The organism is Actinomadura napierensis (assembly GCF_039529375.1).
GTDB classification, from domain to species: Bacteria; Actinomycetota; Actinomycetes; order Streptosporangiales; family Streptosporangiaceae; genus Spirillospora; species Spirillospora napierensis.
Window position 1 is genome coordinate 1 of record NZ_BAAAMR010000045.1, and the last position, 56,557, is coordinate 56,557.

Annotated in this window: 53 protein-coding genes and 1 pseudogene (1 of these 54 cut by a window edge); 40 read left to right on the plus strand and 14 right to left on the minus strand. The window is 72.6% G+C overall.

Features of this window, described 5'->3' with window-relative positions; translation table 11 throughout:
• Window positions 1-1,163, minus strand: a 1,163-nt coding sequence (locus ABD296_RS24230; protein WP_344271231.1) for an HNH endonuclease signature motif containing protein, incomplete at its 3' end; no start/stop codon positions are given.
• 558 nt (window positions 1,164-1,721) lie between these two features.
• On the opposite strand from ABD296_RS24230, the gene ABD296_RS24235 reads away from it, so the two are divergent.
• The gene (locus ABD296_RS24235; protein WP_344271234.1) at window positions 1,722-2,693 is read left to right on the plus strand and encodes an ATP-binding cassette domain-containing protein; all 972 of its coding nucleotides are present in this window, start codon (window positions 1,722-1,724) and stop codon (window positions 2,691-2,693) included.
• Window positions 2,690-3,466 (plus strand): ABC transporter permease, encoded by a 777-nt coding sequence (locus ABD296_RS24240; protein ID WP_344271237.1) that lies wholly within the window; start codon window positions 2,690-2,692, stop codon window positions 3,464-3,466. Before ABD296_RS24235 ends, ABD296_RS24240 begins: the two co-directional genes overlap by 4 nt.
• On the opposite strand, the gene ABD296_RS24245 is transcribed toward ABD296_RS24240, so the two are convergent.
• The 4 genes from ABD296_RS24245 to ABD296_RS24260 all read right to left on the minus strand — a co-directional run bounded on the left by ABD296_RS24245 (window position 3,444) and on the right by ABD296_RS24260 (window position 8,571).
• On the minus strand, window positions 3,444-6,635 hold the full coding sequence (locus tag ABD296_RS24245; protein WP_344271239.1) for an ATP-binding protein: 3,192 nt from the start codon (window positions 6,633-6,635) through the stop codon (window positions 3,444-3,446). The two genes, ABD296_RS24240 and ABD296_RS24245, sit on opposite strands and share 23 nt — an antisense overlap.
• Window positions 6,636-6,696: 61 nt before the next feature.
• Window positions 6,697-7,572, minus strand: a complete 876-nt coding sequence (locus ABD296_RS24250; RefSeq protein ID WP_344271241.1) for an HAD family hydrolase — start codon at window positions 7,570-7,572, stop codon at window positions 6,697-6,699.
• Between the two features lie 10 nt (window positions 7,573-7,582).
• Window positions 7,583-7,867, minus strand: coding sequence for a hypothetical protein (locus tag ABD296_RS24255; protein WP_344271245.1), 285 nt, complete (start codon window positions 7,865-7,867; stop codon window positions 7,583-7,585).
• 77 nt (window positions 7,868-7,944) lie between these two features.
• Window positions 7,945-8,571 carry a sigma-70 family RNA polymerase sigma factor gene (locus ABD296_RS24260; protein ID WP_344271248.1) on the minus strand — a complete coding sequence of 209 codons (627 nt, stop codon included), beginning with the start codon at window positions 8,569-8,571 and terminating at the stop codon, window positions 7,945-7,947.
• A 190-nt stretch (window positions 8,572-8,761) separates the two neighbouring features.
• Here ABD296_RS24260 and ABD296_RS24265 point away from each other — a divergent pair, with 190 nt between their 5' ends.
• The 8 genes and pseudogenes from ABD296_RS24265 (at window position 8,762) to ABD296_RS24300 (ending at window position 17,811) form a co-directional block, all read left to right on the plus strand.
• Complete coding sequence (locus tag ABD296_RS24265; protein WP_344271251.1) at window positions 8,762-10,186, plus strand: putative quinol monooxygenase; 1,425 nt, start codon at window positions 8,762-8,764, stop codon at window positions 10,184-10,186.
• Window positions 10,187-10,188: 2 nt separating this feature from the next.
• Complete coding sequence (locus ABD296_RS24270) at window positions 10,189-10,455, plus strand: glutaredoxin family protein (protein WP_344271254.1); 267 nt, start codon at window positions 10,189-10,191, stop codon at window positions 10,453-10,455.
• A gap of 359 nt (window positions 10,456-10,814) precedes the next feature.
• Window positions 10,815-11,558, plus strand: a complete 744-nt coding sequence (locus tag ABD296_RS24275) for a redox-sensing transcriptional repressor Rex (RefSeq protein ID WP_344271257.1) — start codon at window positions 10,815-10,817, stop codon at window positions 11,556-11,558.
• A pseudogene (locus ABD296_RS24280) lies at window positions 11,555-12,874 on the plus strand (glutamyl-tRNA reductase); the annotation flags it as partial. The gene ABD296_RS24275 and the pseudogene ABD296_RS24280, both read left to right, overlap by 4 nt.
• Before the next feature lie 460 nt (window positions 12,875-13,334).
• Entirely contained in the window at window positions 13,335-14,204 is an 870-nt protein-coding gene (gene hemC / locus ABD296_RS24285; RefSeq protein ID WP_407061509.1) for a hydroxymethylbilane synthase, read from the plus strand.
• Window positions 14,201-15,841, plus strand: coding sequence for a bifunctional uroporphyrinogen-III C-methyltransferase/uroporphyrinogen-III synthase (locus tag ABD296_RS24290; RefSeq protein WP_407061507.1), 1,641 nt, complete (start codon window positions 14,201-14,203; stop codon window positions 15,839-15,841). The genes hemC and ABD296_RS24290 overlap by 4 nt, the downstream gene beginning before the upstream one ends.
• Window positions 15,842-15,889: 48 nt before the next feature.
• Window positions 15,890-16,873, plus strand: a complete 984-nt coding sequence (gene hemB / locus ABD296_RS24295; RefSeq protein WP_344271265.1) for a porphobilinogen synthase — start codon at window positions 15,890-15,892, stop codon at window positions 16,871-16,873.
• Between the two features lie 299 nt (window positions 16,874-17,172).
• Window positions 17,173-17,811: a bifunctional DNA primase/polymerase gene (locus ABD296_RS24300; protein WP_344271267.1), complete on the plus strand. Its 639-nt coding sequence runs from the start codon at window positions 17,173-17,175 to the stop codon at window positions 17,809-17,811.
• 72 nt (window positions 17,812-17,883) lie between these two features.
• On the opposite strand, the gene ABD296_RS24305 is transcribed toward ABD296_RS24300, so the two are convergent.
• Window positions 17,884-19,581 (minus strand): serine/threonine-protein kinase, encoded by a 1,698-nt coding sequence (locus tag ABD296_RS24305; protein ID WP_344271270.1) that lies wholly within the window; start codon window positions 19,579-19,581, stop codon window positions 17,884-17,886.
• Window positions 19,582-19,717: 136 nt separating this feature from the next.
• On the opposite strand from ABD296_RS24305, the gene hemL reads away from it, so the two are divergent.
• Entirely contained in the window at window positions 19,718-21,007 is a 1,290-nt protein-coding gene (hemL, locus tag ABD296_RS24310) for a glutamate-1-semialdehyde 2,1-aminomutase (RefSeq protein ID WP_344271273.1), read from the plus strand.
• 72 nt (window positions 21,008-21,079) lie between these two features.
• Here hemL and ABD296_RS24315 read toward each other — a convergent pair whose 3' ends face one another.
• On the minus strand, window positions 21,080-21,952 hold the full coding sequence (locus ABD296_RS24315) for a 4-hydroxy-tetrahydrodipicolinate synthase family protein (protein ID WP_344271276.1): 873 nt from the start codon (window positions 21,950-21,952) through the stop codon (window positions 21,080-21,082).
• A gap of 5 nt (window positions 21,953-21,957) precedes the next feature.
• Window positions 21,958-22,890 (minus strand): EamA family transporter, encoded by a 933-nt coding sequence (locus ABD296_RS24320; RefSeq protein WP_344271279.1) that lies wholly within the window; start codon window positions 22,888-22,890, stop codon window positions 21,958-21,960.
• 72 nt (window positions 22,891-22,962) lie between these two features.
• Between ABD296_RS24320 and ABD296_RS24325 the strand changes: the two genes are divergently transcribed.
• The 9 genes from ABD296_RS24325 to ABD296_RS24365 all read left to right on the plus strand — a co-directional run bounded on the left by ABD296_RS24325 (window position 22,963) and on the right by ABD296_RS24365 (window position 32,108).
• A complete protein-coding gene (locus ABD296_RS24325) occupies window positions 22,963-23,877 on the plus strand; it encodes a LysR family transcriptional regulator (protein WP_344271282.1) in 915 nt (304 codons plus the stop codon).
• Between the two features lie 81 nt (window positions 23,878-23,958).
• A complete protein-coding gene (locus ABD296_RS24330; RefSeq protein WP_344271285.1) occupies window positions 23,959-25,758 on the plus strand; it encodes a serine/threonine-protein kinase in 1,800 nt (599 codons plus the stop codon).
• Window positions 25,759-25,770: 12 nt separating this feature from the next.
• Window positions 25,771-26,409 carry a histidine phosphatase family protein gene (locus ABD296_RS24335; protein ID WP_344271288.1) on the plus strand — a complete coding sequence of 213 codons (639 nt, stop codon included), beginning with the start codon at window positions 25,771-25,773 and terminating at the stop codon, window positions 26,407-26,409.
• A gap of 49 nt (window positions 26,410-26,458) precedes the next feature.
• A complete protein-coding gene (locus ABD296_RS24340) occupies window positions 26,459-27,049 on the plus strand; it encodes a TlpA family protein disulfide reductase (protein ID WP_344271291.1) in 591 nt (196 codons plus the stop codon).
• Window positions 27,050-27,059: 10 nt separating this feature from the next.
• Window positions 27,060-27,800: a cytochrome c biogenesis CcdA family protein gene (locus ABD296_RS24345; protein WP_344271295.1), complete on the plus strand. Its 741-nt coding sequence runs from the start codon at window positions 27,060-27,062 to the stop codon at window positions 27,798-27,800.
• A 27-nt stretch (window positions 27,801-27,827) separates the two neighbouring features.
• Entirely contained in the window at window positions 27,828-29,606 is a 1,779-nt protein-coding gene (resB, locus tag ABD296_RS24350) for a cytochrome c biogenesis protein ResB (protein WP_344271298.1), read from the plus strand.
• A 5-nt stretch (window positions 29,607-29,611) separates the two neighbouring features.
• Entirely contained in the window at window positions 29,612-30,607 is a 996-nt protein-coding gene (ccsB, locus tag ABD296_RS24355) for a c-type cytochrome biogenesis protein CcsB (protein WP_344271301.1), read from the plus strand.
• A gap of 185 nt (window positions 30,608-30,792) precedes the next feature.
• The gene (locus ABD296_RS24360; RefSeq protein ID WP_344271304.1) at window positions 30,793-31,767 is read left to right on the plus strand and encodes a hypothetical protein; all 975 of its coding nucleotides are present in this window, start codon (window positions 30,793-30,795) and stop codon (window positions 31,765-31,767) included.
• Window positions 31,768-31,814: 47 nt separating this feature from the next.
• Window positions 31,815-32,108 carry a hypothetical protein gene (locus ABD296_RS24365; protein ID WP_344271307.1) on the plus strand — a complete coding sequence of 98 codons (294 nt, stop codon included), beginning with the start codon at window positions 31,815-31,817 and terminating at the stop codon, window positions 32,106-32,108.
• Window positions 32,109-32,209: 101 nt separating this feature from the next.
• Here the strand turns inward: ABD296_RS24365 and ABD296_RS24370 are convergent, their stop codons facing one another.
• On the minus strand, window positions 32,210-32,413 hold the full coding sequence (locus ABD296_RS24370) for a BldC family transcriptional regulator (RefSeq protein WP_151543245.1): 204 nt from the start codon (window positions 32,411-32,413) through the stop codon (window positions 32,210-32,212).
• Window positions 32,414-32,669: 256 nt separating this feature from the next.
• Here ABD296_RS24370 and ABD296_RS24375 point away from each other — a divergent pair, with 256 nt between their 5' ends.
• The 19 genes from ABD296_RS24375 (at window position 32,670) to ABD296_RS24465 (ending at window position 53,268) form a co-directional block, all read left to right on the plus strand.
• Window positions 32,670-33,644, plus strand: coding sequence for a threonine ammonia-lyase (locus ABD296_RS24375; protein ID WP_344271311.1), 975 nt, complete (start codon window positions 32,670-32,672; stop codon window positions 33,642-33,644).
• A gap of 73 nt (window positions 33,645-33,717) precedes the next feature.
• The gene (locus ABD296_RS24380) at window positions 33,718-33,957 is read left to right on the plus strand and encodes a DUF4229 domain-containing protein (RefSeq protein WP_344271313.1); all 240 of its coding nucleotides are present in this window, start codon (window positions 33,718-33,720) and stop codon (window positions 33,955-33,957) included.
• 57 nt (window positions 33,958-34,014) lie between these two features.
• Window positions 34,015-34,716 carry a demethylmenaquinone methyltransferase gene (locus ABD296_RS24385; RefSeq protein WP_344271315.1) on the plus strand — a complete coding sequence of 234 codons (702 nt, stop codon included), beginning with the start codon at window positions 34,015-34,017 and terminating at the stop codon, window positions 34,714-34,716.
• Between the two features lie 136 nt (window positions 34,717-34,852).
• A complete protein-coding gene (locus ABD296_RS24390; RefSeq protein WP_344271317.1) occupies window positions 34,853-36,109 on the plus strand; it encodes a geranylgeranyl reductase family protein in 1,257 nt (418 codons plus the stop codon).
• Window positions 36,110-36,350: 241 nt separating this feature from the next.
• Window positions 36,351-36,710, plus strand: coding sequence for an NADH-quinone oxidoreductase subunit A (locus tag ABD296_RS24395; RefSeq protein WP_285920516.1), 360 nt, complete (start codon window positions 36,351-36,353; stop codon window positions 36,708-36,710).
• A 1-nt stretch (window position 36,711) separates the two neighbouring features.
• Complete coding sequence (locus ABD296_RS24400; protein WP_151543251.1) at window positions 36,712-37,260, plus strand: NuoB/complex I 20 kDa subunit family protein; 549 nt, start codon at window positions 36,712-36,714, stop codon at window positions 37,258-37,260.
• Window positions 37,261-38,040, plus strand: a complete 780-nt coding sequence (locus ABD296_RS24405) for an NADH-quinone oxidoreductase subunit C (protein ID WP_344271324.1) — start codon at window positions 37,261-37,263, stop codon at window positions 38,038-38,040.
• Window positions 38,037-39,383 (plus strand): NADH-quinone oxidoreductase subunit D, encoded by a 1,347-nt coding sequence (locus tag ABD296_RS24410; protein WP_344271326.1) that lies wholly within the window; start codon window positions 38,037-38,039, stop codon window positions 39,381-39,383. Before ABD296_RS24405 ends, ABD296_RS24410 begins: the two co-directional genes overlap by 4 nt.
• Window positions 39,380-40,162 (plus strand): NADH-quinone oxidoreductase subunit NuoE, encoded by a 783-nt coding sequence (gene nuoE / locus ABD296_RS24415; RefSeq protein ID WP_344271328.1) that lies wholly within the window; start codon window positions 39,380-39,382, stop codon window positions 40,160-40,162. The genes ABD296_RS24410 and nuoE overlap by 4 nt, the downstream gene beginning before the upstream one ends.
• Window positions 40,159-41,457: an NADH-quinone oxidoreductase subunit NuoF gene (nuoF, locus tag ABD296_RS24420; protein ID WP_344271330.1), complete on the plus strand. Its 1,299-nt coding sequence runs from the start codon at window positions 40,159-40,161 to the stop codon at window positions 41,455-41,457. Before nuoE ends, nuoF begins: the two co-directional genes overlap by 4 nt.
• On the plus strand, window positions 41,454-43,919 hold the full coding sequence (locus tag ABD296_RS24425; RefSeq protein WP_344271332.1) for an NADH-quinone oxidoreductase subunit G: 2,466 nt from the start codon (window positions 41,454-41,456) through the stop codon (window positions 43,917-43,919). Before nuoF ends, ABD296_RS24425 begins: the two co-directional genes overlap by 4 nt.
• Window positions 43,916-45,253 carry an NADH-quinone oxidoreductase subunit NuoH gene (nuoH, locus tag ABD296_RS24430; RefSeq protein WP_344271334.1) on the plus strand — a complete coding sequence of 446 codons (1,338 nt, stop codon included), beginning with the start codon at window positions 43,916-43,918 and terminating at the stop codon, window positions 45,251-45,253. The genes ABD296_RS24425 and nuoH overlap by 4 nt, the downstream gene beginning before the upstream one ends.
• Before the next feature lie 43 nt (window positions 45,254-45,296).
• A complete protein-coding gene (gene nuoI / locus ABD296_RS24435; RefSeq protein WP_344271404.1) occupies window positions 45,297-45,848 on the plus strand; it encodes an NADH-quinone oxidoreductase subunit NuoI in 552 nt (183 codons plus the stop codon).
• A gap of 41 nt (window positions 45,849-45,889) precedes the next feature.
• Entirely contained in the window at window positions 45,890-46,801 is a 912-nt protein-coding gene (locus ABD296_RS24440; RefSeq protein ID WP_344271407.1) for an NADH-quinone oxidoreductase subunit J, read from the plus strand.
• The gene (nuoK, locus tag ABD296_RS24445; protein WP_344271336.1) at window positions 46,798-47,097 is read left to right on the plus strand and encodes an NADH-quinone oxidoreductase subunit NuoK; all 300 of its coding nucleotides are present in this window, start codon (window positions 46,798-46,800) and stop codon (window positions 47,095-47,097) included. The genes ABD296_RS24440 and nuoK overlap by 4 nt, the downstream gene beginning before the upstream one ends.
• A gap of 10 nt (window positions 47,098-47,107) precedes the next feature.
• Complete coding sequence (gene nuoL, locus ABD296_RS24450) at window positions 47,108-49,024, plus strand: NADH-quinone oxidoreductase subunit L (RefSeq protein ID WP_344271338.1); 1,917 nt, start codon at window positions 47,108-47,110, stop codon at window positions 49,022-49,024.
• Window positions 49,021-50,610 (plus strand): NADH-quinone oxidoreductase subunit M, encoded by a 1,590-nt coding sequence (locus ABD296_RS24455; RefSeq protein ID WP_344271340.1) that lies wholly within the window; start codon window positions 49,021-49,023, stop codon window positions 50,608-50,610. The genes nuoL and ABD296_RS24455 overlap by 4 nt, the downstream gene beginning before the upstream one ends.
• Complete coding sequence (gene nuoN / locus ABD296_RS24460) at window positions 50,607-52,217, plus strand: NADH-quinone oxidoreductase subunit NuoN (RefSeq protein ID WP_344271342.1); 1,611 nt, start codon at window positions 50,607-50,609, stop codon at window positions 52,215-52,217. Before ABD296_RS24455 ends, nuoN begins: the two co-directional genes overlap by 4 nt.
• Before the next feature lie 10 nt (window positions 52,218-52,227).
• On the plus strand, window positions 52,228-53,268 hold the full coding sequence (locus ABD296_RS24465; RefSeq protein ID WP_407061508.1) for a polyprenyl synthetase family protein: 1,041 nt from the start codon (window positions 52,228-52,230) through the stop codon (window positions 53,266-53,268).
• Here the strand turns inward: ABD296_RS24465 and ABD296_RS24470 are convergent.
• Complete coding sequence (locus tag ABD296_RS24470) at window positions 53,244-53,888, minus strand: MFS transporter (RefSeq protein WP_344271344.1); 645 nt, start codon at window positions 53,886-53,888, stop codon at window positions 53,244-53,246. The genes ABD296_RS24465 and ABD296_RS24470 overlap by 25 nt on opposite strands.
• Entirely contained in the window at window positions 53,840-54,487 is a 648-nt protein-coding gene (locus tag ABD296_RS24475; RefSeq protein WP_344271347.1) for an MFS transporter, read from the minus strand. Before ABD296_RS24475 ends, ABD296_RS24470 begins: the two co-directional genes overlap by 49 nt.
• Window positions 54,488-54,490: 3 nt before the next feature.
• Here ABD296_RS24475 and ABD296_RS24480 point away from each other — a divergent pair, with 3 nt between their 5' ends.
• Complete coding sequence (locus ABD296_RS24480; protein WP_344271413.1) at window positions 54,491-55,279, plus strand: LysR family transcriptional regulator; 789 nt, start codon at window positions 54,491-54,493, stop codon at window positions 55,277-55,279.
• Here the strand turns inward: ABD296_RS24480 and ABD296_RS24485 are convergent.
• The 3 genes in view from ABD296_RS24485 to ABD296_RS24495 are tightly spaced (each overlapping or abutting the next) and all read right to left on the minus strand, a layout consistent with a single transcriptional unit that may run on beyond the window.
• Window positions 55,212-55,838 (minus strand): GTP-binding protein, encoded by a 627-nt coding sequence (locus tag ABD296_RS24485; protein WP_344271350.1) that lies wholly within the window; start codon window positions 55,836-55,838, stop codon window positions 55,212-55,214. The two genes, ABD296_RS24480 and ABD296_RS24485, sit on opposite strands and share 68 nt — an antisense overlap.
• The gene (locus ABD296_RS24490; RefSeq protein WP_344271353.1) at window positions 55,819-56,247 is read right to left on the minus strand and encodes a DUF742 domain-containing protein; all 429 of its coding nucleotides are present in this window, start codon (window positions 56,245-56,247) and stop codon (window positions 55,819-55,821) included. Before ABD296_RS24490 ends, ABD296_RS24485 begins: the two co-directional genes overlap by 20 nt.
• Window positions 56,244-56,557, minus strand: partial view of a roadblock/LC7 domain-containing protein gene (locus ABD296_RS24495; RefSeq protein ID WP_344271357.1) — the 3' portion only. 112 nt of this gene lie beyond the right edge of the window; only the last 314 of its 426 coding nucleotides appear in the window; its start codon lies beyond the right edge, outside the window — the gene reads right to left on this strand; it ends in the stop codon at window positions 56,244-56,246. The genes ABD296_RS24490 and ABD296_RS24495 overlap by 4 nt, the downstream gene beginning before the upstream one ends.

Consider the following 56,557-nt stretch of genomic DNA (forward strand, 5'->3'; position numbering starts at 1 on the left):
CCGTCGGGGTCTTTGGTGATCCCGATCTGATCTGGGCTGGTGTGTTTGAAGCGGTTGTGCCATCCGCAGGTGAGGGCAAGTTGGTCGATGTCGGTGGGTGAGTGGCCGAGTGCCCAGCCGTTGACGTGGTCGACCTCGCACAGCGTCCCGGGGATCTCGCATTCCCGCACCGCGCAGGTCGGGTACAGCGTCTCTAGCACCTGCCGTTGGGCGGCGCTGGCAAACCGCTCCCGATAGCCCAGGTAGAGCGGGGTGTGGCCGCGTCCGAGCAGGAGGGGTGAGACTCCGGCCGACAGGGCGATGCGGCGGGCTTGGGCGGCGGGGATCGGGGTGCCGTCGGTGAGGCGGGCGGGGGCATTGCCGCCCGTCAAGGTCTCCAGGTCGCAGATGACCGTGACCTTGGTGGCCTTGTGCCCGCCCGACAGCACACTGGACAGTGCCGCCGCCGTCCGCTCGCCGACGTCGCGGTGGTCATCGGGCCCGGCCGGCTTGGCCAGCGGAGCAAGCGTCCCGTCCCAGATGGCGGCGTCTTCGGCGTTCAGCCATCCCTTGATGTAGCGGCCGCCGTCCAGCGAACCGGTGCTGGTGATCCACGACTTGGCGTACCCGCGCTTGGCATCCTCACCGGGGGTGGTCTCGGTGCCGTCGCGTTCGGCGATCACATCACAGATGCGGCGGCCGAACACCCCCACCTTCGCGGCCGAGAAGCCTTGGTCGACGAAACCCAGCAGGGTGGTCTCGGCTTGGGTGCAGTCGGTGTCCTCCAGCCGCGCCACACTCTGCGCGACCGTGGCCGCATACCCGTACGACAGTTTCCCGGCGGCGAGGCGTTCGGCGACCTGCGGGAGGCGGTGCCGCTGGCGGGCGAGGATGAGGCGTTCGGTGGTGCGGTTCTCCCGCATGCCGAGCCGGGATCGTAGCCATGCCCGGGTGGAGGGGAACCCCCAGCGTTTCTGCTCGCCGGTGGCGTCGACTCGGCGGATGAAACCGGCCAGTGCGCTTTCCTGCATATCGGCTGCAGCGGCCAGGGTCTCGGTGAGTTCCAGGCACGCGGCCGCAGATTCCGGAGCTTCTCGCTGGGCGAGTTCAGTGGCGATCGCTGAGACCGCGTCCACCAATTGTGTGGTGGACGCGGTCTCAAGGTCGACCGTCACTGATTGCATAGGTAAAGCATACCCTGCGTGGCCGACAATCGCGACTTGAAAGGGTTCGTGTTCTGTTGCTCTGAGGATAGGTGTTGTCCCATTTGGTTAATTGTTGAGCACGCGGGCGTGGGCGGGCGGTGGGGGCGGCGCGACCAGGCGGGGCAGGCGGAGCCTGCCCCTTAAGCGCTGCCTCAGGGGCCGCAGAGGCTCCAAAGTCAAGGGTGGACGAAGTCCATCGCGAAGCGACGCCGAAGGCGCCCTTGACTTTGGAGGGGCGGCCCCGTACGCAGCGCCGCCCCCACCGCCCCTTTAACCCATGCCTCCAAAGCCCCATCCCTGAATTATCAATGCCCAAATAGCAGAATCTCGCCCTCACGGGCCTTGGTGGAGATCGCCGCCTGCACGGAGATCCAGGTGGCGCGTCTCGTCGACTGGGCCGTGAGTCGACTGGGCCGTGATCGGCATGCTCGCCGAAGCACTAGCGGCGCCCTCGAATCGCCTCGAAACCGCGTCTGAAACCGTGCTTGAAACCGTGGTGAAAGCGTCCTGAAGGCGACCCAGCGCAGGGTGTCCGGCATGACGACGAAACCGGTGCAGACGGCCATCGAGGTGGTCGGGCTGCGGAAGGCGTTCGGGGAGAAGGTCGTGCTCGACGGGCTCGACTTCGAGGTGCCCAGGGGGACGGTGTTCTCGCTGCTGGGGCCGAACGGGGCGGGCAAGACCACGATGGTGCAGATCCTTTCGACGCTGATCGGCGCGGACGGCGGCGAGGCGCGGGTCGCGGGGCGGGACGTGGCGCGGGATCCGGACGGGGTGCGGCGCGCGATCGGGGTGACCGGCCAGTACTCGGCGGTGGACGGACTGCTGACCGGTCGCGAGAACCTGATCCTGATGGCCGACCTCTACCGGCTCGGCCGCGTGGAGGGGCGGCGGCGGGCGGACGCGCTGCTGGAGCGGTTCGACCTGGTGGAGGCGGCGGGGAAGCTCGCGTCCACGTACTCGGGCGGGATGCGGCGCAAGCTCGACATCGCGATGACGCTGGTCGGCGAACCGCAGATCATCTTTCTGGACGAGCCGACGACGGGGCTGGATCCGCGCAGCCGCCGGGCGACGTGGGACCTGGTGCGGGGGCTGGTGGCCGGCGGCGTGACGATCTTCCTGACGACGCAGTACCTGGACGAGGCGGACCGGCTCGCCGACCGGATCGGCGTGCTGAACGGCGGCCGGCTGGTCGCGGACGGCACGTCCGAGCAGCTCAAGCGGATGGTCCCGGGCGGGCACGTGGTGCTGCGGCTGGCCGGTCCGGACGGCCTGGACGCGGCGGCGCGGGTGTTGCCGGTGTCGGCGCGCGACGACGAGGCGCTGACGCTGCAGGTGCCGAGCGACGGCGGCGTCCGGTCGTTGCGGGCGCTGCTCGGCCGCCTGGAGGACGAGGCAATCGAGGTGGAGGAGTTCTCCGTCCACACCCCTGATCTGGACGACGTGTTCCTCGCCCTCACCGGCGACACCGCCGACGACACAGACGAGCGGAAGGTGGCCTCGCGATGACCGCGATCTCCCAGGTGACGGCGGACTCGGCGACGATGCTGCGCCGCAATCTGCGGCACGCGCTGCGCTATCCGGCGCTGTCGGTGAGTTCGATCATCACGCCGATCCTGTTCCTGCTGCTGTTCGTCGGCGTGTTCGGCAAGGCGCTCGGCAAGGGCGTCGGCGGGGGCGACTACATCGACTACGTGACGCCCGGGATCATCCTGATGGCGGTGGCGTCGGGCTGCATGTCGCCCTCCGTGGCGGTGGCGGTGGACATGACGGAGGGCGTCATCACCCGGTTCCGCACGATGCCGATCGCACGGTCGTCGCTGCTCACCGGGCATGTCGTCGGCAGCATGATGCAGACGTTGGTCAGTCTGGTGCTGTCGGTGCTGGCGGCGGTCGCGATGGGGTACCGGCCGGACGCCGGGCTCGGCGGCTGGCTCGGCGCGGCGGGGCTGATGGTGCTGCTGACGTTCGCGCTGACGTGGTTCGCGGTGGCGCTGGGGCTGCTGGCGAAGGGTCCGGAGGGGGCGAGCAACTCGCCGCTGCTCATCCAGTTCCTGCCGTTCCTCGGCAGCGCGATCGTCCCGCCGGACTCGATGCCGGCCGGGGTGCGGTGGTTCGCCGAATACCAGCCGTTCACCCCGATGATCGAGGCGCTGCGGAAGATGCTGATGGGCCAGCCCGCGGGGCACGACGCGGCGGTCTCGGTCGCGTGGTGCGTGGGCGTCACGGTGGTCGGCTACCTGTGGGCGAAGTGGCTGTTCAACCGCGATCCGTCGCGGTGACCCAGGCGTTCAGCGCCTCGCGGGCGGCGGCCCGCAGCCCGTCCCGGTCGAGGCCGGCGTACTCCGACACCGCGTCGGCGTACGCCGGCCCGTCGGCGTCCTGGGCGGCGCGGCGGACGGCGCCCGGTGCCATCGTCGGCTGGAACGTCCGGACGAAGTTGAGCCGCTCGGCCAGCGCGATCATGCGGGCGGCGCGCGCCGGGTCGCCGCCGCGGGCGAGGTCCACCATCGCGAGGGCCAGCAGGATGCCGCCCTGCACGGGCAGGTCCATGAAGAACGCCGGGACGGGCAGCGGCGGATCGGCCAGCAGCGCCGACAGCTTGGCGGGGAGCGCGGCGGCGACGTCCTCGACGAGGTCGAGCCGGCCGTGCCGGGCGTGCGCGACGACCGCGGCGATGTGCGACTCCAGCGTCCAGGGGTCGAAGGCCGGCTCGATGGACGACGGGTCCCCGTCGCGCTTCAGCCGGTCGACGGCCTCCCGCCACAGCCGCAGCCCGGTGCCGATGTCGCCGCGGCCGAGCGCCACCTCCGCGCGGCCGCCGAGGTCGAAGGTGGCGGTGCCGTAGGACTCCTCGGGCCCGGAGACGAGGGACCGGTCGGCCCAGCGTTCCGCCTCGTCGTACTCGCCGAGGTGGAGGTTGACGCCCGCGATCGCCCAGTGCAGCCCGAACATGTCCCGCCACCGGTACCGCTCCATCAGCCGCAAGGCGGCCATCAGGTGCGTCCGCGCGCGTTCGTTCTCGTCGACCTGCATGAGCAGTTCGCTGAGCCGGGAGTGGGCGGCGAGCCCGACCCAGGGCGTGACCGTCGCCTCGGCCGCCTTCAGGATGGCCTCGGTGGCGGCGATCGCCCCGTGCAGGTCGCCGGCCCGTTCCAGCACATATCCGGCGACGACGTCGGCGATGCCGGCGAGGAGCGGTTCGTCGCTCGCGCGCAGCTCGTCCAGGGCGGAGGAGCCTTCGGCGAGGATCTCCGGCGCGGCCCGGATGACGATCGCCATGGCGCCGACCAGCGTGGACGGCGAGGGCGGCGGGAGGCGGCGCAGCACGACCAGCGCCCGCGTCACCTGCGGGCCCTTCAGCATCAACTCGATCATGGCGCACAGCGCGAGGGCCGCCCGTGCGGTGTCGACCTCCTCCGGCGCCGGCCGGAACATGGTCAGCGCGCCCGCGGCCTCCCCGGCGAGGGCGGCCAGCCGGGTGAAGCTGGACTCGATCGTCCAGAGGGCTCCGAGGACGGCGGTCACCGCCGCGACCGAGGGTCCGGCGCGGCGGGCGAGCGCGTGCCGCAGCGCCTGCTGGAGGTTGTCCTGCTCGGCCCGGACGAGCTCGATCCTCTCGAGCGGTTCGGCCTCGAACAGCCGCTCGTGGTGCTCCGTGCCGAACTCCCGCGCCCAGGCGAGCAGGCCGGTGACGGCGCGTTCGCCGTCGCCGGCCTCGTCACGGTGCGCGGCGCTGAACTCGCGGACGCTCTCCAGCATCCGGAAGCGGGTGCCGGCGCCGGTGTCGGTCACGACGAGCAGCGACTGGTCGGCGAGGTCTTCCAGGATCTCCAGCACGTCGTCGCCGACGAGGTGGCGGGCGGCGCCGGCGGTGAACCCGCCGGGGAACACCGACAGCGCCCGCATGGCGGCCCGCGACCGCGGGGCCAGCAGGTTCCAGCTCCAGTCGACGACCGCGTGCATCGTGCGGTGCCGGGCGGGGGCGTCGCGGGCGCCGCCGCGCAGCAGCGCGAACCGGTCGTCCAGCCGGCGGGCGATCTCCGCCACCGACATGATCCGCACGCGCGCCGCCGCCAGTTCCACCGCGAGCGGCAGGCCGTCCAGGTGGCGGCACAGCTCCCGGATCCGCTCGGCGGGCAGGTCGGCGTTCGGGCGGGCGGCGCGGGCGCGCTGCTCGAACAGCTCGGCGGCGGTCGCCTCGTCCAGCTCGGGCAGCGGGTAGACCGACTCCGACGACAGCCCGAGCGGCGCCCGGCCGGTGGTCAGGACGCGCAGGTCGCGGCTCATCGAGACCAGCGCGCCGACCAGCGCGGCGGCGCGGGACACGACGTGCTCGCAGTTGTCCAGGACGAGCAGCGCCGGGCCGGGGCCGAGCGCGTCGGCGATCCCGGCGACGAGGTCGCCGGAGCCGACCGGCCGGGCGTGCGCACCCCGCGTCCCGGCGGCCCCGAGGACGGACGCGACCTCGCCCGCGACGTCGCCGTCCGGCGCGACGCCGGCGAGCGGGACGACGTGCACGATCCGCTGCTCGGCGTCCCGCGCGACGGCGTGCGCGAGCCGGGTCTTGCCGAGGCCGCCTGTCCCGACGATCGAGGTGACGCGCGAGCTGAGCAGCAGGCCGAGGACGTTCGCGACATCGGCGGCGCGGCCGAGCAGCGGGTTGGGCTCGTGCGCGACACCGCGCCGGACGGCGGGCGCGCCGTCCAGAGCCGTTTCGAGCAGCAGGTCCTGGTGGACGGCGCGCAGCGCGGGGCCGGGGTCGGTGCCGAGCTCGTCGCGCAGCGCGCGGCGATAGGACTCGAAGCGGGCCAGCGCGGCCGACGGCCCGGCGGTCGCTGCCTCGCAGCGCAGCAGCTCGGCGAGGATCTCCTCGTCGTGCGGATGCTCGGCGGCGAGGCCGGTGAGCGGGCCGATCGCCTCCGCGCGGCGGCCGATCCGAGACAGCGCCAGCGCGCGGCTCCGGGCGAGCTCCCCGTAGGTCCGGGCCCGGTCGGCGCGCAACAGCGAGAGCGGCGACAGGGGATCGTCGCCGGACGCGTCCGGGGGTCCGTCGAACAGCGCGAGGCCGTCCTCGGCGTGCGCGAGCGCGGCGGCGTGGTCGCCTTCGCGGGCGCGGCGGGCGCTCTCGGACGCGCTCGCCAGCACGGCGGACGCGTCGACCGCCGACTCGTCCAGTCCCAGCCGGTATCCGGACGGGGTGCTGGCGATGACGTCCGGGCCGAGCTGCGAGCGGGCCCGCGAGACCAGGACCTGCAGCGCCTTGCCCGGATTCTCCGGCCGCTCGTCCGGCCAGAGGCCCTCGACCAGCCGGTTCACGCCGAGGCCCGTGCGCGGTTCGGCCGCCAGCAGCGCGAGCAGGGCGCGCAGCCGGGGGCCGGTGACGTCCCGTCCGCGGCAGGCGACCCGCGACAGCAACGCCAGTTCGACCTTCACCCGGGCGGTCCTCACACGGACAGAGTAGAACGTGCCGCCACAACTCGCGATAGGTCGCGAGTTGTGGGCATTCGCTTCAGCTCGTCCGGTAGTGGCGGCGCAGCGCGATGCCGGCGGCGACGCCGCCGGCCAGGGCGCCCGCGCCCGCGGCGGCCGGCAGCGCGACCATGGTCACCTTCCGGCCGGTGCGGAAGTCGTGGATCGGCCAGCCGTGCTCCCGGGCGTGCTCGCGCAGCGCGGCGTCGGGGTTGACGGCGTGCGGATGGCCCACCACCGTCAGCATCGGCAGGTCGTTGACCGAGTCGCTGTAGGCCGAGCAGCGGGCCAGGTCCAGGCCCTCGCGCGCCGCCAGCGCGCGGACGGCCTCCGCCTTCGCCGGCCCGTGCAGCAGGTTCCCGACGAGCCGTCCGGTGTAGACGCCGTCGCGGGTCTCGGCGACGGTGCCGAGCGCGCCGGTCAGCCCCAGCCGGTGCGCGATCGTCCGGGCGACCTCGACGGGCGTGGCCGTGACCAGCCACACCTGCTGGCCCGCGTCCAGGTGCTGGAGGGCGAGGGTGCGGGTGCCGTGCCAGATCCGGTCGGCCATCACCTCGTCGTAGATCTCCTCCGACAGCCGGACGATCCCGGCGACCTTCTGCCCGGCGACGAACGCCAGCGCGGCCTCCTTCGCGCTGCCGATGTGCTCGGAGTTCTCGGTCCCGCGCAGCCGGAAGGCGGCCTGGCCCCAGGCGAACATCGCCAGGTCGCGCATGGTGAACAGCTTGCGGGCGGCCAGGCCGCGCGCGAAGTAGTAGATGGACGCGCCGCGCATCATCGTGTTGTCGACGTCGAAGAACGCCGCCGCGGCGGGGTCCGGGTCGGGGAGCGGGTTCGGCTGCGTCGCCGCCGCCGCGGCCGCCTCCCCGGCGCTCACGTGGTCCTCGGGCTTGCCGCGCTGCCAGAATCGCCGCATACGCCCGAGCCTAATCACTCTGCGCGTTCCGGCCGTCGTCGCGCGCCTCATTGCGATCGGTGTCACTGAGCCGGTCGCGCGCGCGGTCGGCCGCATGGACGCCGGTCCCGGCGGTGGTGCCGGTACTGGCGCCGGTGCTTCCGGCGGCGGTCACCAGGCGCTCGCGCAGCATCGCGCGGAAGCGCGGGTCGGGGCCCGGCTCGGCGGCCCCCGCCTCCGGCGGGCGCAGGCCCGCCAGGCGCAGTCCGTCCAGCCGCTGCCCCGCCTCGACGATCTTGTCGTGCCTGTTCCTCACGTCCGCAAGAACGACCGGGCGGCCCGGCGGGTTACGGCCGGGCGGTGACAAGGCGTCCAATAAAGCGCCGGGACGGGCTAGTGGCGCAGGTCGTCCGGGAGCATCCGGGCGAGCGAGCGGACGGCGCGGTACTGCAGCGCCTTGATCGCGCCCGACTTCTTGTCCATGATCAGCGCGGTCTCGGCGACCGACAGCCCGTGCATGAACCGCAGCACCACGCACTCCTGCTGCTCCGAGCCGAGCCGGCGGACGGCGGCCAGCAGCGTCCGGTGCGTCATCGCCTCCAGGACGGCCCGCTCGGGCCCCTCCTGCGGGCGCTCCGGCTCGACCGGTTCGGCCGTGCACACCTCCAGCCGGTAGCGGCCGGACTTGTAGTGGTCGGCGACGAGGTTGCGGGCGATGGTGACCAGCCAGGCGCCGAAGTCCTTGCCCTGCCAGCGGAAGTCGCGGATGCGCCGGAGCGCGCGCAGGAACGTCTCGCTGGTGATGTCCTCGGTGAGGGAGTGGGCGCCGACGCGGTAGTAGACGTAGCGGTAGACGAGCTCGACGTAGTGGTCGTAGAGGGAGCCGAACGCCTCGGCGTCGCCCTCGCGGGCCCGCATGACCAGCGCCTTGAGCACCTCGGCGCGGTCGGTGCCGGAGGCGGACTCCCGGGAACGCCGAGGAAACGGGACGACCCGGGTTTCGAGGGCCAAGCTGCTCATGCAGTTCTCCTCGGGGCGTACGCGACCTCCGACGCGATTTGCCACTCTAGATACCGATGCGTACGCCAGGCAATGGGTCCGGCGCGCCCGGACCGGTGATGCGGAACCCGCCCGCGGGACCGCCGGACGGGCGTCCGGCGCGGCGGGCGGTTACCTCTCATCGCCCGCCATCGGGCACCATGGGGACGCCATGGTCGATGCCCTCATCGCGTTCGTTGCGACCCTTGGTGCCCTCGCGGCCACCGGGTTGCTCGTTCAGCGCGCCTACAAGGACCGGCTGCTCTACCTGATCGCCTGGTCGTTCACCCAGGTCGGCCTGACCCTCGCGCTGCTGTGCATGGCCATCGGCTTCATGGCCGGCTACAACGGCCTGTTCTTCCGCGTGATGGAGCTCGGCGCCGCGCTCGTCGGGCCGGTCTGGCTGGCCCTCGGCATGATCGAGCTGATCGCCCGGTACGTGCAGGTCCGGTTCGCCGCCTGGCTGTTCACGATCTCCTACACGGTCGTCGCGATCGTCATCCTGCTGGTCGACCCGCTCAAGGGTTCGCTGTCCAAGAGCCTGCCGAAGCCGAGCGCCACCTACGACGCGCTGCCGCTGCTGCTGATCGACGGTGCGCACCTGGTCGCGGTGATCGCGCTGGTCGGCTGCACCGGCGTCACCGCCTACCTGGCGAGCAAGCGCGACCGCGAGGCCGGCGAGCTGCTGATCCCGATCGCCCTCGTCGCGCTGGCCGGGGTGCTGGTGGTCAGCGGCACCCGCGGCTTCCTGCCGGCCCCGCTCGCGGTGATCGCGCTCGGCGCCGCCGCCGGCCTGGTCTGGTACGGCGCGATGCGCACCATCCCGGTGTACGAGGAGGACGAGGGCTACGACGAGTACGGCGAGGAGTACGCCGACGAGCCCGCCACCGGCTACGAGGAGCAGGCGTACCCCGAGCAGGTGCACGCCGCGCGGTCCGAGCCCGTCCCGGCGCCGACGCCGCCCGCCGACCCCCGGCGCGGCGAGCTGCGCTTCCCCGAGCCGGCGGCGGCCGAGGAGCTGCGCTTCCCCGACCCGCCGGCGGAGCCCGCGGCCCCCGGGGCCTTCGCCCCGGCGTCCTTCGACGCGTCCGGGTTCGGCCCCGACCCGGCCGGCCCGACCAGCGTGGACGGCCCGCCCGCCGTCCCCGAGCCCGCGCTTCCCGGCGGTGCCCTCGCGGGGCCGCTCGGCGCGCTCGGCCCGTCCGGCGGTCTCCCCGGCGGCCTCCCTGGCGGCCTTCCCGGCGGAGTCTCCGGCGGCGGGCTGCCCGACGCGTGCGGCCAGATCACCGTCTACACGCTGCTGGACGGCCGGGAGGACGCCTTCGACCGGCTCGCCGCCGACCTGGTCAGGGCCGCCCGGTCCGCCGAGCCGGACACGCTGATCTTCACCTGCCACGAGGTCGTGAACGGCCCCACCCAGCGGATCTTCTACCAGCTGTTCCGGGACGAGGCGGCGTTCGCCGCGCACCGCCGGCAGCCGCACCTGCAGCGGTTCATGGCCGAGTCCCGCACGCACGTGCTGGCCACCAACGTGATCGAGCTGCGGCTCGGCGCGGCCAAGGTCCCGCTGCCCGCACCGGACCACCAGGGGAGGTGAGCGTGCCGTCCGACGCGGAGGTCCGCATCACGCTGCTCGGCAAGCCCGGCTGCCACCTGTGCGACGACGCCCGCGCCGTCATCGAGCGCGTCGCGGCGGAGCTGGACGTGCCGTGGGACGAGCGGGACATCACCCGGTCCGAGGAGGACACGCGGGAGTACTGGGAGCAGATCCCGGTGACGCTGATCAACGGCGTCCAGCACGACTTCTGGCGGGTCGACGAGAACCGGCTCCGCGCCGCGATCGCCGAGGCGCGCCGGGCGTCCTGACCGCGCGTCCGACCGGGGTCCAGAATCCGGTTCGGATCAGGGCCCGTCCGGAAATGATGTTGGGGCCGGGCTGGAACGCGGCCTCGGAAATGTCTCGTAGGTCACACCGCACGGCGGCGCGCCGGGCGGTCCGCCCGCCGGTACGGTCACGAAACGCGCTGCTGGACGGGCTTTGTGCGGCGGTCCGCGGACCGGGCGTCCGGCCCGCCGGCCGGGGGGCACTTTGTGCGCGTATTCACAAAGGCTTAACCTGATGGATAGCCCTGGGGCGGTCCGGCCGCGGCCGTGCGGTCCGGCCACGAGCCGGGGTGAGGGGTTCTCGGGCCCCGCCCCCAGCGTCGAGCCCCGAAGAGCAGGCCGTGACATCCCGACAGAACCGCAACCACCGCGACCGCGCGGACCGCGGCATTCCCGAAGCCACCGTCGCGCGCCTCCCGGTATACCTGCGAGCCCTCACCGGCCTGCAGGAACGGGGTGTGGCGACCGTCTCGTCCGAGGAGCTGGCCGCGGCGGCCGGGGTGAACTCCGCCAAGCTCCGCAAAGACCTGTCCCACTTGGGCTCCTACGGCACCCGGGGCGTCGGCTACGAGGTCGAGTACCTCGTCTACCAGATCTCGCGTGAGCTTGGCCTCACCCAGGATTGGGTGGTCGCCATCATCGGTGTCGGTAACCTGGGCCGTGCATTGGCCGGTTATGGCGGATTCGCGTCCCGCGGATTCCGGGTGGCCGGCCTGCTCGACGCCGACGAGGCGATCGTCGGCCAGGAGATCTCCGGCATGACCGTGGAGCACACCGACCGGCTCGAGGACGTGATCGCCGATCACGGCGTCTCGATCGCCGTGATCGCGACCCCGGCGGCCGCCGCCCAGGGGGTGTGCGACCGCGTCGTGGCCGCAGGCGTGACGAGCGTGCTGAACTTCGCGCCCGTCGTGCTGTCGGTGCCCGAAGGGGTGGACGTGCGGAAGGTCGACCTGTCCATCGAGCTGCAGATCCTCGCGTTCCACGAACAGCGCAAGGCCGGGGGGCCCGGCGACTACGCCCCCCTGGCGAGCGGCGACGCCCCTCCCGGCGCCACGCAGTACGTAGAGGCGGTTGAAGCATGAGTGTGTTGGTGGTGGGGCTCAGTCACCGGAGCGCGCCCGTACCCGTGCTGGAGCGGACGGCGGTCACCGGGGACGACCTGGCCAAGCTGCTGCACGCGGTGCACGAGTCCGCGAACGTCGCCGAGACGGCGATCGTGTCGACGTGCAACCGGGTCGAGATCTACGCCGTCGTCGACAAGTTCCACGGCGGCGTCTCGGCGATCTCCGAGCTGCTGGCGCTGCACTCCGGCGTCCCGCTGGACGAGCTGTCGCGGCACCTGTACGTGCACTACGAGGAGCGGGCCGTCCAGCACGTGTTCGCGGTGGCGTGCGGGCTGGAGTCGATGGTGGTCGGCGAGGGCCAGATCCTCGGCCAGCTCCGCCAGGCGTTCCGGCTCGCCCAGGACGAGGGGACGCTCGGCCGCGACCTGCACGACGTGCTGCAGCAGGCGCTGCGGGTCGGCAAGCGCGCGCACGCCGAGACCGGCATCGACCAGGCGGGCGCGTCGCTGGTCAGCGTGGGCCTGGAGGTCGCCGCGCGGCACCTCGGCCCGCTGGACGGGGTCCGGGCGCTGGTCGTCGGCGCCGGGTCGATGAGCTCGCTGGCGGCGGCGACGCTCAGCCGGGCCGGGGCCCGCGAGGTCGTGGTCGCCAACCGCACGCACGCCAACGCCGTCCGGCTGGCCGAGTCGCTGGACGTGCCCGCCCGGGCGGTCGAGCTGACCGCGCTGGACGCGGCGCTCGCCGAGGCCGACCTGGTGGTGTCGTGCACGGGCGCGGCGGGCCTGGTGCTGACGGCGGCGCAGGTGGTCGCGCAGGGCGTCGGATCCGACGGCCGCGACCGGTTCTTCCTGGACCTCGCGCTCCCGCACGACGTCGACCCGGCCGTCGGCGCGCTGCCCGGCGTGCGGCTCGCCGGGCTGGACGAGCTGCGCACCGCGCAGGAGGCGGCCCGGGCGATCGGCCCGGAGGCCGTCGAGGCGGTCCGGCGGATCGTCCGCGACGAGGTCGAGGCGTTCCTCAGCGCCGCGCGCGCCGCGGCGGTCGCGCCGACCGTGGTGGCGCTGCGCACCAAGGCCGCCGCGGTCGTGGAGTCCGAGCTGACGCGGCTCGCAGGCCGGCTGCCCGAGCTGGACGAGCGGGCCGTCCGGGAGATCCAGCAGACCGTCCGGCGGGTCGCCGACAAGCTGCTGCACGCACCGACCGTCCGGGTGAAGGAGCTGGCGGCGGCGCCGGGCGGCGACTCCTACGCCGACGCGCTGCGCCGGCTGTTCGACCTGGACCCGAAGGCGCCGGTGGCGGTCGCGCGCGCCGACATGAGCGCGGACGCGGACGACGCGGAGCCGCCGGCCGGGAGCGCCTCGGCCCCCTGGAGCGGTTCCGCACGTACGGTGGTGGAAGGGGCCCGTGGTGTGGACGGGCCCGCCGGCGGGGCGCGGGTGGCGGACGCGGCGAAAGCCGAAGAGGTCGCCCGGGTGACGCAGGTGGACTGCGCCGAGGCCGACTGCGTGAGCAGCGGCCCCGCGGACGCCGCGCCGGGCGTGAAGACGGGCACCGTGAAGACCGGCACCGCGAAGGCGGACGCCGTGAGCGCGGGGACCGTGAACGCGCAGGCGGCGAGCGTCCGGGCGGTCAGCGCCCGGGACGGCGCGCCGCGCGGCGAAGGAGAGCAGACGTGAACGCGGGTGACCGGGTGGCCGCCCGCCCCGCCGACGGTGGGAGCAGGGCAGTGAGTGGAGCAGCGCATTGAGTACCGCCGACAGGGGCCCGCTGCGGCTCGGCACCCGCAGGAGCCTGATGGCGATGACGCAGTCGCAGCAGGTCGCGGACGCATTGACGGAGCGCACGGGGCATGCCGTGGAGCTGGTCGGGGTAACGACCGAAGGTGATGTCTCCAAGGCGCTGCTCGCCCAGATCGGCGGGACGGGTGTCTTCGTCAACGCGCTGCGCGACAGGCTGCTGGCCGGTGAGGTGGACTTCGCCGTGCACTCGCTGAAGGACCTGCCGACCGGGTCCGCCGACGGGATCGCGCTCGCCGCGACCCCGCCGCGCGACGACCCGCGCGACGCGCTGTGCGGCCCCTGCAAGCTGGCCGACCTGCCGCGCGGCGCCCGCGTCGGCACCGGTTCGCCGCGCCGCGTCGCCCAGTTGCGCGCGATGCGCCCGGACCTGGACGTCGTGGCGATCCGCGGCAACGCCGACACCCGGCTGCGCAAGGTCGCCGACGGCGAGCTGGACGCGGTGGTGCTCGCGCACGCGGGCCTGCGCCGGATCGGCCGGCTGGACGCGGTCGCGGAGGTCTTCGACCCGGACCAGATGCTGCCGGCGCCCGGGCAGGGGTCGCTCGCGCTCGAATGCCGCGCCGACCGGGCGGACCTGCGCGCCCTGCTTGGAACGGTCGATGACCCGGTGACCAGGGCCTGCGTCACCGCGGAGCGGACGGTGCTGGCCGTCCTGGAGGGCGGTTGCTCCGCGCCCGTGGGAACATACGCTGCCGAAGTAGAACAAGAACTGCATCTGACCGCCGCCGTCGCCGCGATCGACGGTGGCCGGCAGATCAGGCTGTCCGCAAGCGGCCACCCGGACGACGCGGAACGGCTGGGGCGCGATCTCGCGCACCGGCTGCTCGCGCAGGGGGCCGACCAGTTGATGGGGGAGCGCGATTGAGCCCCGCTAGCCAGAGCCCCGCCCGCCCGGGGGCCGCCGGCCCGGGCGCCGCCGGATCGACCACGGCCGGCCGGCCGAGCCGGACCGCCGACCCGGGCACGGTCGCGATCGTCGGCATGGGCCCGGGCGACCCGGGCCTGCTGACGCTGCGCGCCGCGGCCGAGCTGGAGCGCGCCGACACCGTCGTGGTCAGCCGTGCGCACTGCCCCGCCGACGTCCTCGCGCACTGCCGCGCGGACGTGGAGATCCTCGACACCGCCGAGGGCGACCCGGTGAAGCTCGCGTCGCGCGCCGCCAAGGCGGGCCGCCGCGTCGTCCGGCTGTTCCCCGGCGACCCCGGCGTCGTCTGCGGGCTGGCCAAGGAGGGCGCCGCGCTGCACAAGGCCGGGGTGCCGTTCGAGGTCGTCCCCGGCGTGTCCGCCGTGACCGGTGTGCCGGGCTATGCGGGCATCCCGCTGACCGACCCCGAGCACCGCGAGTTCCGGTTCGTCGACGCCTCCGACGGCGGCGTGGACTGGGAGCGGTTCGCCGGCTCCGACGCCACGCTCGTCATCTTCGGCGCCGAGGGCGCTGTCGCCGAAGTCGCCAAGGGCCTGGTCGCGGCCGGCCGCGCCGACTCCACGCCCGCCGCGATGACCAGCCTCGGCACCACCACCGAGCAGGAGACCGTCGTCTCCACCCTGCAGAAGCTGGCCTCCGACACCAAGGGCATGGAGGCCCCCGCGATGATCATCGTGGGGGACGTGGTCTCCTGGCGCGACAAGCTGTCCTGGTTCGAGACCAAGGCGCTGTTCGGCTGGCGCGTGCTGGTGCCGCGCACCAAGGAGCAGGCCGCGTCGCTGTCGGACCAGCTCCGCGGGTACGGCGCCGTCCCCGACGAGGTCCCGACGATCTCCGTCGAGCCGCCGCGCACCCCGCAGCAGATGGACCGTGCCGTCAAGGGCCTGGTCACCGGCCGCTACGAGTGGGTGGTGTTCACCTCCACCAACGCGGTCAAGGCCGTCCGGGAGAAGTTCGTCGCCTACGGGCTGGACGCCCGCGCGTTCGCCGGTCTCAAGGTCGCCGCCGTCGGCGAGCAGACCGCCGCCGCGCTGGTGGAGTTCGGCATCCACCCCGACCTGACCCCGTCCGGGCAGCAGTCCAGCGAGGGCCTCGCCGAGGTGTGGCCGCCCTACGACGAGGACCTCGACCCGATCAACCGGGTGCTGCTGCCGCGCGCCGACATCGCCACCGACACCCTCATCGCCAAGCTCACCGAGCTCGGCTGGGAGTGCGAGGACGTCACCGCCTACCGGACCGTCCGGGCCGCGCCGCCGCCCGCCCCGATCCGCGAGGCGATCAAGGGCGGCGGGTTCGACGCGGTGCTGTTCACCTCCTCGTCCACGGTGAAGAACCTGATCGGCATCGCGGGCAAGCCGCACAACGTCACGGTGATCGCGGTGATCGGCCCGCAGACCGCCAAGACCGCCGAGGAGTACGGCCTGCGCGTCGACGTCATGGCGGACAAACCGTCGGTATCGGCGCTCGCCGAGGCGCTCGCGGAGTACGGTGCCAAGCGGCGGGCGGCGCAGGTCGAGGCCGGCGATCCGCTGCGCAAGCCCAGCCAGATGCGCCGGGGAGCCCGGCGCCGCAAGTAACGCCTGCTCACCGGTGCCCGGCGCGCCGGGCACCGGGAAAGAAGGATCATGTCTGCTCAGTTCCCCGTCGCGCGGCCGCGGCGGCTGCGGCGCACGCCCGCGCTGCGCCGGATGGTCGCCGAGACCCGGCTCGCCCCCGCCGATCTGGTGCTGCCGATGTTCGTCAAGGAGGGCATCACCGAGCCGCAGCCGGTCGCCTCCATGCCGGGCGTCGTGCAGCACACCCGCGACAGCCTGCGCAAGGCCGCGCACGAGGCCGCCGAGGCCGGCGTCGGCGGGCTCATCCTGTTCGGGATCCCCGCGGTGAAGGACGGCACCGGCTCGGCCGCCGACGACCCCGCCGGGATCGTCCAGCTGGCCCTGCGCGACCTGGCGTCCGACCTCGGCGACGCCACCGTGGTCATGACGGACCTGTGCCTGGACGAGTACACCGACCACGGGCACTGCGGCATCCTCACCGCCGGCGGCGAGATCGACAACGACGCGACGCTGGAGCGGTACGCGTCCATCGCCGTCGCGCAGGCCGCCGCCGGGTCCCAGGTGCTCGGCCCGTCCGGGATGATGGACGGCCAGGTCGGCGTGATCCGCGAGGCCCTCGACCAGGCCGGCTACAGCGACATCGCGATCATGGGGTACTCGGTGAAGTACTCCTCCGCCTACTACGGCCCGTTCCGCGACGCCGCCGAGTGCGCCCCCCAGTTCGGCGACCGCTCCACCCATCAGCAGGACCCGGCCAACGCCGACGAGTCGCTCCGCGAGGTCTTCCTCGACCTCGACGAGGGCGCCGACATGGTGATGGTGAAGCCCGCGGGCGCCTACCTCGACATCGTCCGCCGCGTCCGCGACGCCGTGGACGTCCCGGTCGTCGCCTACCAGGTCAGCGGCGAGTACGCGATGATCGAGGCCGCCGCCGAGAAGGGCTGGATCGACCGCGACCGCACGATCATGGAGTCGCTGCTGTCGATCCGCCGCGCCGGCGCCGACATCACCCTCACCTACTGGGCCACGGAGGTCGCCAAGAAGCTCCGCTGACCCCCGCCCCGGCCCCGCCGGCACCGGTCACGGGCAGGTACGCGGAGCGAGCCCTGGCGAGCGCAGCGGGCATGCCCGCCGACGGACGAGGTGTTCGCGCGGAGCGCCAGCGGAGCGGGAAACGCCTCGTCCGTCGTGACAGGGGTTCCAGGGGGTCGCCCCCCTGGGGCAACAGAGTGATCATGGGGACGTAGTCACTTGGGGCCGTTTTGGCGGGGGCGCCGTGTCTGACGTGCGGGGGCGCGGGCATCATCGTCTATCAAGAACCCACGTTCGACCTTGGGTATTGGGGGGCGGAGATGCTGGCGGTCTCGGGGAACAGGCGGCAACGGGCGGCGCGGGACCGGATGGCCGCGGCCGCCCTGGAATACGCCGCGATGGGCTGGCCCTGCTTTCCGGGGGCGCATCCGCCGGCCGCCGGCGACCGGTCCTGCTCGTGCGACCGGATGGGCTGTCCCGACCCGGCGGCGCATCCGGTGTCGGCGGCGTGGGCGCACCAGGCCTCCGTCGACCCGGACCGGATCCGGCGCTGGTGGGCGGAGCGCCCGGAGGCCAACATCATCCTGCCGACCGGCCGGGTCTTCGACGTGTTCGACGTCCCGGCCGCCGCGGGCGCCGCGGCGCTCGACCGGATCGGCCGCGAGGGCCTGCCCGTCGGGCCCGTCGCGAACCTGGGGGACGAGCGGCACCTGTTCTTCGTCGCGACCCGCGGCGCCCCCGCCGACGAGGACGAGTGGTGGTCGTGCCACCTCGACACCTCGCCGGAGACCGTGACCGAGACGCCCGGGATGCGGTGGCACTGCCGCGACAGCTACGTGGTCGCCCCGCCGTCGGTACCGGCGTCCGGCAAGGAGACCGGATGGCTGCGGCCGCCGCAGGGCGAGCCGCTGCCCGACCCGCTGCGGCTCCTGGAAGTCCTCGCCGACAGCTGCGACTGACGGCCGCGCCGCCGGCCGCGCTCAGTGCCGCGCCGCCGGCCGCGCGCTCGGCGCGGCACCGGCGGCGGACGGTCAGCGCGGGGCCTTGATCGCCTTGCGGCCCCAGCCGGAGTAGGACGTCGTGATGATCTGGTTGCGGCCCTTCGCCGGTCCGGCCCGCAGCCAGAGCTTGACCGGGCGGTAGGAGCCGTCCAGCTTGACCGCGAAGCTGATCTGCTGCACGCCGGTGGCGCGCGCCATCTCCGCGTACAGCGCGCCCGACCCGGGCCGCTGCGCGAGCTTCGCGACCGGCGCCTCGCCCTTGTACACCCCGCCCGCCTTGCTCAGCGGCCCGGACGCCTCCAGCAGCGACGTCACCGCGGACACCGAGCTGCCGCGCCGCACCTGCTCGGCCAGCGCCGGGTAGCCGCGGGCGCCGACCGGCGCGGGCCGCCACTTCTTGCCCGCCCGCACGTACACCCGGTCGCCGACGACCACGGCCTGCACCCGCTTGCGGGTCTTGCCGGTGCCCCACATCCTCATGGCGTAGGCCGGCTCGGTGCCCTTGACCAGCCCGAAGTCGCCCTGCGCCGCGGAGGGCGCGCCGCAGCAGCCCGTCCGGCGGTAGCTGAACCGGGCGCCGGGCGCCTCGTTCGCCGCCTGGGTGATGCGCGCGGCGAGCGGCGCCGGGTCGACGCCGCCGGGCGGCAGGGACGGCTGGGGCGTGCTGCTCTGCGCGGGCGACGGGGTCGGCGGCGGGTTGTCGTCGCCGCCGGAGTTCATGAAGACGACGCCGCCCGCGACCGCGCCCGCGACGACCACCGCGGCGACGCCGGCGGCGATCCACCGCGAACCGGAGCCGCGCGCCGGCTGCTGCCCCGTGGCGATGACCTGGTGGCGGCCGCTGCTGCGGGACGGCTTGGGCTTGGGCGGCTCGGGCTGCAGCGCGGCCTGCGCCGCCAGCTCGGTGAGCCGGCCCCGGCCCTGCGCCTCCCAGGACGGCCCGTACGCCGAGACGGCCGCGTCCTCGACGGCGCCGAGGTAGTCCGCGGCGGACTTCGGACGCTGGTCCGGGTCCTTGGCGAGGCCCTGGTCGATCAGCTGCCGCAGCGGCCCGGGGACCTCCTCGGCGGGGATCGGGGCCTCGCGGTGCAGCCGCGCCATGTTGCGTCCCGCGAACGGCGGGTGCCCGGTGAGGCACTCGAAGAAGATCGCGGTGGCCGCGTACAGATCGGTCGCGACGGTCGCGGGCGCCCCGTCCCACAGCTCGGGCGCGGCGTAGGCGGGGGCGAGCTGCGCCTCGGTGCCCGCCGGGGCCGTCGCGAAGTCGGTGAGCCGGGCGTTGCCCTCCGCGTCCACCAGGACGGCGGACGGGCGGACGGCGCCGTGCACGACGTCGAGGGCGTGCGCGGCGGCCAGCCCGAGCAGCGTCCCGCCGAGCAGCGACAGGGCCGCCAGGGGGCCGGTGGGGCCCTGCGCGGCCAGCACCCGGCGCAGCCCGACGCCGTCGACGTACTGCATGACGACCGCGGCGCCCTCGGGGGCCTCCACGAAGTCGTAGAAGTCGGCGACGTTCGGGTCCTCCAGCTGGGACAGCGTGCGCGCGGACGCGCGGAAGCGCGCCATGAAGGCCTCGTCGGCGCGCAGCCCGCCGGCGAGGTACTTGATCGCGACCTTCGTGCTGGTCATGTCGTCGACCGCCAGCACCATCCGGCCCGCGGCGCCGTCGCCCAGTTCCCGCTCATGGGTGAAGCCCGGGACCGTCCAGCCGTCAGCCACGTTGAAAGCCATCCCTCCGATACGGCGGACGCCGGTGAAGATAACGGGCGCCTCCCGACCGGGCGCCGATGTCGTACTTGGTGGAATATCGGCCCGTACCCGGCGAGGTCAAGCGCAGTCGCCGAACTGCAACTGAGAGACTGGAAACGTGACTGGAACCGATCGCTCCCAGCAGTTGTTCGAGCGTGCCGAGGGGCTCGTCCCCGGCGGCGTGAACTCGCCGGTCCGCGCCTTCGGGGCGGTCGGCGGGACGCCCCGCTTCATCGCGTCGGCGCGCGGCCCCTACCTGACCGACGTGGACGGCAACGAGTACGTCGACCTGGTGTGCTCGTGGGGCCCGCTGATCCTCGGGCACGCGCACCCGGACGTGGTGGCGGCGGTGCGCGAGGCGGCGGGGCGCGGGACGTCGTACGGGGCGCCGACGCCCGGCGAGGTCGAGCTGGCCGAGGAGATCGTGGCGCGGACGCCGGTGGAGAAGGTCCGGCTGGTCAACTCGGGGACCGAGGCGACGATGTCGGCGATCCGGCTGGCGCGCGGCTTCACCTCCCGCCCGAAGATCGTGAAGTTCGCGGGCTGCTACCACGGGCACGTCGACTCGCTGCTGGCGGCGGCCGGGTCGGGCGTGGCGACGTTCGCGCTGCCCGACACCCCGGGCGTGACCGGCGCGACGACCGCGGACACGATCGTGCTGCCCTACAACGACGTCGCGGCCGTGGAACTGGCGTTCGACGAGCACGGCCACGAGATCGCCTGCGTGATCGCCGAGGCGGTGCCGTGCAACATGGGCGTCGTGCCGCCGCTGAACGGCTTCAACGCGCTGCTGAAGCGGCTGTGCGAGCGCTACGGGGCGCTCCTGGTGCTGGACGAGGTGCTCACCGGGTTCCGGGCGTCGCGGTCCGGCTGGTTCGGGATCGAGGGCGTCGCCGCCGACCTGGTGACGTTCGGCAAGGTGATGGGCGGCGGGCTGCCCGCCGCCGCGTTCGGCGGTCGCGCCGAGGTCATGGACCGGCTCGCGCCCGCCGGACCCGTCTACCAGGCGGGCACCCTGTCGGGGAACCCGCTCGCGACGGCCGCCGGGCTGGCGACGCTGCGCGGCGCGACCGACGAGGTGTACGCGGCGATCGACCGGGCCGCCGGGACCGTGTCGCGGGCCGCGTCGGAGGCGCTGGCGAAGGAGGGCGTCCCGCACTCGCTGCAGAACGCCGGCAACCTGTTCTCGATCTTCTTCACCGACGGGGCGGTCGGCGACTTCGCCGCCGCGCAGCGCCAGAACGTCAAGGCGTACGGGGCGTTCTTCCACGCCGCGCTCGACCGCGGCGTCCACCTGCCGGCGTCGGCGTACGAGGTGTGGTTCCTGTCGGCCGCCCACGACGACGAGGCGATCGGCCGGATCCTGGACGTCCTCCCGCACGCCGCCCGCGCCGCCGCCGCGTCCTGACCCTTCGTTGAGTTGCGGCGAGTCGTCGTTATGGCGGGCCCCATAACGACGACTCGCCGCAAGTGAACGCGTTCAGAGGGTGAGGGCGCGGAAGGCGCGCAGCGCTGCGGCGACCGACTCGGGGCGGGGTGCGTGCAGGGGGGCGCGGACTGCGGGGTCGTCGATCAGGCCGATGTCGGCCAGGCACGCCTTCAGCACGGACGGGGACGGCTCGCTGAACAGCGCCCGCGCCAGCGGGAAGAGCGCGTTGTGCAGCGCCAGCCCGCGCGCGGCGTTGCCGTTCCGGGCCGCTTCCGCCATCGCCGCGTAGGGCTGCGGGGCCAGGCACGCGGACGCGGCGACGCCACCGGACGCGCCGAGCTGCAGCATCGGGTAGATGTAGGCGTCGTCGCCGCACAGGACCGCCTTGCCCGGCTCCGCGGCCAGCATCTCCAGGGTGTCCTGGTCGATGGCGCCCGCACAGTGCTTGATCCCCGCGACGCAGTCGAGCCCGAGGAGCCGGACGAGCGTCTCCCCGGGCAGCGGCTTCCCCGTCCGGTACGGGACGTTGTAGGCGATCAGCGGGACGTCCACGGCGGCGCCGACCGCCGCGAAGTGGTCGATGACGCCGTCGTCGGACGGCCGCAGGTAGTACGGGACGACCACGAGCAGCGCGTCGGCGTAGACGGCGTGCTCGCGGGCCTCGCGGATCGTGTCCGCGGTGCCCATCGTCCCGGCGCCGACGATCAGCGGCGTCCCGTGCTCGATCGAGACGGCGCGGCACACCTCCAGGACCGTCCGCCGCTCCTCGGCGGTCAGCAGCGCGGCCTCGCCGGTGGTGCCGAGCGCGACGAGCCCGGCGGCGCCGTGGCCGAGGCAGTGGGCGGCGAGCCGTTCGAGGGACTTGGCGTCCACCTCGCCGGAGCGGGTGAACGGGGTCACCAGGGCCGCGTTGATTCCGTGCATGGGTGTCACCTCGTCTGGACGGGCTCCGCCGGAGGAGCCACCTGGATGGGCGTGCGGGACGCGCGGGACGGCAGCCGCACGCTGCCCGCCGCGACCCCGAAGATGATGAGCGCGGCCCCGGCGAGGCGCGTCCCGTCCACGTGCTCGCCGAGGACCAGCGCGGCCGACAGGAGGCCGAACGGCGGGACGAGCAGCGAGTACATGGCGACCGTGCTGGCCTCGTAGCGCCGCATCAGCCAGCCCCACACGCCGAACCCGACGAGCGTGGACGCGTAGGCGATGAACGCCAGCGAGCCCACTCCGGCGACGGACAGGTGGTGCGCCGCGTCCGGCACCGCCCCCGGCCCCTCGAAGATCAGCGAGAGGGCGAACAGCGGGACGGGCGGGACGAGCGACATCCACACCATGAAGCCGAACGCGTCGACGGGCTCGGCCGCGGTCTGGTTCATCCGCCGCATCGCGACGTTCGCGAGCCCCCAGCTCGCCGCCGCGCCGAGGCACAGCAGGAACGCGCCGACCGGGCTCCCGCCCTCCGCCTGTGCCACCCCCAGCAAGGTGACGCCGGCGAACGCGACCGCCATTCCGGCGATCTGCCGGGCGTCGAGCCGCTCGCGCAGCAGCACCCCGGCGAACAGCGCGGTGAAGATCGCCTGGACCTGGAGCACCACCGACGACAGCCCGGCGGGCATCCCGAGCCGCATGCCGATGAACAGCAGCGCGAACTGCCCGACGCCCAGCGGGATCCCGACCAGCCACAGCCAGCGGAGCGCGACCGGCGGGCGGCGGACGAAGAAGACCGCGGGCAGCGCGGCGGCGGTGAACCGCAGCGCGGCGAGCAGCAGCGGCGGGAAGTCCTCCAGCGCCACCTTGATCGGCACGAAGTTGAATCCCCAGATCGCGGCGATCAGGGTGGCCAGCAGGACGTGGCGCGGTCTCATGCCCCGATCGTCGCCTGCCGCTTATTTTAGGACAAGCTAGAATCTGTCGACTTCTCGCTTTAGAATTGCTACATGCTCGATCTCGAACGGCTGCGGGCCCTGCACTCCGTCGCCACCTACGGCTCGGTCAGCGCCGCCGCCGACGTCCTGCACGTCACCACCTCCGCCGTCTCCCAGCAGCTCGCCAAGCTGGAGCGGGAGACCGGCCAGAAGCTGCTCGAGCGCAACGGCCGCGGCGTCCGGCTCACCGACGCCGCCGAGCTGCTGGTCGGGCACGCCGAGAAGATCCTCTCCCTGGTCGAGCAGGCCCAGGCCGACCTGGAGGCGCACCGCGGGTCGGTCGTCGGGCAGCTGACGCTCGCCGCGTTCCCCACCGCCGCCCGCGGGCTGATGCCGCAGGCGCTGCGGCTGCTGCGCGCCGAGCATCCCGACCTGCGCGTCTTGGTCCGCGAAGAGGACCCCCTGCACAGCATGCCGCTGGTGCTGCGCGGCGACCTCGACATGGCCGTCGTGCAGGACTGGAACAACGAGCCGCTCCCGCTCCCGGAGGGCCTGCACAAGGGCGCCATCTGCGAGGACGTCGCCGACGTCGCGCTGCCCGCCGGGCACCCGCTGGCCGGCCGCACCAGCGTCGACCTGAAGGAGCTGGCCGGCGACCCGTGGATCAGCTCCGTGCCCGACAGCATCTGCTGCGACTGGCTCCTGCGCACCCTGCGCGCCATCGACAGCGAGCCGCGCATCGAGCACATGGCCTACGAGTTCGCGACGCAGCTCGCGCTGGTCGCCGGCGGGCTCGGCAACGCGATCCTGCCCCGCCTCGGCCGCTGCGACGTGCCGCCGGACGTCGCGGTCGTCCCGCTCGCCGAGCCGCTGACCCGCCGCGTGTACGCGGTCTGGCGGGAGGAGGCCGCGCGCCGCCCGGCGATCCGCGCCGCCGTGACCGCGCTGCGCGCCGGCGTCCCCGAGTCCGCGCAGCGGGCCGCCTGACCACCCTCACCCTCATACGGGACGGTTCGCCGCACCGCGCGCGATTCGGTACCTTCTTCGCGATCTTGGTAGGAGGTCGCGATGAGCGGGTGGCGGGTCGAGGGATACGCCGAGGTGCGGGAGCTGGGCGCGGGCGCGCAGGGACGCGTCGTGCTCGCCCGCCACGAGCCGTCCGGCACCCCCGTCGCGATCAAGTACCTCAACGCGTCCGCGAGCGAGGACGAGCGGGAGCGGCTCCGCCACGAGGCACGGATGCTGGGGCAGGCCGAGAGCCCGCACGTCGCCCGCCTCTTCCGCCTCGTGGAGGGCCCCGACGGCGCCGCGATCATCATGGAGGCCGTCGACGGGGTCTCCCTCAAGGAGCTCCTCGTCCGGCACGGGGCGCTCGGCCCCGAGGCGGCGCTGTCGGTGCTGAAGGGCTCGCTGCTGGGCCTCGCCGCCGCCCACGCCCTCGGCGTCGTGCACCGCGACTACAAGCCCGCGAACGTCGTCGTCCCGGCGGACGGGCGCAGCCGGCTGGTCGACTTCGGCATCGCGGCCCCGGCCGGGCAGGAGGCCGGCGGCGCCGGAACCCCGTACTACATGGCGCCCGAGCAGTGGGACCGGCACACCGCCACGCCCGCGTCCGACGTGTACTCCGCGACCTGCGTGTTCGTCGAGTGCGTCAGCGGGCACCGGCCGTTCGCCGGGAACCGCGCCGAGCTGATGCGGGCGCACCTCGCCGGTGCCGTCCCGGTCGACGCCGTCCCGGAGCCGCTGCGCGCCCTCGCCGCGCGGGGCATGGCGAAGGACCCCGCCGACCGTCCGCCGAGCGCCGCCGCGTTCGTCGACGACCTGGAGCGGACCGCCGCGGAGGCGTACGGGCCGGACTGGGAGTCGCGCGGCGTCCGGGCGCTCGCCGCGTCCGTCGCCGCGCTCGCCGCCCTCCTCCCGCTCGCCGCCGGGGCCGTCCTGGGCGCGGCGGCCGGCACCGCCGCCGCGCAGGGCGCCGTGCACGCCGCCGGCCAGGCCGTCGCCCAGAGCGCCGCCGCCAAGGCCGGCGGGGCGAGCGCGATCAAGGCGTTCTTCGGCAGCGCGGGCGGCATCGCCACGGCCGCCGCCGGAACGGCCGTGGTCGTCGGCGCCGGCGCCATCGCCGTCCAGCAGTTCACCGGCGACGACCCGGCGCCGCGCCCCACGGTCACCCGGCCCGTCGCCGCCGTCGCGTCCGTCCGGGACTGCCCCGTCACCGACGGGCTCGGCAACAAGGTCACGTCGTCGCCCGGCCCCGCGCAGGTCCGCCTCCCGGAGCAGGTGAAGCTGCCGAAGGACGCGGCCGTCTACAGCCTCGGCCAGGGCCGCCACCTGATCGGCCCGGCCTCGACCGGATGCTCCGGATCGATGGGCGCGAACGCCGGATACACCACGATCGGCGACTCGAAGAAGCTCCGGATAACGCAGAACTGGCAGGGATCCATCGGCAACATCGCCGACCAGGTCTGCAAGTACTTCCCGGACTCCCCGGAGGCCGCGAAGGCGAAGCGGAACTTCGGCCCCTGCACGTCCGCCGTGCACGACCGGCAGGACGTCCCGACGGGGGCGCCGGCGCTGCGGCTGGCGCTGGCGACCGAGCAGCCGACCGAGCCGCCGCCACCGTCGCCCTACGTGATGGTGACCCTCGTCACGATGGGGTCCAACGGGCTGCCTTCGCCCGTCACCTGCCTGGCGCCCGCCGCGCGGTCCGACATGTGCGACGCCGCGCTCACCTACTGGTTCGTCCAGGCGACGAACGGCACGAAGATCACCAAGCCGGACCTGGACCGGGTCGCCGCACGCATCACCGCGTACGTCCGGTCCGCCGGGGAGCGGGCCGTGGACGAGCTGGACGGGCGGCGCGGGTAGCCTGATCGGGCCATGACTGACACGACGATCGTTCACCTGCTGCGGCACGGTGAGGTGCACAATCCCGAAGGCGTCCTGTACGGGCGGCTGCCCGGCTACCGGCTCAGCGAGGACGGCGTCCTCATGGCCAAGGCCGCCGCGAAGTGGTTCGCCGACCGGGACGTCACCGCGCTGTTCTCCTCGCCGATGCAGCGGGCCCTGGAGACCGCCGCGCCGCTGGCCGACTCGTTCGACCTGCCCGTCACGGTGGACGATCGGCTGATCGAGGCCGAGAACCACTTCGAGGGGCTGACCTTCGGGGTGGGGCCCGGTTCGCTGCGCCGGCCCGAGCACTGGCGCTACCTGGTGAACCCGTTCCGGCCGTCGTGGGGCGAGCCGTACCGGCAGATGGCGGCGCGGATGCGCGCGGCGGTCGTCCGGGCGCGGGAGGCGGCGCGCGGCCACGAGGCGGTGTGCGTCAGCCACCAGCTGCCGATCTGGATCCTGCGGCTGCACGCCGAGCACCGCCGGCTCTGGCACCACCCGAACCGGCGGGAGTGCGCGCTGGCCAGCGTGACCAGCCTCACGTTCGAGGGCAGCCGGCTCGTCGAGGTCGGCTACCAGGAGCCCGCCGGCGGGATCGCGAAGGGCCCCAGTGTCGCGGGTGCCTGACGGCACCGCTAAGTTGTGTACTACGTCCTGTAGTAGTAGGAGGGTCCCGTTGAGCCCCCGAATCCCCCACGCGCGCGCCGCCGCCGCTGCCGTCGCGCTCTGCGGGCTGCTGGCCGGCTGCGCGGGAACCGGTTCCGCCAAGAGCGGACCGGACGGGAACGACAACCGCTTCATCTCGGGCGACGGCAACGTCACCCAGTACCAGCCGGGGCAGCGCAAGAGCCTCCAAGAGGTCACCGGGCAGACGCTCGACGGGCAGTCGTTCAAGCTCGACTCCCTCAAGGGCAAGGTCGCGGTCGTCAACTTCTGGGCGTCCTGGTGCGCGCCCTGCCGCGGCGAGGCGCCGTCGCTGGAGCAGATCTACACCGCGAACAAGGCCAAGGGCGTGGAGTTCCTCGGCGTCAACTTCAAGGACTCCAAGGACAACGCCAAGGCGTTCGAGCGCAAGTTCAAGGTCACCTACCCGAGCGTGTTCGACGGGGACGGCCAGGTCACGCTCGCGTTCCGCGAGGTGCCGCCGAGCGCGATCCCGAGCACCCTCGTCCTGGACCGGCAGGGGAAGATCGCCGCGCGCGTCATCGGCGCGACCACCTACTCCAAGCTGAACTCGCTGGTCGCGAAGGTGCTCGCGGAAAAATGAGCGCGGCACGGTGAACGTTGACGAGACGGTGACGAGCGGGTCGCTGGCGGCGGCGGCGCCGCTGGCGGCGCTCGCCGGGCTCGTCTCGTTCCTGTCGCCGTGCGTGCTGCCGCTCGTCCCCGGCTACCTGTCGTACGTGACGGGCATGACGGGCGCGGACCTCGCCGAGCAGCGCCGCGGCCGGCTGCTGTCCGGCGTGCTGCTGTTCGTCGCCGGTTTCACCGTGGTGTTCGTCAGCTACGGCGTGGCCTTCGGCGGGCTCGGCCGGTGGCTGCTGGAGTACCAGGACCAGATCACCCGGGTGCTCGGCGCCGTCACGATCGTCTTCGGGCTGGCGTTCATGGGCCTGATCCCGGGGCTGCAGCGGACGATGAAGTCGGGCCGGCTGCCATCGGCGGGCCTCGCCGGGGCGCCGCTGCTCGGCGCCCTGTTCGCGCTCGGCTGGACGCCCTGCATCGGGCCGACGCTCGGCGCCGTGCAGTCGCTGGCGATCAGCGAGGCGAGCGCCACCCGCGGCGCGCTGCTGTCGCTGGCGTACTGCGTCGGCCTCGGCGTGCCGTTCGTGGTGACGGCCGTCGCCTACCGCCGCGCGCTCGGCGCGTTCGGGGCGGTGAAGCGGCACTACCCGCTCGTCATGCGGATCGGCGGGGGGATGCTCGTCCTCATCGGGGTGCTGCTGGTGAGCGGCCTGTGGGGCGACCTGAACATCGAGCTGAAGTCGTGGATCAGCGGCTTCGAGCCGGTTCTCTGATGCCGACGGATCGGCAGAGGCATTGATATGAGCGACATCAAGGACATCGAAACGGGCACGCAGGCGCCCGCCGCGCGGCAGGCCCCCGAGGAGGTGCCGCGGCCGAGGGGCATCGGCCCGCTGGGCTGGCTGCGGTGGGGCTGGCGGCAGCTCACCACCATGCGCACGGCGCTGATCCTGCTGTTCCTGGTGGCGCTGGGCGCCGTGCCCGGGTCCGCGCTGCCGCAGCGCGGGCAGGCGCCGGAGAAGGTCGAGGCGTACCTCGCCGACCACAAGACGATCGGCCCGGTCTTCGACAAGCTGTCGATGTTCGACGTGTTCGCCGCGCCGTGGTTCGCGGCGATCTACATCCTGCTGTTCGTGTCGCTGGCGGGCTGCGTCGTCCCGCGCGCGGTCAAGCACTTCCAGTCGATGCGGGCCCGTCCGCCGGCGGCGCCGCGCAACCTGGAGCGGCTGCCGCAGTCGGTGACGTACGAGACCGGGGACGCGCCGGACGACGTCCTCGCCGAGGCGCGCAAGGTGCTGCGCGGGCGGCGGTTCCGGGTGGACGTGTCGGACGGCGCCGCGGCCGCCGAGAAGGGCTACCTGGGGGAGACCGGCAACCTGGTCTTCCACCTGGCGCTGCTCGGGCTGCTCTTCGCGCTCGGCGCGGGCAACCTGTTCGGCTACCGCGGCAGCGTGCTGATCACCGAGGGCAAGACGTTCGCCAACTCGCTCGGCCAGTACGACGAGTTCACCCCGGGCCGGCTGTTCGACGACGGCGACCTCGCCCCGTTCACCGTCAGCCTGGACGACTTCAAGGCGAAGTACGAGGTGAAGGGCGACAAGCGCGGGCAGGCCACCGCGTTCGACGCCTGGATCCACTACCGGGACCAGCCGTCCGGCAAGGACGAGAAGTACGACCTGCGGCTCAACCATCCGCTGAAGGTCGGCGGCGCGAAGGTGTACCTGCTCGGCCACGGGTACGCGCCGAAGTTCACCGTGAAGGACGCGAAGGGGAACGTCGCCTTCCAGGACACCGTCCCGTTCCTGGCGATGGAGCCGCGCAACCTGACGTCCGAGGGCGTCATCAAGGTCCCGGACGCCGAGCCCGACCAGCTCGCCTTCTACGCGATCCTGTGGCCGACGGCGGTCGCCAGCGCGGACGGCAAGCAGATCGTCTCGGCGTTCCCCGGCGCGCTGCGCCCGGTCATCACCCTCTCGTCGTTCAAGGGCGACCTCGGCCTGGACTCCGGCACCCCGCAGTCGGTGTACAAGCTGGAGGGCATCGGCAAGACCCTCCAGCCGATCAAGGGCGGGGAGAAGCTGCTGGAGCCGGGGGAGACGTTCAGGCTCCCCGGGAACGCGGGCTCGATCACCTTCGACGGGATGGCCGAGTACGCGACCCTGTCGGTCAACCACGACCCCGGGCGCATCCCCGCGCTGATCGCGGCGGTGCTCGCGGTGCTGGGCGTGGCGACCTCGTTCCTCGTCCGGCGGCGCAGGGTGTGGGTCCGTGCGAGCGCCCGGAAGGGCGGGCGTACGGTGGTGGAGGTCGGCGGGCTCACGCTCGGGAACCCGACCTCGGAGTTCGACGAGATCGTGACCGCCCTGCGCGGCCCGGACGGCGCGGACGGCGCGAGCGCCGCTGCGCGGGACGAGAGCGGATCACGGCAGGACGAGGCCGAGCAGGACACCGCATCGGACGAGGCCGCGCAGCCTGACGGCGGCACCGGGCGGGACGGCACCGAGCCAGAACAGAACGGGTCCGAAGCGGAACCCGGCGCCGATCGGGGTTCCGGGTCGGCAACCGAACCGAAGGAGTGACCGAGGTGAGCAACGCCGACCTCGCGAACCTGAGCGACAAGCTCATGCTGACCACCGTGGTGCTGTACATCGTCGCGCTGGTCGCCTACGCGGCCGATCTCGGCTTCGGGCGCCGCTCCGCGGCGGTGGCCGCCGACGAGAAGGCCGAGGCCAAGGTCCTCGTCGGCGCGGCCGGCGCGGAGGAGGCCGTGGCGGACGCCCTCCCCGGCGGAGCCGCCGCCGGGGAGGCCGTCGAGGCGGACGGGCCGCAGGGCAGCCGGACCGACTGGGCGCGCCTCGCGATCGTGCTGAACGTGCTCGGCTGGGCGTCGCACCTCGGCATCCTGGTGACCCGCGGGCTGGCGGTGCACCGCTGGCCGTGGGGCAACATGTACGAGTTCATGACGGCGCTGTCGTTCGCCGCCGTGACCGCGTTCATGGTCGTGGCGCTGCGGTACAAGGCGCGCTTCCTCGGCGCGTTCGTGATGGCCGCCGTGGTGATCGCGCTCGGCGTCGACAACATCTGGCTGTACGACTCGGCGGGCCCGGTCAGCCCGGCGCTGAACTCCTACTGGATCGCGATCCACGTCACCGCCGCGATCATCGCCACCGGCTCGTTCACGGTGGCGGGCGCCGCGACGATCCTGTACCTGCTGAAGTCCCGCGCGGAGACGAGCGAGGCCGGGGTCGGCGGCGGCGTGCTGTCGCGCATCCCGTCCGCCGAGGACCTCGACCGGCTGTCGATGCGGGTGACGATGTTCGCCTTCCCGATCTGGACGGCCGCCATCATCATGGGCGCCATCTGGGCCGACCAGGCGTGGGGCCGCTACTGGGGCTGGGACCCCAAGGAGGTCTGGTCCTTCGTCACCTGGATCGTCTACGCCGCCTACCTGCACGCGCGCGCGACGGCCGGCTGGAAGGGCCGCAAGGCGGCGATCCTGTCGCTGGTCGGCTTCGGCTGCCTGCTGTTCAACTTCTTCGGCGTCAACTACATGTTCTCGGGCATGCACTCCTACGCCTGAGCGAACCGCGTACGTCACGGGGGACCGCGGCCACCGCTTCCGGCGGGCGCCGCGGTCCTCGCACATCCGCGCCCGTCCGATTCGGGGTGACTCGCGGGGATGACGCCGTGTCGGGTTCCGGCTTACCCTGCCTCGGGGGCCCACTCGCTCGGTGACACCGCGGGCCCCGCTGACAGAGGAGCCTGATGCGCTTCAAAGGCGTCCACCGAAAGCCCCGGGAGCTGAGGAATCGGGAGGCCTCCCGGGGCGCGGCGGTCCGCAGGGACGACGCCGCGTACGCGCCGTCGCCGCCGGACGCGGGGCAGCGCCCCGAGCCCGGGCACGTGCGGCCGCGCAGCAACCAGCCCCGCGACCGGTTCGGCCGGTTCCGCAAGGCGGGCCGCGACGACGACTTCGCGCTCGCCCCCGGCGCCGACGGCCCGGACACCGCCGACACCCGCCCCGGACGGTACGGGCGGCGCGGCGCGGGCCGTCCGCGCCCCGGCGACTACGCGTGGAGCGACTTCGAGCTCGACGACGCCCTGCGCGCCGAGCCGTACCCGCCGGGCATGCCGCACGCGTCCGACGGGCGGCGGCACTGCGGCGTGCTGGAGAGCGTCCTGTACCGGCAGTGGGACACGCGGCAGGGCCCGCCGACCCCCGAGGTGATCCGGGCCGTCGACAGCCTCGCGTCGCTGCCCGAGCCGCTCAAGGAGAAGCTCGCGGGCGGCCTGGACGGCATCTACGTCGGGCCCGGCGGCGTCCCGCAGCTGGACGACATGGGCCACCTGCGCGACCGGCCGCTGCCGTCCGGCCGCGCCACCTGGGACATCTGCGCCGGCGCCTACGGCGACCGCAAGATCATCGTCGGGGACCGGCCGTCACCGACCCCCGACGTGATGCTGCATGAGGTCGGGCACGCGCTGGACGACATCGACGGCGAGTCCGGCGGGTGGACCTCCGACAGCCCCGCCTTCCGGGAGCTGTACGAGCTGTGCCGCCCGCACCTCGCCAGCGATTTCCACAGGCAGCCCGACGCGCTCGGACGGCGTGAGTTCTTCGCCGACGCGTTCGCGGCGATCTCGTCCCGGCAGCGCCCGGCGCTGGTGGATATGCTCGCCGGCAACATCAGGACGGCGCTGGAAGTCATGCTCTTCTTCAACCGCAGATACGGCATCTAGGACACCGTGATGCCGGCGAAGGCGATGGACTCCGAGGGTGATCGACGATGTACGTGATCCGGCTCCCCGACGGCACGCTCCGGGTGCCGCACAGCGTCCTCGCCGAACCCGAGGACGACGAACCGGACGCCGGGGACGACCGTGCGGACCGGGAGCGGGGCGGGCGGATCATCGCCGACGCCTATGTGGAGATCGGGCCGGGCGATCCCGACTACGACCGGCTCCTCGGCCAGTCGCTGACCGAGCAGGAGCTTGCGGACAGGCGGCGCCGCTGGCGGGACGAGGACGCCGAGCTGGCGCGCCGGTTCGAGGAATGGCGGGCCGGCGAGGCGGAGGAGTAGCCGTGCCGGATCGCGCGACCCCGGCCGCCCGGGCTGATGGACCGGCCGCGAGCGCGCGGCGGTCCGGGCGGTGCTCCGGGGTCAGTGCCTTCCGACCGGGCTCAGTGGACCGAGTGCTCGGCGACCGGCTCCTCGCCGCGCAGCAGCGCGTGGACCTCGGACTCCCGGAAGCGGCGGTGGCCGCCGGGAGTCCGGATGCTGCTGATCCGGCCGGCCGCGGCCCACCGGGTGACCGTCTTCGGATCGACCCGGAAGAGGGCGGCGACTTCCCCTGGGGTCAGCAGGCGCTCGCTCGTGCTCTCCACGTTTTCTCTCCCCCTTTGTCCCGCTCTCGGCGCGGGTGGACTGTTTAACAGTGTGGCGGGTCAAGACCGATTTCTCCCTTGTTTTCGGAAAAGATCACGCTGCGTAGTGACCCGAGCAGCGCGAATGACGGTCGGTGCTCGCCACCTGGGCCTCCGGGGGCTCGCACACCACACTTGACCTGCCGTGTCACGCTCGCAACGCCGTCCTGACAGTCGCGTGAACGGCCGCCGCGGCCGACCTCGTACCCTCGTGACCATGTCCGATCTTGTTTCGCTGCCGGAGATCGAGCGCGCCGCCGAACGGCTCGTCGGCGTCACCCTGCGCACGCCGCTCGTCCCGTTCCCCGCGGACCGTTCCGACGCCGGCGGGCCGTCCCTGCTCGTGAAGGCCGAGTCCCTGCAGCCGATCGGCGCGTTCAAGCTGCGCGGCGCGTACGCCACCATCTCCTCGCTGCCCGAGGAGCAGCGCGAGCGCGGCGTCGTCACGCACTCCAGCGGCAACCACGCGCAGGCCGTCGCCTACACGGCCCGCGCACTGGGCATCCCGGCCGTCCTCGTCATGCCGCACACCACCCCCGGCGTGAAGGTGGACGCCTGCATGGCGCTCGGCGCCGAGATCGTCTACGTCGAGCCCACCTCGCAGGCGCGCGAGGAGACCGCCGCGAAGCTCGCCGCCGCGCACGGCTTCACCCTCGTCCCGCCCTACGACGACGCCCGGATCATCGCCGGCCAGGGCACCGCCGGGCTGGAGATCGTCCAGGACCGCCCGGACGTGGACGTCGTGCTCGTCCCGGTCAGCGGCGGCGGCCTGGTCTCCGGTGTCGCCGCCGCCGTGAAGGCGCTCCGCCCCGAGGCCAAGGTGATCGGCGTCGAACCCGAGCTCGCCGCCGACGCCCGCGACTCGATGCGCGAGGGACGGCCCGTCACCTGGGACGCCGAGAAGACCGGCCGCACCATCGCCGACGCCCTGCGCGTCCAGCGCGTCGGGGACCTGCCGTTCGCGCACATGCAGGCGCACGTCGACGGCATCGTCACCGTCACCGAGGACGAGATCCGCGCCACCATGCGCCGCCTCGCCCGCGAGACCCGCCTCATCGCCGAACCCGCCGGCGCCGTCGCGACCGCCGCCTACCTCTACCACCGCGCCGAACTACCGCCCGCCGATACCTACGTCTCCATCCTCTCCGGCGGCAACGTGGATCCCGCCCTCTTCCTCGACGTCATGCGCTGACCACCGGTCGTGACGGGGGTTCCAGGGGGTCGCCCCCCTGGGCTGACAGAGCCGGGGGTACCCTCGAAGGGTCATGCGTTCCGTACTGTTCTACACCTCCGCCCGGCTGGCGATCTTCGTGGCCACGGCCGGTGTGCTCGCGCTGTTCGGGGCCCGCGGGTTCCTGCTCCTGCTGCTGTCGCTGCTGATCAGCGGCATAGTCAGCTTCGTCCTGCTGTCGAGCCAGCGCGACCGGATGTCGGCCGCGGTGATGTCCGGCCTGAGCTCCCAGCGGGCCAGGTTCCAGCGCGCCCAGACGAAGGAAGACGCCTAGCCTCGCACCGCGCGGGCGCCTCGCCGGCGCGGACGGGGCGACCAATAGGCTGGCCCCATGACCCGCGCCTCCTTGGATAAGAAGCCCGCCGACGTGGCGGCGATGTTCGACGGCACCGCCGAGCGGTACGACCTGCTGAACACGCTGATGACGGGTGGGCAGGACCGGCGCTGGCGGCGGGAGGCCGTCCGGGCGCTGGACGCGCGGCCGGGCGAGCGGATCCTCGACCTCGCGGCCGGGACCGGGACGTCCTCGGTGCCGTTCGCCGAGGCGGGCGCGCAGACCGTGGCCTGCGACTTCTCCCTCGGCATGCTCCGGGTGGGGGTGCGCCGGCAGGCGGGCGTCCCGCGGCTGGGCTTCGCGGCGGGCGACGCGCTGCGGCTGCCGTTCAAGGACGGCTCCTTCGACGCCGTGACGATCTCCTTCGGGCTGCGCAACGTCGCCGACACCGGGCTGGCGCTGCGCGAGCTGCGGCGCGTCGCCAAGCCGGGCGGGCGGCTGCTGATCTGTGAGGTCAGTCACCCTCCGAACGCGCTGCTGGCGCTCGGTCACAAGACGCACCTCAGGTACGGGCTGCCGCTGCTGGCACGGGTCAGCTCCAACCCCGACTCCTACCGCTACCTCGCCGAGTCGACGCTCGCCTGGCCCGACCAGGCCGGGCTGGCGCGGCTCGTCCAGGACGCGGGCTGGACGAAGGTGCGCTGGCGCGACCTCACCTTCGGAGTCGCGGCGATGCACCATGCGACCAACCCCGGCTGATCGTCCGCCCGGCGGGTTTGGGACCGGTCCAAAACAGAACCGGCCCAGAAGTACCCACCGGTCGTGATAAAGGAATAGACTCCCCACCGGATCCTTGTGAAGTACTTCACAAGCGAACGAGCTAAAGAGGAACGCTGTGACCGACTCCACCCGACACGCGGACGTCATCGTCGTCGGGGCAGGCCCCGCCGGATCGTCGACCGCCTACTGGCTCGCGCAGGCCGGGCTGGACGTGCTGCTGCTGGAGAAGGCCACCTTCCCGCGCGACAAGATCTGCGGCGACGGACTCACCCCGCGCGCGGTCCGCGCGCTCATCGGGATGGGCGTCGACATCAACGACCCCGGCTGGGGACGCAACAAGGGACTGCGCATCTACGGCGGCGGCGTCAAGGTCGAGCTGCCCTGGCCGGAGCTGGCGAGCTTCCCCGACTTCGGCCTGGTCCGCAAGCGCACCGACCTCGACCAGCTGCTCGCCGAGCACGCCGCCAAGGCCGGCGCCGAGTTGCTGCAGGGCTGCAACGTGACCGGCCCGATCGTCGACGACCGCACCGACCGCATCAAGGGCGTGACCGCGACCTACGAGGGCCAGGAGGTCGAGTTCCACGCGCCGCTGGTCGTCGCGGCCGACGGCAACTCGACCCGGCTGTCGCTGGCGATGGGGCTGCGCCGCCGCGAGGACCGTCCGATGGGCGTCGCCGTCCGGCGCTACTTCCAGACGCCGCGCCACGACGACGAGTACATGGAGGCGTGGCTCGAACTGTGGGACGGCGAGCGCCTGCTCCCCGGCTACGGCTGGGTGTTCGGCGTCGGCGACGGCACGTCCAACGTCGGGCTCGGCCTGCTCAACACCAGCAAGGCGTTCCAGAACGTCGACTACCGCGGCATGATGAAGCGCTGGTGCGCGCAGATGCCGGAGGACTGGCAGTTCGACGAGGAGCACGCGACCTCGAAGATCCGCGGCGCGGCGCTGCCGATGGGCTTCAACCGGCAGCCGCACTACACCCGCGGGATGCTGCTGGTCGGCGACGCCGGCGGCATGATCAACCCGTTCAACGGCGAGGGCATCGACTACGCGCTGGAGTCCGGCCGGCTGGCAGCCGACATCATGGTGCAGGCGCTCGCCCGCCGCACCCCGGCGCAGCGCGAGCGGACCCTGTACGAGTACCCGCGCATCCTGAAGGACGAGCACGGCGGCTACTTCACGCTGGCCCGGGTGTTCGTGCAGGCCATCGGCGACCCGCGGATCATGAAGTTCCTGACCGCGCACGGCCTGCCGCACCCCACCCTGATGCGGTTCACCCTCAAGCTGCTCGCCAACCTCACCGACCCGAAGGGCGGCGACGCGATGGACCGGGTCATCAACGCGATGCAGAAGGCGGCGCCGGCGGCATGAGCGGTCCCCGCAAGCTCCCGAAGATATCGCTGAAGCCCGCGAAGCCGCAGGTGAGCGGACTACAGTGCATTACCCGACCCCCTGAGGGGAGTGCTATTGATCACCTTGGCTAGGGTGGCGACCCGTGCTCGTGAGAATTTTCACGAGCGCGTGAAGGGTCACGCCGCCGAGGCGCGCCGGTCCGGCCCCGGACCCCGCGTCCCGTACAGCGTCGTACGTACCGAGGAGGGGCGGTAGAGACATGGATCTCTATGTTCCGATCATCGTGCTGGGAGTGCTCGCCGCGCTGTTCGCCGTCGGCTCGGTGGCGATGGCCTCGCTCACCGGCCCCAAGCGCTGGAACCGCGCGCGGCTGGACGCCTACGAGTGCGGCATCGAGCCGACCCCGCAGCCGGTCGGCGGCGGGCGGTTCCCCGTCAAGTACTACCTGACGGCGATGCTGTTCATCGTCTTCGACATCGAGATCATCTTCCTGTACCCGTGGGCCGTCGCCTTCGACCACATGGGCATGTTCGGCCTCGTGGAGATGGTCCTTTTCATCGTCACCGTTCTCGTCGCCTACGCCTACATCTGGCGGCGCGGCGGTCTGGAGTGGGACTGACATGGGTCTAGAGGAGAAACTTCCGAGCGGGTTCCTGCTGACGACGGTCGAGCAGGTCGCCGGTTGGGCGCGCAAGAGCTCGGTGTGGCCGGCGACGTTCGGCCTGGCGTGCTGCGCGATCGAGATGATGGCCACCGGCGACCCCCGGCACGACTTCTCCCGCTGGGGGATGGAGCGTGCCTCCGCGACGCCGCGGCAGGCCGACCTGATGATCGTCGCGGGCCGGGTGAGCCAGAAGATGGCCCCGGTGCTGCGGCAGATCTACGACCAGATGACCGAGCCCAAGTGGGTCATCGCGATGGGCGTGTGCGCCTCGTCCGGCGGCATGTTCAACAACTACGCGATCGTGCAGGGCGTCGACCACATCGTCCCGGTGGACATCTACCTGCCCGGCTGCCCGCCGCGGCCGGAGATGCTGCTGGACGCGATCCTCAAGCTGCACGACAAGATCCAGAACACCAAGCTCGGCCCGCAGCGCAAGAAGCAGATCGTCGAGCTGGAAGAGGCGAAGCGCCGCCAGCTGCCGCTGCTGGGACAAGGAACGGTTTAGATGAGCTCCGAGAATCCTGAGCAGAGGGCCGAGCAGGGCGCCGACCAGCTGCCCGCGCAGGCCGAGGAGGAGCGCCGCGAGCAGCCGATCGCCCGCCAGGGCATGTTCGGCGCCAAGACGACCGGCGACACCTCCGGATACGGGGGGCTGGTCGTCCGGCAGAGCCCGAAGGTCACCGCGCCGCGCCCCTACGGCGGGCCCGGCGGCGCCGCCGAGGCCGGCGAGTTCGACGAGATCGCCGACGAGCTGGAGCGGGCACTGCGGGGTCCGGGGTCGTCCCCGGAGGGAACGGGGCCCGACTTCGGCGACGCGATCGAGCGCGTCGTCGTGCACCGCGGCGAGCTGACCTTCTTCGTCAGGCGCGAGCGGCTCCTGGACGTCGCGCGGACCATGCGGGACGAGCCGTCGCTGCGCTTCGAGCTGTGCTCCGGCGTGTCCGGCGTGCACTACCCGAAGGACGAGGGCGCCGAGCTGCACTCGGTCGTGCACCTGCTGTCGATCACCCACAACCGGCGCGTCCGGCTCGAGGTGACCTGCCCGGACGCCGACCCGCACGTCCCGTCGCTGGTGCCGGTGTACCCCACGTGCGACTGGCACGAGCGCGAGACCTACGACTTCTTCGGGATCGTCTACGACGGGCACCCCGCGCTCACCCGCATCGAGATGCCCGACGACTGGGTCGGCCATCCGCAGCGCAAGGACTACCCGCTCGGCGGCATCCCCGTCGAGTACCGAGGCGCGGAGATCCCCCCGCCGGACGAGAGGCGGTCGTACGTATGAGCTCAACGAAGTACACCGAGTACGACGCCTACGCCGCCGAGGAGGCGGCCGAGGGCCGCGTGTTCGACGTCAACGGCCAGGACTGGGACCAGGTCGTCGCCGGCGCCGAGGACCTCGGGGACGAGCGGCTCGTGGTCAACATGGGCCCGCAGCACCCGTCCACGCACGGCGTCCTGCGGCTGATCCTCACGCTGGACGGCGAGACCGTCGACGACTGCCGGGTGGGCATCGGCTACCTGCACACCGGCATCGAGAAGAACATGGAGTTCCGCACCTGGACGCAGGGCACCACGTTCTGCACGCGCATGGACTACCTCGCGCCGATCTTCAACGAGACGGCGTACTGCCTGGGCGTGGAGAAGCTGCTGGGCGTCACCGACCAGGTGCCGGAACGGGCCCAGATCATCCGCGTGATGATGATGGAGCTGAACCGGATCTCCTCCCATCTGGTCGCCATCGCCACGTTCGGCCTCGAACTGGGCGCGACGACCGTCATGCTGAACGGGTTCATCGAGCGCGAGTACACCCTTGACCTCTTCGAGGAGATCACGGGTCTGCGGATGAACATGGCGTATGTCCGTCCGGGCGGCGTTGCCCAGGACCTGCCGAGCGGTGCGCTCAGCAAGATCCGCGACTATCTCGACCGGATGCCCAAGCGGATCCAGGCGCTGCGGAAGCTGATGGACGCCAACCCCGTCTATCTGGCCCGGACCAGGGACATCGCGTATCTCGACCTTACCGGCTGCATGTCGCTGGGCATCACCGGCCCCATGCTCCGCGCGACCGGCCTGCCGTGGGATCTGCGCAAGTCGCAGCCCTACTGCGGCTACGAGACCTACGACTTCGAGGTCGCGACGCAGGACACCTGCGACGTGTACGGCCGCTATCTCGTCCGGATGGACGAGATGGAGGAGTCGCTGAAGATCGTCGAGCAGTGCGTGGAGCGGCTGCAGTCGGTCAAGGGCCCGGTCATGATCGAGGACAAGAAGATCGGCTGGCCGGCGCAGCTGGCGATCGGCGCGGACGGGATGGGCAACTCGCCCCGGCACATCGCGCACATCATGGGCACCTCGATGGAGGCCCTGATCCACCACTTCAAGCTGGTGACGGAGGGCTTCCGGGTGCCGGCGGGGCAGGCGTACTCGCACATCGAGTCGCCGCGCGGCGAGCTCGGCGCGCACGTGGTCAGCGACGGCGGCACCCGCCCGTACCGCGTGCACTTCCGCGAGCCGTCCTTCGTCAACCTGCAGGCCACGCCGGCGATGGCCGAGGGCGGCATGATCGCCGACGTCATCGCGGCCGTGGCCAGCATCGACCCGGTCATGGGGGGAGTGGACCGATGACGTTCGAACCGGAGGTGCGCGAGCGCCTCGAACGCGACGCCAAGCAGATCATCGGCCGGTATCCGAAGCCGCGGTCGGCGCTGCTCCCGCTGCTGCACCTGGTGCAGTCGGAGGAGGGGCACGTCTCGCAGGACGGCATCGAGTTCTGCGCCGAGCAGCTCGGCATCACGCCGGCCCAGGTGACGGGCGTGTCGACGTTCTACACGCAGTACAAGCACGAGCCGGTCGGCGAGTTCCACGTGGGCGTGTGCATCAACACGCTGTGCGCGGTGATGGGCGGCGACCAGATCTGGAACGAGCTGACCGAGCACACCGGGGTCGGGCACGACGAGGCCACCCCGGACGGCAAGGTCAGCCTGGAGCGGATCGAGTGCAACGCCGCCTGCGACTTCGCGCCGGTGATGATGGTCAACTGGGAGTTCTTCGACAACATGACTCCCGAGAAGGCCAAGCGGCTGGTCGACGACCTGCGCTCAGGTAAGGAAGTGCTTCCTTCGCGCGGCCCGAACAAGCTGTGCAGCTGGAAGGACGCGTCCCGCGTCCTCGCCGGGTTCCCCGACGGCCGCGCCCACGAGGGCGTCCAGGCCGGGCCTGAGTCGCTGCGCGGGCTGGAGCTCGCCAAGCAGCGCGGCTGGGAGCCCCCGTCCGCCGACACCGACCGCGAGTCGCCCGAGGAGCCGGTCAAGGCCCAGGAGATCACCGATCCGCCGCCCAACGAGCCGGGCAAGCCGATCGGCGGCGACGTGAAGCCGGGCAGCCAGGAGGGTCGCAACAAGTGACAACGCTCACCCCGATCCTCACCAAGAACTGGGACCAGGCCGACTCGTTCACCCTCGCGGGCTACGAGCGCGAGGGCGGCTACCGGTCGCTGCGCACGGCGCTCGGGATGGCGCCGGACGAGATCGTCCAGATGGTCAAGGACTCCGGCCTGCGCGGCCGCGGCGGCGCCGGGTTCCCCACCGGCATGAAGTGGGGGTTCCTGCCCGCCGAGAGCCCGAACCCGCGCTACCTCGTCGTCAACGCCGACGAGTCCGAGCCGGGGACCTGCAAGGACATCCCGCTGATGATGGCGAACCCGCACGTCCTCATCGAGGGCGTCATCATCAGCTCGTACGCCATCAAGTCGAACCAGGCGTTCATCTACGTGCGCGGTGAAGTGCTGCACGTGATCCGCCGGCTGCAGCAGGCGGTCGCCGAGGCGCGCGAGGCCGGATACATCGGCACGGACATCCTCGGCTCCGGCTACGACCTGGACGTGGTCGTGCACACCGGCGCCGGCGCCTACATCTGCGGCGAGGAGACGGCGCTGCTGGACTCCCTCGAAGGGTTCCGCGGTCAGCCCAGGCTCAAGCCCCCCTTCCCGGCGGTGTCGGGCCTTTATGGCGGCCCCACCGTCATCAACAACGTCGAGTCGATCTCGTCCGTTCCCTCGATCGTCGAGAACGGCGCCGACTGGTTCACCTCGATGGGCACGGAGAAGTCCGCGGGCTACGGGATCTTCTCGCTGTCGGGGCACGTCACCCGGCCCGGCCAGTACGAGGCGCCGCTCGGCATCACGCTGCGGGAACTGCTCGACATGGCGGGCGGGATCCGCGAGGGGCACCGGCTGAAGTTCTGGACGCCCGGCGGCTCGTCCACGCCGATCTTCACCGACGAGCACCTGGACGTCCCGCTGGACTTCGAGTCCGTCGGCGCCGCCGGGTCGATGCTCGGCACCCGCGCCCTGCAGATCTTCGACGAGACGACCTGCGTCGTCCGCGCGGTGCTGCGCTGGTCGGAGTTCTACGCGCATGAGTCGTGCGGCAAGTGCACGCCGTGCCGCGAGGGCACCTACTGGTACAAGCAGATGCTCAAGCGGCTGGAGGCCGGCCAGGGCAAGGAAGAGGACCTGGAGACGCTCCTCGACCTGTCCGACAACATCCTCGGCCGCTCCTTCTGCGCCCTCGGCGACGGCGCGACGAGCCCGGTGGTCTCGTCGATCAAGCTCTTCCGGGACGAGTACCTCCAGCACTTCGAGCAGGGCGGCTGCCCGTTCGACCCGGCCAAGTCCACCCTCTGGGGAGGTGCCAAGTGACCGTCACCGACGACAAGTCGGCGGTCGAGAAGTCCGTCGAGATGGTCTCGTGCACCATCGACGGGTTCGAGATCGAGGTGCCGAAGGGCACGCTGATCATCCGGGCCGCCGAGCTGCTCGGCATCCAGATCCCCCGGTTCTGCGACCACCCGCTGCTGGACCCGGTCGGGGCCTGCCGGCAGTGCCTGGTGGAGATCCCCGACGCCGGCAACGGGCGCGGGATGCCGAAGCCGCAGGCGTCGTGCACCACCACGGTGATGCCCGGGATGGTCGTCAAGACCCAGCTCACCTCGCCGGTCGCCGACAAGGCGCAGCACGGCGTGATGGAGCTGCTGCTGATCAACCACCCGCTGGACTGCCCGATCTGCGACAAGGGCGGCGAGTGCCCGCTGCAGAACCAGGCGATGTCCAACGGGCGCGGCGAGACCCGGTTCACCGAGACCAAGCGGACGTTCCCCAAGCCGATCCCGCTGTCCAGCCAGGTGCTGCTCGACCGGGAGCGCTGCATCCAGTGCGCCCGCTGCACCCGGTTCTCCGACCAGATCGCCGGCGACGCGTTCATCGACCTGTTCGAGCGCGGCGCCAAGGAGCAGGTCGGCGCGGCCGACGGCAAGCCGTTCCAGTCCTACTTCTCCGGCAACACGGTGCAGATCTGCCCGGTCGGGGCGCTGACCGGCGCCGCGTACCGGTTCCGGTCCCGGCCGTTCGACCTGGTGTCGCAGCCGAGCGTCTGCGAGCACTGCGCGTCCGGCTGCACGCTGCGCACCGACCACCGGCGCGGGAAGATCACCCGCCGGCTGGCCGGGGACGACCCGCAGGTCAACGAGGAGTGGAACTGCGACAAGGGCCGCTGGGCGTTCACCTACGGGACGCGCCCGGAGCGCCTCACCCACCCGCTGATCCGCAACGAGAACGGCGAGCTGGAGACGGCGTCGTGGCCGGAGGCGCTGACCGTCGCGGCCCGCGGCCTCACGGCGGCGCGCGGGTCGGCGGGCGTGCTGACCGGCGGCCGGGTCACCCTTGAGGACGCCTACGCCTACGCCAAGTTCGCGCGGATCGCGCTCGGCACCAACGACGTCGACTTCCGCGCCCGTCCGCTGTCGGACGAGGAGTCGCGTTTCCTGGCCTCCTCGGTCGCGGGCCGCCCGATCGAGGTGTCCTACGCCGACCTGGAGAAGGCGCCCGTGGTCGTCCTCGCCGGCTTCGAGCCGGAGGAGGAGTCCCCGATCGTGTTCCTGCGGCTGCGCAAGGCGCACCGCAAGAACGGGTTGAAGGTCTACGGGATCGCGCCGTTCGCGACGCGCGGCCTGACGAAGGTCGGCGGGACGCTGCTGCCGACGGCGCCCGGCTCGGAGTCGGAGACGCTCGGCTCGCTGATCGGCGACCCGTCGCTCGCCGGCGTCCGCACGCTGCTGGAGACGCCGGGCGCCGTCATCATGCTGGGCGAGCGGCTCGCCGCCAGCCCCGGCGCGCTGACCTCGGCGGTCCGGCTGGCGCAGGTCACCGGCGCCCGGCTGGCGTGGGTGCCGCGCCGGGCCGGGGAGCGCGGCGCGATCGAGGCCGGGACGCTGCCCGGGCTGCTGCCGATCGGCCGTCCCGTCACCGACCCGGGCGCGCCCGCCGAGGTCGCCCGCGCCTGGGGCGTCGCGGAGCTGCCCGCCGGCCCCGGCGAGGACACCGCCGGCATCATCGCGGCGGCGGCGGAGGGCCGGCGCGGCGCGCTGCTGGTCGGCGGCGTCGACCCCTACGACCTGCCGGACCCGGACGCGGCGCTGCGGGCGCTGGAGGCCACCCCGTTCGTGGTGAGCCTGGAGCAGCGGCCGAGCGCGGTCACCGACCGCGCCGACGTGGTGCTGCCGGTCGCGGCCGTCGCGGAGAAGTCCGGCACGTTCGTCGACTGGGAGGGCCGCGGCCGCCAGTTCGACGTCGTGCTGAAGTCCGCCGGGCGGATGTCGGACCTGCGGGTCCTGCAGGCGCTCGCCGACGAGATGGACGTCCACCTCGGGCTCCCCGGACCGGAGGCGGCGCGGCGGGAGCTGGCGCAGCTCGGCGCGCACCGCGGCGAGCGGCCGGACGCGCCGGACGTGGCGCACGCGCTGCCCCCGCACCCCGAGCAGGGCGAGGCGCTGGTGGCGACCTGGCGGCTGCTGCTGGACGGGGGCCGGCTGCAGGACGGCGAGCCGTTCCTGGCCGGCACCGCCAAGCCCGCGGTGGCCCGGCTGTCGCCCGCGACCGCGGCGGAGATCGGCGCGGCCGGCGCCGTCACGGTGTCGGGGCCGCGCGGCGAGGTGACGCTCCCGCTGGAGGTCACCGCCGACCTGCCCGACCGGGTGGTGTGGCTGCCGACGAACTCGGCCGGCTGCGCCCTCTACCGGGACCTGGGCGCGGCGGCGGGCGGCGTCGTCAAGATCTCGAGCGGCGTGCCCGCCCGCCCGACCGAGAACGCGGGAGGTACCCGATGAGTCCGCTTGCGGCGCCCGCCGCCGATCCCACGCTCGCCACGTTCGGCAAGGACCCGTGGTGGCTGATCGGCGGCAAGGTGCTGGTCATCTTCGTCTTCCTGGTGCTGACCGTGCTGCTGTCGATGTGGGTCGAGCGGCGGGTCATCGGGCGGATGCAGCTGCGCGTCGGCCCGAACCGCGCCGGGCCGCAGGGCCTGCTGCAGGGCCTGGCCGACGGCGTGAAGCTGGCGCTGAAGGAGGACATCGTCCCCCGCCAGGTGGACAAGGTCGTGTTCGTCCTCGCGCCGGTGATGTCGGCGGTGCCGGCGTTCATCTCGTTCATCATCATCCCGTTCGGCCCGACGGTGTCGATCTTCGGGCACCACACCGCGCTGCAGGGCACCGACCTGCCGGTCGCGGTGCTGCTGGTGCTGGCGATGTCGTCGATGGGCATCTACGGGATCGTGCTGGCGGGCTGGTCGTCGATGTCGCCGTACTCGCTGCTCGGCGGGCTCCGCTCGTCCGCGCAGATGATCTCCTACGAGATCGCGATGGGGCTGTCGTTCGTCGCGGTGTTCATGTTCGCCGGGTCGATGTCCACCTCGGAGATCGTCGCCAAGCAGGACCACATCTGGTTCGCGGTGCTGCTCGCCCCGTCGTTCGTGGTCTACGTGATCACGATGATGGGCGAGTCGAACCGCATCCCGTTCGACCTGCCCGAGGGCGAGGGCGAGCTGGTCGGCGGCTTCCACACCGAGTACTCGTCGCTGAAGTTCGCGATGTTCTTCCTCGCCGAGTACATCAACCTCGCGACGCTGTCGGCCCTCGCCACCACGCTGTTCCTCGGCGGCTGGCGGGCCCCCGCGCCGATCTCCACCGTGTGGTCGGGCGCCAACTCCGGCTGGTGGCCGGTGCTGTGGTTCCTGGTCAAGCTCTGGCTGTTCATCTTCTTCTTCGTGTGGCTGCGCGGCTCGCTGCCGCGGGTGCGCTACGACCAGCTGATGAAGCTCGGCTGGAAGGTCCTGATGCCGGTCTCGCTGGCCTGGATCCTGCTGGTGTCCACCATCAAGGCGTTCAAGAACGACGGCTACGACATCCAGCAGATCCTGTGGATCACCGCCGGGGTCATCGCCGTGGTGCTGGTGGTCACGGTGGTGTGGGAGATGGTCCGCGGCGGCGACGGCGGCGAGATCGTCCCGGGCGCCGAGGCGCCCGCCCCCCGGGACCCGGCCGCGGGCGGGTTCCCGGTGCCGCCGATGGACGCCCCCCACTACCACGGCCGGGCCCGCGAGGAGCCGGCCCGCCCGGCCACGATCGAATCCGCCTCTGAGGAGGTCACCAGTGGGACTCACTGATTTCCTGAATCCGGTCAAGGGGTTCGGGGTCTCGTTCCACCAGATGTTCATGAAGAGCGAGACCGTTCAGTACCCCGAGGTGAAGAAGCCGACCGCCCCGCGCTTCCACGGGCGGCACCAGCTCAACCGGTGGCCGGACGGCCTGGAGAAGTGCATCGGCTGCGAGCTGTGCGCCTGGGCCTGCCCCGCCGACGCCATCTTCGTCGAGGGCGCCGACAACACCGAGGACGAGCGGTACTCGCCCGGCGAGCGGTACGGCCGCACCTACCAGATCAACTATCTGCGGTGCATCCTCTGCGGGCTGTGCATCGAGGCGTGCCCGACGCGCGCGCTGACGATGACGAACGAGTACGAGCTCGCCGACGACAGCCGCGAGAGCCTGATCTACACCAAGGACATGCTCCTCGCCCCGCTGCGCGAGGGCATGGAGACGCCGCCGCACGAGATGCGGCTCGGCGACACCGAGGAGGACTACTACCGCCTGGGTCTCCAGTCCGACGACGCGCCGACCGTCCCCGCGCAGGGCGGCGGACGGGCGAGCGTCGACAACGCGGTGAAGCGGGAGAAGCCGGCCAAGGGCGGTGAGGGCAAGTGACCGCCCACCTCCAGGCCGCCCACCTCGAGGCCGCCGGGGTCCTGGCCGGGCACGTCGCCGACAAGCAGTCGGGGGAGCCGTTCTTCTTCTGGCTGCTCGCGGTCGTGTCGGTCTGCGCCGCGCTCGGCATGATCCTGGTCCGCAAGGCGGTGCACTCGGCGCTGCTGCTGGCGACCGTGATGCTCTGCCTCGCCGCGATGTACGCGATCCAGAACGCGCCGTTCCTGGCGTTCGTCCAGGTGATCGTCTACACCGGCGCGGTGCTGATGCTGTTCCTGTTCGTGCTGATGCTCGTCGGCGTCACCTCCACCGACTCGCTGGTGGAGACGATCAAGGGCCAGCGGTTCTGGGCGGTCATCGTCGCGATCGGGTTCATCGTGCTGCTCGGCACCGGGCTCGGCAACGCCGCGCTCGGCGACTCGGCCGGGCTGAAGGCCGCCAACGCCGACGGCAACGTCCTCGGCCTGGCGCGGCTGCTGTTCACCAAGTACGTGTTCGCGTTCGAGGCGACCAGCGCGCTGCTGATCACCGCGGCGCTCGGCGCGATGGTGCTGGCGCACCGTGAGCGGACCGAGCCGAAGCCGACCCAGAAGGACCTGTCGAAGCGGCGCTTCGCGTCCGGCGAGCACCCCGGGCCGCTGCCCGGCCCCGGCACCTACGCCCGGCACAACGCCGTCGACATGCCGGCGCTGCTGCCGGACGGGACGCCGTCGGAGCTGTCGGTCAACCCCGTCATCGCGGCCCGCACCGACACCGCCGAGCGGCACGCCGACCTGTACGGCGGCACCGAGCAGGGCGCGGTGGACGAGGACGTCGCCGCGGTCAGGGCGGCGACGGAAGAGGCGAAGGACGCCGACGCCGAGTCGCGCGTCGTCAGGGCCGGCACGCCGGCCGCCGGCGGTTCCGGCGGCGGCGCGGGCGGCAACGAGCGTGAAGGCGAGGCTGGTCAATGAGTCCGGGGCACTACCTGGCGCTCTCGGCGATCCTGTTCACCATCGGAGGTCTCGGCGTTCTGGTACGCCGCAACGCGATCGTGGTGTTCATGTGCGTCGAGCTGATGCTGAACGCCACGAACCTGGCGTTCGTGACGTTCTCCCGCATGCACGGCACCCTCGACGGCCAGATCATCGCGTTCTTCGTGATGGTGGTGGCCGCGTCGGAGGTCGTGGTCGGCCTGGCGATCATCATGACCATCTTCCGGACCCGCAGGTCCTCGTCGGTGGACGACGCGAACCTGCTGAAGTACTGAGAGGTCGGGGATGAAAGCGGAAGGCATCCAGGCCGCGTCCTGGCTTCTCGTCGCGCTGCCCCTGCTGGGCGCCGCGGTCCTCCTGCTCGGAGGCCGGCGCACCGACAAGTGGGGGCATCTGCTCGGCGTGCTGACGCCGGTGGCGTCGTTCGCCATCGGCGTCGCGATGCTCGTCCAGATGCTCGGGTACGACGACGCCTCGCGGCGCCGGACCGTGCACCTGTGGGACTTCATCAGCGTCGGCCAGTTCAAGATCGGCATGGACCTGCTGGTGGACCCGCTGTCCATCAGCTTCGTGCTGCTGATCACCGGGGTGGGCTCGCTCATCCACATCTACTCCGTCGGCTACATGGCCGAGGATCCCGACCGGCGCCGGTTCTTCGGCTACCTGAACCTGTTCGTCGCGGCGATGCTGCTGCTGGTCCTCGGCGGCAACTTCCTCGTGCTGTTCCTCGGCTGGGAGGGCGTGGGCCTCGCCTCGTACCTGCTGATCGGGTTCTGGCAGCACAAGCCGACCGCGGCGACCGCGGCGAAGAAGGCGTTCGTCGTCAACCGCGTCGGCGACATGGGGCTGATCATCGCGATCGCGCTCATGTTCTCCACGTTCGGCACCGTCGACTTCGGGCCGATCCTCGGCGCGGGCGCCGAGCACGCCGGGCTCGCGACCAAGCTGAGCACCGGCACCGCGACCGCGATCGGGCTGCTGCTCCTGCTCGGCGCGTGCGGCAAGTCGGCGCAGCTGCCGCTGCAGTCCTGGCTGCTGGACGCGATGGAGGGCCCGACCCCGGTGTCGGCGCTGATCCACGCGGCGACGATGGTGACCGCGGGCGTCTACCTGATCGTCCGGTCCGGGCCGATCTTCGAGATGTCCGACACCGCGCAGCTGGTGGTGACGATCGTCGGCGCGGCCACGCTGCTCGCCGGTGCGATCATCGGTTGCGGCAAGGACGACATCAAGAAGGCCCTCGCCGGCTCGACGATGTCGCAGATCGGCTACATGACGCTCGCCGCCGGCCTCGGCCGGCCCGGGTACGTGTTCGCCATCGCGCACCTCATCGCGCACGGCTTCTTCAAGGCGGGCCTGTTCCTCGGCGCCGGCTCGGTCATGCACGGCACCCACGACGACGTGAACATGCGCCACTACGGCGCGCTGCGCGGCGTCATGATGACGACCTACGTCACGTTCGGGCTCGGGTTCCTGGCCATCATCGGGTGCCCGCCGTTCTCCGGCTTCTTCACCAAGGACGGCATCATCGAGGCGGCGTTCGACAAGGGCGGCGCGTCCGGGGCGATCCTCGGCGCGTGCGCGCTGGTCGGCGCGGCCATCACCGCCTACTACATGGCGCGCGTGATGATCATGACCTTCTTCGGCGGGAAGCGCTGGGAGGAGGGCGTGCACCCGCACGAGTCGCCCAAGGTGATGACCATCCCGCTGATGGTCCTCGCGATCGGCTCGGTCGCCGCGGGCGGGCTGCTGGTCCTCGGCGGGTTCGCCGACTTCCTGGAGCCCGTGACCGGCAAGCCGGAGCACGCGGAGGACTTCAAGTGGATCACCGCGCCGGGCGCGGCCACGTTCGTCCTGATGATCGTCGGCGTGGGGATCGCCTGGATGCAGTACGGCCGCCGCGCCGTGCCGCGCGAGGCACCCAAGGGCTCGTTCGTCACCGTCGCGGCCCGCAAGGACCTGTACGGCGACGCCCTCAACGAGTCGCTGCTGATGCGGCCCGGCCAGTGGCTGACCCGGCTCGCGGTCTGGTTCGACGGACGCGGCGTCGACGGCGCCGTCAACGGGCTCGCCGCCCTCATCGGCGGCACGTCCGGCCGGTTCCGCCGCATCCAGACCGGTTTCGCGCGCTCCTACGCACTCTCGATGTTCTTCGGCGCCGCGCTGGTCGTGGCCGCCCTCCTGGTGGTGAACGTGTCATGAGTGACTTTCCCTGGCTGAGCGTCCTCATCGCGCTGCCGCTGCTGGGCGCCGTCGCGGTCAGCGTGCTGCCGCGCGACAACGAGCCGCTGGTCAAGTGGTTCTCGTTCGGCGTCTCCGCCCTCGTGGGCGTCCTCGCCCTGGTGATGGCGGCCGGCTTCGACGCCGGCGGCGACCGGTTCCAGTTCACCGAGAAGTACTGGTGGATCAAGGAGTTCGGGATCCACTGGGCGCTCGGCGTCGACGGCGTCGCGCTGGTGCTGATCCTGCTGTCGGTCATCCTCGTCCCGCTGGTCATGCTCGCGTCCTGGAACGAGGACGAGCGGTCCGGCGGCGTGGACGTCCCGGCGAAGCGGTCGGTGAAGACCTACTTCGCGCTGCTGCTGTCCCTCGAGGCGGCGATGATCGGCGTCTTCGCGGCGACCGACGTGTTCCTGTTCTACGTCTTCTTCGAGGCGATGCTCATCCCGGTGTACTTCATCATCGGGCACTACGGCGGCGGCGCCGCCCGCGAGCGCTCCTACGCCGCGGTGAAGTTCCTGCTGTACTCGCTGTTCGGCGGGCTGCTGATGCTCGTCTCGGTCATCTGGCTGTACCCGCTGTCGAACAAGCCGGTCGGCGAGGGCGGCCTCGGGCACGGCACGTTCATGTTCGAGGAGCTGCGCGGGCTGAACGTCGACCCGACCACCGCCAAGTGGCTGTTCCTCGGCTTCTTCGTCGCGTTCGCGATCAAGGCGCCGATGGTGCCGGTGCACACCTGGCTGCCGACCGCGGCGCAGCAGTCGCCGCCCGGCGCGCTGGTGCTGATCGTCGGCGTGCTCGACAAGGTCGGCACCTACGGGATGCTGCGGTTCTGCCTGGAGCTGTTCCCCGGCGCGTCCAGGTGGGCCACGCCCGCCGTGCTCGTGTTCGCGGTGATCAGCATCATCTACGGCGCGGTCCTCGCGATCGGGCAGGTCGACCTGAAGCGGCTCATCGCCTACACCTCGGTGTCGCACTTCGGGTTCATCGTGCTCGGCATCTTCGCGATGACCTCGCAGGGCCAGTCCGGCGCCGCGCTCTACATGGTGAACCACGGCTTCTCCACCGGCGCGCTGTTCCTGCTCGTCGGCTTCATGATCGTCCGGCGCCGGTCGGCGAAGATCACCGACTTCGGCGGGGTGCAGAAGGCCGCGCCGGTGCTCGCCGGGACGTTCCTCGTCGCCGGCCTGTCCGGGCTGTCGCTGCCCGGCCTGTCGCCGTTCGTGTCGGAGTTCCTGGTGCTGGTCGGCACGTTCAGCCGCTACAAGGTGGCCGCGTGCTTCGCCGTCACCGGCGTCGTCCTCGCCGCCATCTACGTCCTGTGGATGTACCAGCGGACGATGGGCGGCCCGAAGGTCCCGGCCGTCGAGGGCATGAAGGACCTCACGGCCCGGGAGAAGTGGGCCGTCGCCCCGATCATCGCGATCATCGTGGCGATGGGCTTCTTCCCGCAGCCGGTGCTGCATGTGATCAACCCGTCGGTGAAGGAGACGCTCGCCCGTGTCGACCGGCACGACCCGGCGCCGAAGCTCACCGGTAACGTCGCCGAGAACGGAGCCCGTCCATGAGCCCTGCCAGTCACGTGAGCCCGGTGGCTCATGGGGTGCTCGCCCAGGGCGGTGACATCCCGGCGCCGCACATCGAGTACGGGCAGATCGGCCCGCTGCTGCTGGTCCTCGGCATCGCCGTCGCGGGCGTCCTCGTCGAGGCGTTCGTCGGCCGCACCTGGCGGTACGCGGTGCAGGTGCCGGTCGCGTTCCTCGGCCTCGCGGGCGCGTTCGTGTGGACGATCCTGCTCGGCTGGCGCGACGACCCGCACCACGTCGCCGCGCAGGGCGCCCTCGGCGTGGACGGCCCGACCCTGTTCCTGCAGGGCACCATCCTCGTCCTCGCGCTGGTCAGCCTGCTGCTGATCGCCGAGCGCGGCAACGGGCGGAGCGGCGGCATCGTCGGCGGGCACTTCGCGCCGCAGGCGTCCGCGCTGCCCGGCAGCGAGGCCGAGCAGCGCAGCGCCGCCGCCGGGATCACCCAGACCGAGGTGTTCCCGCTGATGATGTTCGCGGTCGGCGGCATGCTGATGTTCCCCGCCGCCAACGACCTGCTCACCATGTTCGTGGCGCTGGAGGTCATGTCGCTGCCGCTGTACCTGCTGTGCGGGCTCGCCCGCCGGCGGCGGCTGCTCTCGCAGGAGGCGGCCGTCAAGTACTTCCTGCTCGGCGCGTTCTCCTCGGCGTTCTTCCTGTACGGGACGGCGCTGCTGTACGGCTACGCCGGCTCGGTCCGGCTGTCGGACATCTCCGCGCAGGTCAGCAAGGACGCCGGCAGCGAGACCCTGCTGCTGGCGGGCGTCGCGCTGCTGTCGGTCGGGCTGCTGTTCAAGCTCGGCGGCGTCCCCTTCCACATGTGGAAGCCGGACGTGTACCAGGGCGCCCCGACCCCGATCACCGCGCTGATGGCGTCGTGCACGGTCGTCGCCGCGTTCGGCGGGATCCTGCGGGTGTACTACGTCGGGTTCGAGACGCTGAAGTGGGACTGGCGGCCCTACATGTGGGGCGTGGCGATTCTCACGATGGTGGTCGGCGCGATCATCGCGATCACGCAGTCCGACATCAAGCGGATGCTGGCGTACTCGTCCATCGCGCACGCGGGCTTCCTGCTCATGGGCGTCGTCGCGACGTCGCAGGACGGCCTGTCCAGCACGATGTTCTACCTCGTCGCCTACGGCTTCACCTCCATCGGCGCCTTCGCCGTCGTCACGATGGTGCGCGACGCCGGCGGCGAGGCCGGGCACCTGTCGCGCTGGGCGGGGCTCGGCAAGCGCTCCCCGGTCGTCGCCGGAGTGTTCTCCTTCTTCCTGCTCGCCTTCGCCGGCATTCCGCTGACCAGCGGCTTCACCGGCAAGTTCGCGGTGTTCAAGGCCGCCGTCGAAAGCGGCGCGACCCCGCTGGTCGTGGTCGGCGTCGTGTCCTCCGCGGTGGCCGCCTTCTTCTACGTGAAGGTGATCGTCGTGATGTTCTTCAGCGAGCCGGAGGCGGACGGCCCCGTCGTCGTGGCGGGGCCGGCCACCGCGGCTGCGGTGGCGCTCGGGGCGACGGCTACTGTGGTACTCGGTGTGATCCCGCAGCCCATTCTGGACCTTGCGGGCCACGCCACGACCCACATGTTCGTCCGGTAGGGAGTCTTGGGTGAGCGACCCAATCGCTGAGAAGTCCGGCGGGCCGGCTCGGCAGGAGCCCGGCCCGTTCGGGCTTCCCGTCGACTCGGCCCTCGCGGCCGACGCCAGGGAGCGCCTGGCCGCAGTCGAGGAACTGCTGCTGGAATCCGTGCGGGGCGAGGACCCGCTGCTCACCCAGGCCTCCAAGCACCTCGTCGAGGCCGGCGGGAAGCGGTTCCGGGCGATGCTTGTGCTGCTCGCCTCGCACTTTGGCGACCCCGCCGCGCCGGGCGTCGTGCCCGCCGCCGTCGTCGTCGAGCTGACCCACCTCGGCACCCTCTACCACGACGACGTCATGGACGAGGCGACCGTCCGGCGCGGCCAGGCGTCCGCGAACTCCCGGTGGACGAACACCGTCGCGATCCTCACCGGCGACTACCTGTTCGCCCGCGCGTCCGACCTGCTCGCCGACCTCGGCCCGGAGGCCGTCCGGATCCAGGCCCGCGCGTTCGCCCGGCTGGTGCGCGGCCAGATCCAGGAGACCGTCGGCCCCGCCGAGGACGCCGACCCCCTCAAGCACTACCTGCAGGTCGTCGCGGACAAGACCGCCTCCCTCATCACGGTGTCCGGCCAGTTCGGCGCGCTGCTGTCGGGTGCCGCCCCGCACGTCGTCGACACCGTCACCTCCGCATGCGAGAAGATCGGCGTCGCCTTCCAGCTGCAGGACGACATCCTCGACATCACCTCCGAGACCGACGAGTCGGGCAAGACCCCCGGCACCGACCTGCGCGAGGGCATCCGCACCCTCCCGATGCACCTCGTCCTCGGCGGCGTCGGCTCCGGCCCGGACGACGCGCGGCTGCGCGAGCTGCTCGTCCAGGACCTGTCCGACGACGCCCTGCACGCCGAGGCCCTCGCCCTCCTGCGCGCCCACCCCGCGATGGACCAGGCCCGTGCCGACCTGCGCCAGTGCGCGGCGGACGCCCGCGCCGAGTTCCTCACCCTCCCCGCGATCCCCGCCCGCGACGCCTTCACCGGCCTCTGCGACTACGTGGTCTCCCGCACCGGCTGAGGTCCGGCACCGCCGGCCCGGCACGCCCGCGAGGCGCGCCGGGACCGGCCGCCCCGTCCCGCCGGGCGGCCGAGCACCGCGGCGGCGGCCAAGGCGAGGCAGCCCAAGGCCCCGCCCAGCCATAGGGCGCCCGCCTCTCCGGCGGTGTCGGCCACGCGCCCGCCCGCCAGCGCCCCGAGCGAGATGGCGAGGTTGAACGCGGCGACGAACAGCGCCGACGCGGGCTCGGCGGCGTGCGGTGGCGCGGCCCGCAGCAGCCAGGTCTGCAGGGTGACCGACACACCGCCGTAGGCGGCGCCCCACAGCACCAGCAGCGCGACGGCCGGAAGCGGAGCCCGGCCCACGAGTGGGAACAGCAGCACGGCCGGCGCGAGCAGCGCGGCGAGCACCAGGAGGGTGCGGCGCGGGCCGCGCGCGGCGGCCGTCCCCGCGGCGAAGTTCCCGGCGATGCCCGCGACGCCGTACACCAGCAGCAGGGTGCTGATCAGGTCCGGGTCCACTCCGGACACCCGCTCCAGCACGGGACGCACGTAGGTGTACGCCGCGAAATGCCCGGTGACCAGCAGCAACGTCACCACGAGGCCGGCCCGCGCGCCCGGCGCGCGCAACACCCGCGGCACGCCCCGCAAGCTCGCGGAGCCGGTTCCGGGCAGCACCGGCAGCAGCACGGCGAGAGCCGGGCCAGCGACAGCGCACCGGCCACCGCGAATGCGGCCCGCCAGCCCGCGAGGTCGCCGATCAGCGTCCCGGCGGGGACGCCCGCCACCGACGCCACCGAGATCCCGCCGAAGACCACGGCGGTGGCGGCGCCGGCGGAGCGTTCCGGTACCAGCCGCGCCGCCAGCCCGCCGGCGATCGACCACACCCCGCCGATCGCCACGCCGACCAGGATCCGCGACGCCAGCAGCGCCGGCAGCCCGAACGCGGCGGCCGAGCCGAGGTCGGCCGCGGCCAGCAGTCCCGCCAGCGCGACCAGCACCGCGCGGCGGTCCAGCCGCGCGGTGGCGGCCGACAGCGCGGGCGCGCAGAGCGCGGCGACCAGGCCGGGCACGGTCATCGCCAGTCCGGCCGTGCCCGCGGACGCACCGAGGTCCGGGCCGATCGAGGTCAGCAGCCCGACCGGCAGCATCTCGCTGGTGACGACGAGGAACGTGGCCGCGGCGACCGCGAGCACCGCCGGCCGGCCGGGCCGCGGCGGGAAGTCGGGAGGAACCGTCATGCCATCGACCCTGGTCCGGCGGTACGGCGGGAACGCCTCTGCCTCTCCCAGAGCCGCGTCAGCCAGTTGCTGCGGTCGCTGGAGTCCCGGATCGGGGCGCGGCTCGTGGAGCGCACCAGCCGGAGCGTCCGCCTGACCCCGCTCGGCGCGAGCCTGCGGGACGAGCTGACCCCCGCCTACACCGCCCTCCTCGACGTCGTCGAAGCGGCCCGCGCGAGGGCCCGCGGCGTCGGCGGCGTGCTGCGGATCGGCTTCCTCGGTTCGCTGGACGAGGAGATGACGGGCCTCGTCCGCGCGTTCCAGCGCGACCACCCCGGCTGCGAGGTGCACACCGTCGAGGTGCCGCTGGCCGACCCGTTCGGGCCGGTGCGGGACGGGGACGTCGACGCCGCGATCGTGCTGGCACCGGTGCGGGAACCCGGCCTGGCCCGCGGACCCTCCTTCTCCGAGGCGCCGCTGAGCCTCGCCGTCCCGTCCCGCCATCCGTTCGCGGACCGCCCGTCGGTCCCCGCCGAGGACCTGGCCGGGCACCCGCTGATCCGGATCGCGGGCCCGGCACCGCGGTACTGGCGCGAGGCGCAGTCGCCGCGGCTGACGCCCGGCGGCCGCGCGATCCCGTCCGGGCCGGCCGTCGGCACGACCGCGCCATCGCGCGTGTCCGCGCCTTCGCCGGCGCCGTCGCGGAAGGCGTCCAGAGCAGCGCCCCGGACGCCCCCGGCCGCGGCTAGGCGCCCTGGGTCTCCAGGGCGGGGAGGCCGCGGTACTTCATCGCGTGCAGGACGAGGTCGATGAGGACCTGCTTGCACGAGTCGAGGCGGCGGGCGTCGCAGAGCATGACCGGGACCTTCGGCCCCAGGTTCAGCGCCAGCTGGATCTCCGCGAGGTCGTACTGCTTGGCGCCCTCGAAGCAGTTGACGGCGACGACGAACGGGGTGCCGCGGCGCTCGAAGTAGTCGACGGACGGGAAGCAGTCCGACAGGCGGCGGGTGTCGGCGAGCACCACGGCGCCGAGCGCGCCGAGCGCCACCTCGTCCCACATGAACCAGAAGCGCTCCTGCCCGGGGGTGCCGAACAGGTAGAGGACGTACTCGTCGCGGAAGGTGAGGCGGCCGAAGTCCATCGCGACGGTGGTGGTCTTCTTGCGCTCCACGCCGGAGACGTCGTCGACGCCGACGCTCTCGTCGGTGAGGACCTCCTCGGTGCGCAGCGGCTTGGTCTCGGAGACCGTGCCGACCATCGTCGTCTTGCCGACCCCGAAACCGCCCGCGATCACGATCTTGACCGCGGTGGGCATCCGGCGGGCGCGCGCGTCGTGCCGCCCGCCCCCGGCGTCAGAGGGCCCGGAGACCATCGATCACCGCCTTGTAGAGCCTGATGTCGTGCATGTCCGCCTCCGGTTCGGGTTCCTGCATCGAGACGAACCCCTTGCCGACCAGGTCGCCGAGCAGCACCCGCACGGTCGCGACGGGAAGGTCGAGGTGGCCGGTCAGCTCGGCGACCGACATCACCTGCTGGCAGAGCCGGATGATCGCCACGTGCTCGGGGCCGAGGCCGATCGCGCCCTCCGGTTCGGGCCCGGCCGCCACCACCAGCGTGATGAGGTCGAACTTGCCGTGCACGGGCTCGATCCGGCCGCTGGTCATCACGTAGGGCCGCACCATCGGGCCGGCGCTCTCGTCGTAGACCCGCTCGTGCCCGGGGGTGTGCAGCGCGGGATCCTCGGGCCAGGGCTCCTGGCCCGGCTCCTCCGGCGGCATCATGTCGGCCGGCCCTCCGCCGCGGACTCCGAGCGCGACGGCGAGGTGAGGTGGTGGCCCATGCTCGTCACGAGCATCGCCATCTCGTAGGCGATCAGACCCACGTCGGCCTCCTCGGCGGCCAGCACCGCCAGGCAGGCGCCCTTGCCGGCGACCGTCACCAGCAGGAACGCCGACTGCATCTCGACGATCGTCTGCCGGACGGGGCCGCCGCCGAACCGGGTGCCGGCGCCCTTGGCGAGGCTCTGGATGCCCGCCGCCACCGCCGACAGGTGCTCGCCGTCGTCCTGGCTCATGCCCGCCGAGGAGGCCA

Bases quoted from the DNA above. Each gene is read 5' to 3' on its own strand.
- ABD296_RS24315 (WP_344271276.1), bottom strand. From the start codon at position 21,952: ATGCACGGAATCAACGCGGCCCTGGTGACCCCGTTCACCCGCTCCGGC.
- ABD296_RS24385 (WP_344271315.1), top strand. From the start codon at position 34,015: ATGACCCGCGCCTCCTTGGATAAGAAGCCCGCCGACGTGGCGGCGATG.
- ABD296_RS24240 (WP_344271237.1), top strand. From the start codon at position 2,690: ATGACCGCGATCTCCCAGGTGACGGCGGACTCGGCGACGATGCTGCGC.
- ABD296_RS24330 (WP_344271285.1), top strand. From the start codon at position 23,959: ATGAGCGGGTGGCGGGTCGAGGGATACGCCGAGGTGCGGGAGCTGGGC.
- ABD296_RS24325 (WP_344271282.1), top strand. From the start codon at position 22,963: ATGCTCGATCTCGAACGGCTGCGGGCCCTGCACTCCGTCGCCACCTAC.
- ABD296_RS24335 (WP_344271288.1), top strand. From the start codon at position 25,771: ATGACTGACACGACGATCGTTCACCTGCTGCGGCACGGTGAGGTGCAC.
- ABD296_RS24365 (WP_344271307.1), top strand. From the start codon at position 31,815: ATGTACGTGATCCGGCTCCCCGACGGCACGCTCCGGGTGCCGCACAGC.
- ABD296_RS24380 (WP_344271313.1), top strand. From the start codon at position 33,718: ATGCGTTCCGTACTGTTCTACACCTCCGCCCGGCTGGCGATCTTCGTG.
- ABD296_RS24455 (WP_344271340.1), top strand. From the start codon at position 49,021: ATGAGTGACTTTCCCTGGCTGAGCGTCCTCATCGCGCTGCCGCTGCTG.
- nuoL (WP_344271338.1), top strand. From the start codon at position 47,108: ATGAAAGCGGAAGGCATCCAGGCCGCGTCCTGGCTTCTCGTCGCGCTG.
- ABD296_RS24260 (WP_344271248.1), bottom strand. From the start codon at position 8,571: ATGAGCAGCTTGGCCCTCGAAACCCGGGTCGTCCCGTTTCCTCGGCGT.
- ABD296_RS24410 (WP_344271326.1), top strand. From the start codon at position 38,037: ATGAGCTCAACGAAGTACACCGAGTACGACGCCTACGCCGCCGAGGAG.
- ABD296_RS24235 (WP_344271234.1), top strand. From the start codon at position 1,722: ATGACGACGAAACCGGTGCAGACGGCCATCGAGGTGGTCGGGCTGCGG.
- ABD296_RS24305 (WP_344271270.1), bottom strand. From the start codon at position 19,581: ATGGCTTTCAACGTGGCTGACGGCTGGACGGTCCCGGGCTTCACCCAT.
- ABD296_RS24320 (WP_344271279.1), bottom strand. From the start codon at position 22,890: ATGAGACCGCGCCACGTCCTGCTGGCCACCCTGATCGCCGCGATCTGG.
- ABD296_RS24400 (WP_151543251.1), top strand. From the start codon at position 36,712: ATGGGTCTAGAGGAGAAACTTCCGAGCGGGTTCCTGCTGACGACGGTC.
- nuoN (WP_344271342.1), top strand. From the start codon at position 50,607: ATGAGCCCTGCCAGTCACGTGAGCCCGGTGGCTCATGGGGTGCTCGCC.
- nuoI (WP_344271404.1), top strand. From the start codon at position 45,297: ATGTTCATGAAGAGCGAGACCGTTCAGTACCCCGAGGTGAAGAAGCCG.
- ABD296_RS24475 (WP_344271347.1), bottom strand. From the start codon at position 54,487: ATGACGGTTCCTCCCGACTTCCCGCCGCGGCCCGGCCGGCCGGCGGTG.
- ABD296_RS24395 (WP_285920516.1), top strand. From the start codon at position 36,351: ATGGATCTCTATGTTCCGATCATCGTGCTGGGAGTGCTCGCCGCGCTG.
- ABD296_RS24375 (WP_344271311.1), top strand. From the start codon at position 32,670: ATGTCCGATCTTGTTTCGCTGCCGGAGATCGAGCGCGCCGCCGAACGG.
- ABD296_RS24485 (WP_344271350.1), bottom strand. From the start codon at position 55,838: ATGGTCTCCGGGCCCTCTGACGCCGGGGGCGGGCGGCACGACGCGCGC.
- ABD296_RS24405 (WP_344271324.1), top strand. From the start codon at position 37,261: ATGAGCTCCGAGAATCCTGAGCAGAGGGCCGAGCAGGGCGCCGACCAG.
- nuoK (WP_344271336.1), top strand. From the start codon at position 46,798: ATGAGTCCGGGGCACTACCTGGCGCTCTCGGCGATCCTGTTCACCATC.
- resB (WP_344271298.1), top strand. From the start codon at position 27,828: ATGAGCGACATCAAGGACATCGAAACGGGCACGCAGGCGCCCGCCGCG.
- ABD296_RS24250 (WP_344271241.1), bottom strand. From the start codon at position 7,572: ATGCGGCGATTCTGGCAGCGCGGCAAGCCCGAGGACCACGTGAGCGCC.
- hemC (WP_407061509.1), top strand. From the start codon at position 13,335: ATGGCGATGACGCAGTCGCAGCAGGTCGCGGACGCATTGACGGAGCGC.
- nuoE (WP_344271328.1), top strand. From the start codon at position 39,380: ATGACGTTCGAACCGGAGGTGCGCGAGCGCCTCGAACGCGACGCCAAG.
- nuoH (WP_344271334.1), top strand. From the start codon at position 43,916: ATGAGTCCGCTTGCGGCGCCCGCCGCCGATCCCACGCTCGCCACGTTC.
- hemB (WP_344271265.1), top strand. From the start codon at position 15,890: ATGTCTGCTCAGTTCCCCGTCGCGCGGCCGCGGCGGCTGCGGCGCACG.
- ABD296_RS24300 (WP_344271267.1), top strand. From the start codon at position 17,173: ATGCTGGCGGTCTCGGGGAACAGGCGGCAACGGGCGGCGCGGGACCGG.
- ABD296_RS24360 (WP_344271304.1), top strand. From the start codon at position 30,793: ATGCGCTTCAAAGGCGTCCACCGAAAGCCCCGGGAGCTGAGGAATCGG.
- ABD296_RS24265 (WP_344271251.1), top strand. From the start codon at position 8,762: ATGGTCGATGCCCTCATCGCGTTCGTTGCGACCCTTGGTGCCCTCGCG.
- ABD296_RS24490 (WP_344271353.1), bottom strand. From the start codon at position 56,247: ATGATGCCGCCGGAGGAGCCGGGCCAGGAGCCCTGGCCCGAGGATCCC.